At 60.0% G+C, this 57,671-nt stretch carries 51 protein-coding genes (2 of these 51 running past the window's edge); 27 read left to right on the top strand and 24 right to left on the bottom strand.

From position 1 onward, the window contains the following. The 10 genes from GH983_RS19990 to trxA form a co-directional block, all read left to right on the top strand. On the top strand, positions 1-394 hold the 3' portion of the coding sequence (locus GH983_RS19990) for an HPr kinase/phosphorylase (protein WP_054149988.1). 77 nt of this gene lie to the left of the window's left edge; only the last 394 of its 471 coding nucleotides appear in the window; its start codon lies beyond the left edge, outside the window; the stop codon is at positions 392-394. 105 nt (positions 395-499) lie between these two features. Next, positions 500-901 (top strand): PTS sugar transporter subunit IIA, encoded by a 402-nt coding sequence (locus tag GH983_RS19985; protein WP_006724185.1) that lies wholly within the window; start codon positions 500-502, stop codon positions 899-901. Further along, positions 898-1,185 carry an HPr family phosphocarrier protein gene (locus tag GH983_RS19980; protein ID WP_054149989.1) on the top strand — a complete coding sequence of 96 codons (288 nt, stop codon included), beginning with the start codon at positions 898-900 and terminating at the stop codon, positions 1,183-1,185. The genes GH983_RS19985 and GH983_RS19980 overlap by 4 nt, the downstream gene beginning before the upstream one ends. A gap of 160 nt (positions 1,186-1,345) precedes the next feature. Then, complete coding sequence (gene ahcY / locus GH983_RS19975) at positions 1,346-2,743, top strand: adenosylhomocysteinase (protein WP_054149990.1); 1,398 nt, start codon at positions 1,346-1,348, stop codon at positions 2,741-2,743. Between the two features lie 240 nt (positions 2,744-2,983). Continuing rightward, complete coding sequence (locus GH983_RS19970; protein ID WP_153763314.1) at positions 2,984-5,524, top strand: PAS domain-containing sensor histidine kinase; 2,541 nt, start codon at positions 2,984-2,986, stop codon at positions 5,522-5,524. Further along, entirely contained in the window at positions 5,521-7,050 is a 1,530-nt protein-coding gene (gene tsaE / locus GH983_RS19965) for a tRNA (adenosine(37)-N6)-threonylcarbamoyltransferase complex ATPase subunit type 1 TsaE (RefSeq protein WP_153763313.1), read from the top strand. Before GH983_RS19970 ends, tsaE begins: the two co-directional genes overlap by 4 nt. 4 nt (positions 7,051-7,054) lie before the next feature. Further along, positions 7,055-7,789, top strand: coding sequence for a nucleotidyltransferase family protein (locus GH983_RS19960; RefSeq protein WP_069042718.1), 735 nt, complete (start codon positions 7,055-7,057; stop codon positions 7,787-7,789). A gap of 1 nt (position 7,790) precedes the next feature. Further along, positions 7,791-10,979, top strand: a complete 3,189-nt coding sequence (gene addB, locus GH983_RS19955; RefSeq protein ID WP_153763312.1) for a double-strand break repair protein AddB — start codon at positions 7,791-7,793, stop codon at positions 10,977-10,979. After that, positions 10,972-14,529: a double-strand break repair helicase AddA gene (addA, locus tag GH983_RS19950; protein WP_069042720.1), complete on the top strand. Its 3,558-nt coding sequence runs from the start codon at positions 10,972-10,974 to the stop codon at positions 14,527-14,529. Before addB ends, addA begins: the two co-directional genes overlap by 8 nt. A gap of 75 nt (positions 14,530-14,604) precedes the next feature. Further along, a complete protein-coding gene (trxA, locus tag GH983_RS19945; protein ID WP_069042721.1) occupies positions 14,605-14,925 on the top strand; it encodes a thioredoxin in 321 nt (106 codons plus the stop codon). Positions 14,926-14,977: 52 nt separating this feature from the next. Here the strand turns inward: trxA and GH983_RS19940 are convergent, their stop codons facing one another. The 8 genes from GH983_RS19940 to GH983_RS19905 all read right to left on the bottom strand — a co-directional run bounded on the left by GH983_RS19940 (position 14,978) and on the right by GH983_RS19905 (position 22,824). Beyond that, positions 14,978-16,318: a folylpolyglutamate synthase/dihydrofolate synthase family protein gene (locus GH983_RS19940; protein WP_054149996.1), complete on the bottom strand. Its 1,341-nt coding sequence runs from the start codon at positions 16,316-16,318 to the stop codon at positions 14,978-14,980. Positions 16,319-16,358: 40 nt separating this feature from the next. Then, positions 16,359-17,267, bottom strand: a complete 909-nt coding sequence (accD, locus tag GH983_RS19935; protein WP_054149997.1) for an acetyl-CoA carboxylase, carboxyltransferase subunit beta — start codon at positions 17,265-17,267, stop codon at positions 16,359-16,361. A gap of 38 nt (positions 17,268-17,305) precedes the next feature. Next, positions 17,306-18,145 carry a tryptophan synthase subunit alpha gene (gene trpA, locus GH983_RS19930; RefSeq protein ID WP_069042723.1) on the bottom strand — a complete coding sequence of 280 codons (840 nt, stop codon included), beginning with the start codon at positions 18,143-18,145 and terminating at the stop codon, positions 17,306-17,308. A gap of 2 nt (positions 18,146-18,147) precedes the next feature. Then, on the bottom strand, positions 18,148-19,368 hold the full coding sequence (gene trpB, locus GH983_RS19925) for a tryptophan synthase subunit beta (protein ID WP_054149999.1): 1,221 nt from the start codon (positions 19,366-19,368) through the stop codon (positions 18,148-18,150). Beyond that, on the bottom strand, positions 19,365-20,039 hold the full coding sequence (locus tag GH983_RS19920; protein WP_054150000.1) for a phosphoribosylanthranilate isomerase: 675 nt from the start codon (positions 20,037-20,039) through the stop codon (positions 19,365-19,367). The genes trpB and GH983_RS19920 overlap by 4 nt, the downstream gene beginning before the upstream one ends. A 73-nt stretch (positions 20,040-20,112) precedes the next feature. Beyond that, positions 20,113-20,871, bottom strand: a complete 759-nt coding sequence (locus GH983_RS19915) for a M48 family metallopeptidase (RefSeq protein WP_069042724.1) — start codon at positions 20,869-20,871, stop codon at positions 20,113-20,115. 93 nt (positions 20,872-20,964) lie between these two features. Next, on the bottom strand, positions 20,965-21,396 hold the full coding sequence (locus tag GH983_RS19910) for a DUF2852 domain-containing protein (protein ID WP_153763654.1): 432 nt from the start codon (positions 21,394-21,396) through the stop codon (positions 20,965-20,967). A 144-nt stretch (positions 21,397-21,540) separates the two neighbouring features. Further along, positions 21,541-22,824 (bottom strand): polyhydroxyalkanoate depolymerase, encoded by a 1,284-nt coding sequence (locus tag GH983_RS19905; protein WP_054150002.1) that lies wholly within the window; start codon positions 22,822-22,824, stop codon positions 21,541-21,543. A 275-nt stretch (positions 22,825-23,099) separates the two neighbouring features. Here GH983_RS19905 and GH983_RS19900 point away from each other — a divergent pair, with 275 nt between their 5' ends. After that, positions 23,100-23,690 carry a nitroreductase family protein gene (locus GH983_RS19900; RefSeq protein ID WP_069042726.1) on the top strand — a complete coding sequence of 197 codons (591 nt, stop codon included), beginning with the start codon at positions 23,100-23,102 and terminating at the stop codon, positions 23,688-23,690. 116 nt (positions 23,691-23,806) lie between these two features. On the opposite strand, the gene gyrB is transcribed toward GH983_RS19900, so the two are convergent. From gyrB to GH983_RS19875, 5 genes are all read right to left on the bottom strand, one after another. Further along, the gene (gyrB, locus tag GH983_RS19895) at positions 23,807-26,242 is read right to left on the bottom strand and encodes a DNA topoisomerase (ATP-hydrolyzing) subunit B (protein WP_054150004.1); all 2,436 of its coding nucleotides are present in this window, start codon (positions 26,240-26,242) and stop codon (positions 23,807-23,809) included. 141 nt (positions 26,243-26,383) lie between these two features. After that, positions 26,384-26,749, bottom strand: coding sequence for a helix-turn-helix domain-containing protein (locus tag GH983_RS19890; protein ID WP_054150005.1), 366 nt, complete (start codon positions 26,747-26,749; stop codon positions 26,384-26,386). Next, positions 26,749-27,306 carry a Smr/MutS family protein gene (locus tag GH983_RS19885; protein WP_153763311.1) on the bottom strand — a complete coding sequence of 186 codons (558 nt, stop codon included), beginning with the start codon at positions 27,304-27,306 and terminating at the stop codon, positions 26,749-26,751. Before GH983_RS19885 ends, GH983_RS19890 begins: the two co-directional genes overlap by 1 nt. After that, complete coding sequence (locus GH983_RS19880; RefSeq protein WP_153763310.1) at positions 27,307-28,422, bottom strand: murein transglycosylase A; 1,116 nt, start codon at positions 28,420-28,422, stop codon at positions 27,307-27,309. Next, positions 28,419-29,117, bottom strand: a complete 699-nt coding sequence (locus GH983_RS19875) for a Tim44/TimA family putative adaptor protein (RefSeq protein ID WP_054150008.1) — start codon at positions 29,115-29,117, stop codon at positions 28,419-28,421. Before GH983_RS19875 ends, GH983_RS19880 begins: the two co-directional genes overlap by 4 nt. A 148-nt stretch (positions 29,118-29,265) precedes the next feature. Between GH983_RS19875 and GH983_RS19870 the strand changes: the two genes are divergently transcribed. Both GH983_RS19870 and secB read left to right on the top strand, forming a co-directional pair. Continuing rightward, positions 29,266-29,754, top strand: a complete 489-nt coding sequence (locus GH983_RS19870; protein WP_153763309.1) for an FxsA family protein — start codon at positions 29,266-29,268, stop codon at positions 29,752-29,754. Positions 29,755-29,840: 86 nt separating this feature from the next. Then, positions 29,841-30,317, top strand: coding sequence for a protein-export chaperone SecB (gene secB, locus GH983_RS19865; RefSeq protein WP_054150010.1), 477 nt, complete (start codon positions 29,841-29,843; stop codon positions 30,315-30,317). 49 nt (positions 30,318-30,366) lie between these two features. Here secB and dnaQ read toward each other — a convergent pair whose 3' ends face one another. Genes dnaQ through GH983_RS19840 form a run of 5 tightly spaced genes read right to left on the bottom strand, consistent with a single transcriptional unit; the run spans position 30,367 to position 33,968 of the window. Next, a complete protein-coding gene (gene dnaQ / locus GH983_RS19860) occupies positions 30,367-31,068 on the bottom strand; it encodes a DNA polymerase III subunit epsilon (RefSeq protein WP_153763308.1) in 702 nt (233 codons plus the stop codon). Continuing rightward, positions 31,061-31,666, bottom strand: a complete 606-nt coding sequence (coaE, locus tag GH983_RS19855; protein ID WP_069042729.1) for a dephospho-CoA kinase — start codon at positions 31,664-31,666, stop codon at positions 31,061-31,063. Before coaE ends, dnaQ begins: the two co-directional genes overlap by 8 nt. Further along, entirely contained in the window at positions 31,663-32,523 is an 861-nt protein-coding gene (locus tag GH983_RS19850) for a shikimate dehydrogenase (RefSeq protein ID WP_153763307.1), read from the bottom strand. Before GH983_RS19850 ends, coaE begins: the two co-directional genes overlap by 4 nt. Beyond that, the gene (locus tag GH983_RS19845; protein WP_153763306.1) at positions 32,516-33,115 is read right to left on the bottom strand and encodes a Maf family protein; all 600 of its coding nucleotides are present in this window, start codon (positions 33,113-33,115) and stop codon (positions 32,516-32,518) included. Before GH983_RS19845 ends, GH983_RS19850 begins: the two co-directional genes overlap by 8 nt. Positions 33,116-33,146: 31 nt before the next feature. Continuing rightward, on the bottom strand, positions 33,147-33,968 hold the full coding sequence (locus GH983_RS19840; RefSeq protein WP_054150078.1) for a pyruvate, water dikinase regulatory protein: 822 nt from the start codon (positions 33,966-33,968) through the stop codon (positions 33,147-33,149). Between the two features lie 405 nt (positions 33,969-34,373). On the opposite strand from GH983_RS19840, the gene hemE reads away from it, so the two are divergent. The 8 genes from hemE to GH983_RS19800 all read left to right on the top strand — a co-directional run bounded on the left by hemE (position 34,374) and on the right by GH983_RS19800 (position 43,026). Next, positions 34,374-35,405: a uroporphyrinogen decarboxylase gene (gene hemE / locus GH983_RS19835; protein ID WP_153763305.1), complete on the top strand. Its 1,032-nt coding sequence runs from the start codon at positions 34,374-34,376 to the stop codon at positions 35,403-35,405. A 2-nt stretch (positions 35,406-35,407) separates the two neighbouring features. Next, on the top strand, positions 35,408-35,944 hold the full coding sequence (gene hemJ, locus GH983_RS19830) for a protoporphyrinogen oxidase HemJ (RefSeq protein ID WP_153763304.1): 537 nt from the start codon (positions 35,408-35,410) through the stop codon (positions 35,942-35,944). Between the two features lie 192 nt (positions 35,945-36,136). Beyond that, entirely contained in the window at positions 36,137-37,402 is a 1,266-nt protein-coding gene (rho, locus tag GH983_RS19825) for a transcription termination factor Rho (protein ID WP_085942900.1), read from the top strand. Positions 37,403-37,453: 51 nt separating this feature from the next. Then, positions 37,454-38,779: a tRNA uridine-5-carboxymethylaminomethyl(34) synthesis GTPase MnmE gene (mnmE, locus tag GH983_RS19820; protein ID WP_069043985.1), complete on the top strand. Its 1,326-nt coding sequence runs from the start codon at positions 37,454-37,456 to the stop codon at positions 38,777-38,779. Between the two features lie 28 nt (positions 38,780-38,807). Further along, entirely contained in the window at positions 38,808-40,679 is a 1,872-nt protein-coding gene (gene mnmG / locus GH983_RS19815) for a tRNA uridine-5-carboxymethylaminomethyl(34) synthesis enzyme MnmG (RefSeq protein WP_069042735.1), read from the top strand. A 1-nt stretch (position 40,680) separates the two neighbouring features. Then, the gene (gene rsmG / locus GH983_RS19810) at positions 40,681-41,313 is read left to right on the top strand and encodes a 16S rRNA (guanine(527)-N(7))-methyltransferase RsmG (protein ID WP_069042736.1); all 633 of its coding nucleotides are present in this window, start codon (positions 40,681-40,683) and stop codon (positions 41,311-41,313) included. Between the two features lie 15 nt (positions 41,314-41,328). After that, complete coding sequence (locus GH983_RS19805; protein WP_054150020.1) at positions 41,329-42,123, top strand: ParA family protein; 795 nt, start codon at positions 41,329-41,331, stop codon at positions 42,121-42,123. A gap of 21 nt (positions 42,124-42,144) precedes the next feature. Next, the gene (locus GH983_RS19800) at positions 42,145-43,026 is read left to right on the top strand and encodes a ParB/RepB/Spo0J family partition protein (protein ID WP_069042737.1); all 882 of its coding nucleotides are present in this window, start codon (positions 42,145-42,147) and stop codon (positions 43,024-43,026) included. Here the strand turns inward: GH983_RS19800 and holA are convergent, their stop codons facing one another. Genes holA through leuS form a run of 3 tightly spaced genes read right to left on the bottom strand, consistent with a single transcriptional unit; the run spans position 43,027 to position 47,209 of the window. Next, positions 43,027-44,073, bottom strand: coding sequence for a DNA polymerase III subunit delta (holA, locus tag GH983_RS19795; RefSeq protein WP_054150022.1), 1,047 nt, complete (start codon positions 44,071-44,073; stop codon positions 43,027-43,029). It abuts the gene before it with no gap. A 9-nt stretch (positions 44,074-44,082) separates the two neighbouring features. After that, on the bottom strand, positions 44,083-44,598 hold the full coding sequence (locus GH983_RS19790; protein WP_054150023.1) for a hypothetical protein: 516 nt from the start codon (positions 44,596-44,598) through the stop codon (positions 44,083-44,085). Continuing rightward, positions 44,588-47,209, bottom strand: coding sequence for a leucine--tRNA ligase (leuS, locus tag GH983_RS19785; RefSeq protein WP_153763303.1), 2,622 nt, complete (start codon positions 47,207-47,209; stop codon positions 44,588-44,590). Before leuS ends, GH983_RS19790 begins: the two co-directional genes overlap by 11 nt. 193 nt (positions 47,210-47,402) lie before the next feature. On the opposite strand from leuS, the gene GH983_RS19780 reads away from it, so the two are divergent. Both GH983_RS19780 and GH983_RS19775 read left to right on the top strand, forming a co-directional pair. Then, positions 47,403-48,062, top strand: a complete 660-nt coding sequence (locus tag GH983_RS19780; protein WP_153763302.1) for a YggS family pyridoxal phosphate-dependent enzyme — start codon at positions 47,403-47,405, stop codon at positions 48,060-48,062. Positions 48,063-48,173: 111 nt separating this feature from the next. Further along, entirely contained in the window at positions 48,174-50,111 is a 1,938-nt protein-coding gene (locus GH983_RS19775) for a propionyl-CoA synthetase (protein WP_153763301.1), read from the top strand. A 72-nt stretch (positions 50,112-50,183) separates the two neighbouring features. Here GH983_RS19775 and GH983_RS19770 read toward each other — a convergent pair whose 3' ends face one another. Further along, positions 50,184-50,885, bottom strand: a complete 702-nt coding sequence (locus GH983_RS19770; protein WP_069042742.1) for a DUF1013 domain-containing protein — start codon at positions 50,883-50,885, stop codon at positions 50,184-50,186. Between the two features lie 233 nt (positions 50,886-51,118). On the opposite strand from GH983_RS19770, the gene acs reads away from it, so the two are divergent. After that, on the top strand, positions 51,119-53,071 hold the full coding sequence (acs, locus tag GH983_RS19765; protein WP_054150027.1) for an acetate--CoA ligase: 1,953 nt from the start codon (positions 51,119-51,121) through the stop codon (positions 53,069-53,071). A gap of 54 nt (positions 53,072-53,125) precedes the next feature. Here the strand turns inward: acs and GH983_RS19760 are convergent, their stop codons facing one another. Together GH983_RS19760 and GH983_RS19755 are read right to left on the bottom strand one after the other, a co-directional pair. Next, positions 53,126-53,542, bottom strand: a complete 417-nt coding sequence (locus GH983_RS19760; protein ID WP_246727446.1) for a thermonuclease family protein — start codon at positions 53,540-53,542, stop codon at positions 53,126-53,128. A gap of 88 nt (positions 53,543-53,630) precedes the next feature. Beyond that, on the bottom strand, positions 53,631-53,837 hold the full coding sequence (locus GH983_RS19755; protein ID WP_054150029.1) for a DUF1674 domain-containing protein: 207 nt from the start codon (positions 53,835-53,837) through the stop codon (positions 53,631-53,633). A 125-nt stretch (positions 53,838-53,962) separates the two neighbouring features. On the opposite strand from GH983_RS19755, the gene htpX reads away from it, so the two are divergent. The 3 genes from htpX to GH983_RS19740 form a co-directional block, all read left to right on the top strand. After that, entirely contained in the window at positions 53,963-54,925 is a 963-nt protein-coding gene (htpX, locus tag GH983_RS19750; protein ID WP_054150030.1) for a zinc metalloprotease HtpX, read from the top strand. Then, complete coding sequence (locus GH983_RS19745) at positions 54,916-56,304, top strand: RsmB/NOP family class I SAM-dependent RNA methyltransferase (protein WP_153763299.1); 1,389 nt, start codon at positions 54,916-54,918, stop codon at positions 56,302-56,304. The genes htpX and GH983_RS19745 overlap by 10 nt, the downstream gene beginning before the upstream one ends. A 190-nt stretch (positions 56,305-56,494) precedes the next feature. Further along, a protein-coding gene (locus GH983_RS19740) for a heparinase II/III family protein (RefSeq protein ID WP_153763298.1) crosses the window boundary here: on the top strand, positions 56,495-57,671 show its 5' portion. Its footprint extends 500 nt past the window's final position; only the first 1,177 of its 1,677 coding nucleotides appear in the window; the start codon lies at positions 56,495-56,497; its stop codon lies beyond the right edge, outside the window.

The following is a 57,671-nucleotide window of genomic DNA, read 5'->3' as shown; positions in this document are numbered from 1 at the left end:
GGGCAGCGGCAAGTCGAGCCTTGCTTTCGATTGCCTCGCAGAAGCCAGGCTCGCCAATATCCCGGCTGCGCTAATCTCGGATGACCGTGTCATCATATCGCTGGAGAACGGCCAGGTCTTTGCCTCCTGCCCCGAACCGATCCGCGGTCTGATCGAACTCCGATACAGCGGTATCGTCTCCGTCGATCATGTGGACCGCGCCGAACTGAGCTATATCGTGCTGCCGGTCGGCGCGGATGAAAGACATCGGTTGCCGCCGGACGACGAGCAAGCCGAGCTTATCGCGGGACTTAGCCTTCCGGTCGTCAGGGTGCCGATGTGGAGCCGTTTTCCACTCAGCCTGATCTTGGCGCGTATTCGAAGCCTTGCAGCGAACCGGCAATTTACACGCTGATTTGGCTTGCACTTCCCGCTTTGATCGACAAGATGGCGTCCTACTGATGGACGAAACGCCAATCTTGAGCTATTTGGCGAGAGTTGCGCTAAGGGGCAGTAGAGAATGATCGGACTTGTGCTTGTCACGCATGGCAAGCTGGCTGAAGAGTTTCACCACGCGGTGGAGCACGTCGTAGGCCCACAAAAATGCATCGAGACCGTCTCGATCGGCCCCGAAGATGACATGGATCAGCGTCGTCAGGACATTCTTGATGCCGTGTCACGTGCCGATGATGGCCATGGCGTAATCATCCTCACCGACATGTTCGGTGGTACGCCCTCGAACCTCGCGATCTCCGTGATGAACACCGGCCGGATCGAAGTGATCGCCGGGGTCAATCTGCCGATGCTGATCAAGCTTGCCGGCGTTCGCGGCGACAACGACATGGATCGCGCCCTCGTCGAGGCCTCCGAGGCTGGGCGCAAGTACATCAATGTTGCAAGCCGCGTATTGAGTGGCAAATGACTGCGATGGCCGACCCGATCTCCCGCGATCTTTTGATCATCAACAAGCGTGGCCTCCATGCGCGCGCCTCCGCCAAATTCGTACAGACCGTCAGCGGCTTCGATGCGAGCGTCAGCGTCTCCAAGGATGGAACGACTGTCGGCGGCACCTCGATCATGGGTTTGATGATGCTGGCGGCAAGCCCGGGGTGCTCGATCTGCGTATCGGCTTCGGGCAGTCAGGCCGAGGACGTCATGAACGCACTTGCCGCTCTGGTCGCGGACCGCTTTGGTGAAGAGATGTAAAGCATCGCGACATAAAGACATAAAGACTTCTTTATGTCAGATTGCGTTTGATGCGGTTCCCTGCTAGAAGACGACCAGCCCTGCAGCCAGATCTGCGGGAGAGCCAGTTAATCCATCCGCCATGAGATGCGGATCGGGTCGGATCCAGCCGGAGAATCCCATGAGCAAACATGACTATGTGATCGCTGATATCGGTCTTGCCGATTTCGGCCGCAAGGAAATCAGCATCGCTGAAACCGAAATGCCGGGCCTGATGGCCTGCCGCGAAGAATTCGGCGCGAGCCAGCCGCTGAAGGGTGCACGGATCACCGGTTCGCTGCATATGACGATCCAGACCGCTGTTCTGATCGAAACGCTCGTCGCGCTCGGTGCCGATGTCCGCTGGGCATCCTGCAATATCTTCTCGACCCAGGACCACGCCGCTGCAGCGATCGCCGCTGCCGGCATCCCGGTCTTTGCGATCAAGGGCGAGTCGCTCACCGATTACTGGGAATACACCGACAAGATCTTCCAGTGGACCGACGGCGGCTTCTCCAACATGATCCTCGATGATGGCGGCGATGCCACCATGTACATCCTGCTCGGCGCCCGCGCCGAAGCCGGCGAGGACGTTCTCTCCAATCCGCAGTCGGAAGAAGAAGAAATCCTGGTTGCGCAGATCAAGAAGCGTCTCGCCGCTTCGCCTGGCTGGTTCACCAAGCAGCGCGATGCGATCAAGGGTGTCACCGAAGAAACCACCACCGGCGTGCATCGCCTTTATGAACTCGCCAAGAAGGGCCTCCTCCCCTTCCCGGCCATCAACGTCAACGACTCGGTCACCAAGTCGAAGTTCGACAACAAGTATGGCTGCAAGGAATCGCTGGTCGACGGCATTCGCCGCGGTACCGACGTGATGATGGCAGGCAAGGTCGCTGTCGTCTGCGGTTACGGCGACGTCGGCAAGGGTTCGGCCGCCTCGCTGCGCGGCGCCGGCGCCCGCGTCAAGGTGACGGAAGTCGATCCGATCTGCGCCCTGCAGGCCGCCATGGACGGCTTTGAAGTGGTCACGCTGGAAGACGTGGTCTCCTCGGCCGACATCTTCATCACCACGACCGGCAACAAGGACGTCATCCGCATCGAGCATATGCGCGAGATGAAGGACATGGCGATCGTCGGCAATATCGGCCACTTCGACAACGAGATTCAGGTCGCTTCTCTGAAGAACCTGCGTTGGACGAACATCAAGCCGCAGGTCGACATGATCGAGTTCCCGAAGGGCAACCGCATGATCCTGCTGTCTGAGGGTCGTCTCTTGAACCTCGGAAATGCAACGGGTCACCCGTCCTTCGTAATGTCTGCGTCGTTCACCAACCAGGTTCTCGGCCAGATCGAACTCTTCGCCAAGACCGACGAGTACAAGCCGGGCGTCTACGTCCTGCCGAAGCACCTCGACGAAAAGGTCGCTCGCCTGCACCTCGAAAAGCTCGGCGTGAAGCTGACGACGCTCTCGGACGAACAGGCCGCCTATATCGGCGTCACGGCGCAGGGTCCGTTCAAGGCAGAACACTACCGCTATTAAAATATAGCTGGATAATATCTACATCTAGTGGGCGACGCCTTGACAAAGGCGCCGCCTTCTTTTTTGGAGCCCGGCCTTCCCGACCCTTCCCATCAAAGGTATTGTTTTAGAACTTGATTCGTGAACTGCACGAGCGGTCCGCGGATACGGATGTCTTGTCGACGATGCGGCACATAATAAGACGGAGACAGACCGAGAATGTCGGTAAATCAACGCGCCCCGCGTCAGCGGGATACGGCTATGACGGCCGGTTTTCCAAGCCTCTGGCGGCCAGTTTCTGAGCGAAAAAACGGGATGCTCCACGAGCTGTCCCATCGTCCCGCCTTGGCGCTGAGAAGGCGTGTTCTGGCTTGCGGAAGTGCGCTCGCGAGCCTGTTTGCTCCGGGCCTTGCGTATGCGCAGGCGACGACCGCCATGCGCGGCTTCAACAGCATCGACGTCGCCGGATATGCGGTGCTTCTCGGTTCGGTTTCGGCCGCCCTGATCTTCGCGGCTGTTCTCTTGCGTCAACGCAACAAACTCGATGGCGAAGTGCGCGAACTGCGCTCCGCCTATTCGGACAGTCAGCAGAAGATCTCACGCTATCAGACGCTGATTGCCGACAAGAATCGCCGCACGGTGATCTGGGACGGTCACAACGGCCGCGCCGAGCTTCTCGGACAGCTCCCGGCGGAGACGGGTGCTCCCCAGCAGGATCCGGACTTTCTGGCGTTCGGACGCTGGCTGAAGCCTCATTCCGCCAGTGAGGTGGAGCGCGCAATCGAGGCACTCCGGCTGAACGCCAAGACTTTCGATCTCGTGGTCGAGACCCAGCGCGGAGACGTTCTGGAGGTTCAGGGCAACCTCTACGGTGGCCGCGCCTATGCGCATTTCGTGGCGCTGGACAATCTGCGTGCAGAACTCGCTGAACTCAAGATCGAACGCAACCGGTTGCGAAGCTCGATCGCGACCTTCGAATCGCTGCTCGATTCGATCGAACAGCCGGTCTGGCAGCGGGATGGCGACGGGCGTCTCGTCTGGGTGAACCAGGCCTATAGCGATGCCGTCGAATCCACGTCACCGCAACAGGCGGTGCAAGAAGGACGCGAGATCCTGGGCACTCTGACGCGCGAGAAGATCAAGGCTTCCGCAACGCCGGAATCACCGTTCCACGATACCGTTTCGACCGCCGTCCGCGGCGCACGCACCTTCTTCGACGTCGTCGATGTGCGGGGTCCTGGCGGCTCCTGCGGCATGGCAATCGACGTCTCCTCCTCCGAGACACTCAGGGAGGAACTTGCGCGGACGCTCAAGAGCCACGCCGATACGCTCGACCATCTCGCGACCCCGGTTGCGATCTTCGACGCTGATCGTCGCCTGCAGTTCTACAATCAGGCTTTCCTCCAGCTCTGGGGTCTCGAGACCAAGTTCCTCGAGAGCCGACCGGATCATGCCGAACTGCTCGACCGCTTGCGCGCCGCGCACAAGCTGCCGGAGCAGCTGAGCTGGAAAGCCTGGAAGGACAATTGCCTTTCTGTCTATCGGGCGCTCGAAACCCAGACCGACCTATGGCATCTGCCCAACGGCCAGACGCTGCGCGTGATCGCCTCGGCTCACCCGCAGGGCGGCGCGACCTGGGTCTTTGAAAACCTGACCGAACAATTCAATCTGGAAACCCGCTACAATACGCTGGTCCAGGTGCAGGGCGAAACCATCGACCATCTGTCGGAGGGTGTTGCCGTTTTCGGGCCCGATGGCCGGATTCAGCTCTCCAACCCCGCCTTCCGGGCACTCTGGGGCATCACCGAGACCCAGGCGGCGGTCGGCACGCATATCCGGCTGCTCGAAGCCGCCTGTGCACCGTCCTATGACAAGCCGGACGGCTGGAAAGCCTACGGCAAGATGATCACCAGCTTCGAGGACGAACGTCCTTCCAGCCAGGGGACGCTCGAACTCTATTCCGGCCTCGTCCTCGACTATGCCGTGACGCCACTGCCCAACGCACAGACCATGCTGACCTTCGTCAACATGACGGACAGCGTCCGGGCGGAACGGGCCTTGAAGGAGAAGAATGAAGCGCTGCGGAAGGCCGACGAGCTGAAGAACGATTTCGTCCAGCACGTCTCCTACGAACTTCGCTCGCCGCTCACCAACATCATCGGCTTCACCGATCTTCTGAAGACACCGACGATCGGTCCGCTCAACGAGCGGCAGGCCGAATACATCGATCATATTTCGACGTCGTCGTCCGTCCTCCTGACCATCGTCAACGACATCCTAGATCTCGCGACCGTGGATGCCGGGATCATGCAGCTCGACTATTCAGAGATCGATCTGAGCGACCTGCTCGACGATGTCTCCATGCAGATGACCGATCGGCTCCAGGAGAGCAGCGTGACGCTGGAGATTGCTGCCCCTGCCCAGCTCGGCCACCTGATCGCAGACCGGCAGCGGTTGAAGCAGATCCTCATCAAGATCCTGACGAACGCCGTAAATTTCGCACCCGAAGGCAGCGTGGTTTCCATGAAATGCTGGCGCGACGGCACCGACTTCTCGTTCTCGGTGACTGACAGTGGCTGCGGCATGAGCGCCGATCTCCTGTCCTCGGCCTTCGATCGATTTTCGACGAGCGCCAAGGGTGGCAAGCGCAGCGGACCGGGCCTTGGTCTGTCGATCGTCCAGAGCTTCGTCAATCTCCACAAGGGAGACGTCAAGATCGAGAGCGAGCCAGGTCAGGGTACCACGGTTCATTGCCGCATCCCCAATGCCAGCATACCGCAGATGATCGCCGCCGCAGAATGAACTCCGAGCCGTCCACGCTTGTCGTTCACCTCGCCGATGATGCCGCCACGGCACTGTTCGGCGAGGATCTGTTGCTGGCACTTCAGGTCGGCGATTGTGTCGCGCTGGACGGCGATCTCGGGGCCGGCAAATCGAGTTTGAGCCGGGCATTCATACGCGCCCTGGCCGATGATCCCGATCTCGAAGTGCCCAGCCCGACATTCACGCTGGTTCAGAATTATGATCTCAGTATTCCCGTTGCCCACTTCGACCTTTACCGGCTCTCCGATCCGAGCGAACTGGATGAACTGGGGCTGGAAGAAGCCTTGGCCGATGGCATATGCCTCGTCGAGTGGCCGGGCAAGGCAGGCCGCGCGCTTCCTAGAACCCGGATCGAGATCGAGTTTCAATTCGCGTCCGATGGCGGGCGAAACCTGGTTATCCGCGCGCCAGAGGCAAAACTGGCTCGGCTTCGGCGCGTGGATGAAATCCGCCGCTTCCTGAAGAGATGCGGATACGGAGATGCCCACCGACGGCATTTGACGGGCGACGCTTCCAACCGGGCCTATGAGCACGTCTATCCTGCCGACGGCAGTGCCCGCCTCGTCCTGATGGATGCGCCCAAGCGGCCGAACGGTCCGCCGATCCGGGACGGCAAGCCCTATTCGCAGCTCGTGCATCTGGCCGAGGATGTGCGTCCCTTCGTGGCCATCGGACAGGCGCTGCGCGAGCGCGGCTTTGCCGCTCCCGAAGTCCTGGAACAGGATCTCGACGCAGGTCTGTTGCTTCTCGAAGATCTCGGCGAAGGCGGTGTTCTCGACGAACAGGGAAAGCCGATCGCTGACCGCTACCGTGCCAGTGCGGCTTGTCTGGCCGCCATTCATGACACGCCCTTCGATCGGGAGATCGTCATTGCGGGCGGGCATAAACACGTCATTCCCGATTTCGATCGAGCGGCGATGAAGTTCGAGGTGGAGCTGCTTCTTGACTGGCACCTGCCCTGGAAGCGCAAGGGGCAACAGGCGACAGCGGAAGAACGTGCCAGCTATCTCGCCATCTGGGACCAACTGATCGACGAACTGGCGGGCTCCGATACGTCCATCGTCATGCGTGACTTCCACTCGCCCAACATCATCTGGCGCGATGATCGCGAAGGGCATGACCGGGTCGGCCTCATCGATTTCCAGGACGCCATGATCGGCCCCTCGGCCTATGATCTCGTTTCGCTGGTCCAGGATGCACGGGTGACCATTGAGCGGCCGCTGATGGATCAGTTGATGGCAGACTATCTTTCGGCACGCGCCAGGAAAGCGGATTTCAACGAGGCCACCTTCCTGAAAAGCTGGGCGATCATGTCGGCGCAGCGGGCCTGCAAGCTGAACGGGCTCTGGGTGCGGCTGAAGGATCGCGACGGCAAGCCGGGCTATATGCGCCATCTTCCCCGCACGCTCTGGCACCTGAGCGTTGCTTTCGAACATCCTGTCCTCGCCCCCTTGCGGAACTGGTGCATAGAGGCTGGAATCGAGCTTCCCGAATCACCGGCCTGAGCAAATGATCATCAAGCAAGCCATGGTGCTCGCGGCCGGACTCGGTACGCGGATGCGCCCCATTACAGAGACGACCCCGAAGCCGCTGGTTCAGATCGGCGGAAAGCCGATGATCGACTATGTGCTCGACGCGCTTGTTGAGGCGGGCGTCGAGACGGTCGTGGTCAATGTGCATCACCATGCCGATCAGATGGAGGCCCATCTCGCCGGGGAGACACGGGCCGAGATCCGGATCTCCGACGAACGGGAGCGGTTGATGGATTCGGGCGGTGGTCTGGCCAAGGGCCTCAAGCTGCTCGACCAGGACCAGCCGGCACTCGTCATGAATGCCGACCTGTTCTGGGTCGGAGAACGGGATGATGAGCCGCGCAATCTTGTCCGGCTGGCGCAACAGTTCGATCCCTCCCGGATGGACATTGCGATGCTCTGTGTCGAGCAGGAACGGACCACGGGCCATAACGGCAAGAATGATTTCTCGATGGCGGATGACGGCAAGCTCACCCGCTATGTCTCGGGCGCACCGAACCCGGTCGTCTATGCCGGGGCCTTAGCGCTGATGCCGCATCTCTTCGACGATGCGCCGGATGGCCCCTTCAACCTCAACATCTATTTCGATCGTGCGATTGCCGCCTGTCGGCTATTCGGTACGGACCTTAATGGACAGTGGCTGACCGTTGGCACACCCGACGCGATCGCGCCTGCCGAAGCCGTGGTGGCCCGCTACGGCAGGGGCCTTTGAGATGGTGAGCAAGGCGCCGCGTCTGCTGACGATCCCACCGGGCCGGCCCTTCCTCAGGACGCTGACGGAAGCGCTGCTCGACGGTCGCCTCACCGACGGTTTTCGCTATGACCCCGCCGATCCGCTTTCTCTGGCAGGCGTCACTCTGCTCGTTCCGACCCGACGCGCAGCGCGCGTGCTGCGGTCTGAGTTCGTCGATCTGCTCGGTGGTCGCGCGGCGATCCTTCCCGACATTCGCACGCTCGGCGAGACGGATGACGACAGTGGCTTCTTCGATCTCGATGCGCCGCAGCTGATGGATCTTGCCCCGCCGGTGAGCGGCACCGTCATGCTTCTGGAACTCGCCCGGCTGATCCTTGCCTGGCGCAACCAGCTGCCGGAGATCGTCCGGTCAATCCATTCGGACACGCCGTTCGTGGCACCGGCGAGCCCGGCAGATGCCGTCTGGCTGGCACGGGCGCTGGTGGAGCTGATCGAAGCAGCCGAGACGGAAGGTTGCGACTGGACGGAATTGGAGAACCTTCAATCGGCCGACTTCGGCTCCTGGTGGCAGCTGACGCTGGAGTTTCTGAAAATTGCGACCCTGTTCTGGCCTGCACGGCTGCAGGAACTGGTGCGGTCGTCTCCGGCCCGCCACCGCGATGCGGTGCTGAGGGCCGAGGCCGAACGGTTCAGAAGACAGGGTGCTTCCGGTCCCGTCATCGTTGCGGGCTCCACCGGCTCGATCCCGGCAGCGGCCGAGCTCATTGCCGCGATTGCCGAGCTCGACCAGGGGGTCGTGGTGCTGCCCGGGCTTGATCTGGACATGCCGGACGAGGACTGGGCGAAGCTCAACGATCGCGAGATCTCCGTGATACGTCCAAGCCCTGCCGTGCGCGGGCATCCGCAATATGGCCTTGCCCATCTGCTGCGGCATATGAAACTTGAACGCGCCGATGTTCAGGCTCTCGAAGCCTCCGATCCGGCGCTCCGGGATCGAGCCGAATTTCTGTCGCGTGCCATGGCGCCCGCCGAGGCGACCGACACCTGGAAGGCCTGGCGGCAGGATATCGACGATTCACGCCTGCTCGCGGCATTTCGCGATGTCGCCCTGATCGAGACGGCCAATGAGCGCGAAGAAGCAACGGCGATTGCAATTGCGCTCCGGCTGGGGCTCGAAGAGGTTTCCGACAATCCCGAAAGCCGGGTGGCGCTGATCACGCCGGATCGCGCGCTGGCGCGGCGTGTCATGTCCGAACTCGCGCGGTTCGGGATCGAGGCGGATGATTCGGCGGGTACGCCGATGACCGGGACCCAGGCTGCCATGCTGACCCAGGTGGTGGCCGAGGCCTGCCTGCGTCCGGGCGATCCGGTGGCCATCGTCTCCCTGATCAAGCATCCTCTGGCACGGTTCGGTTTCACGGCCGAGGATATGCGCAAGGCTGCCGACGCGCTGGAACGCATCGCGCTGCGTGGCGGTCTGAAGAGCCTCGACCTTGCCGAGATGGAACCGTTGTTTGCGGAAGGGCTCGAAGCGCATCTGGCCGACCGTCACAAGCCGCAATGGCGCATCTCGATTGCGCCCGAGGAGATCGAGCTTGCTCGCCTGCTGGCGAGCCGGGTAACCAAGGCGGTCGACCCCCTCGTCTCGTCCGTCATCCGGTCGACTGACGGGCGCGTGCTGTCGCAGACATTGACGGTCAGTGACTGGGCCGAGCGCACGGGTCGGGTGCTGGAAGCCGTCACGGTCGACGAGCGCGGTGATCTGGCCGGTCTCTGGGGCGATGCGGCGGGCGAGGCTCTGGCGAGGCTCCTCGCCGAGGTGCTTGAGACGGACGGACAGATCGAGGCGGACGGCGCGCAATGGGTTGATATCCTGACGGCGCTGATGGCCGGCCAGGCGGTCAAGCCACGCGCCATGCGGCATCCCCGCGTCTTCATCTTCGGGACGCTCGAAGCGCGCCTGCAGAATGTCGACATGATGGTGATCGGCGGGATGAACGAGGGGAGCTGGCCGAGCCAGACCAAGAACAATCCCTTCCTGTCGCGCGTCATGAAGACCGAAGTCGGGCTTGAGCCGCCGGAACGGCAGATCGGCCAGGTGGCGCATGACTTCCAGATGGCCTGTGGCACGCGGAAACTGATCTTCTCGCGCTCGCTACGCCAAGGCTCTGCGCCGACGGTCGCCTCTCGCTGGCTGCAGCGTCTGATGGCTCTTGGCGGGCCCCTTCTGGAAGACGAGATGCGAAAGCGCGGACAGATCTATCGGCGCTACGCCGACCTGATCGACCAGGGCGAAAACCAGGCACCGGCACAGCGCCCCGCGCCACGACCGCGCGCAGAACTTCAGCCGCGTAGCTTCAGCTTTTCCGAGGTGGGGCGCTTCCGGCGGGACCCCTATTCCATCTATGCGCGGCGCATCCTGCGTCTCGATCCCGTCGATCCCTTCAACCAGGATCCGGGGGCGGCGGAACGCGGGACGCTCTATCACCGCATCGTCGAGCGTTTCATCCGCGAGGATCATGACCCGGCCCGGCTGGACGCGCTCGATATCCTGCACCGGATCACCGATGAGGAGTTCCTGACGGAGGCTCTGCCGCTGCACATCGATATCGTCTGGCGTCAGCGCTTCTACAGTGTCGCCTCTGCCTTTCTCAGCTGGGAGCGGCAGCGGAGACCGGAAATCAAGCGCTCGATGACGGAAGTCAGAGGCAATGTGCTGCTTCGCCCTGTTGATATCACCATTAGCGGAATAGCGGACCGGATCGATATCCGAGGCGGCGGCTTTGCCGATATCATCGACTACAAGACGGGCCTCAACCCGAGCGCCAATCAGGCGCGCAGCCTGCTTGACCCACAATTGGCGCTGGAGGCGGCGGCCCTTCTCCAAGGCGCCTTCAAGCCTGCCGGTGACGTGAAACCTCTCAATCTTGTCTATGTACGCCTGAGACCTGGCGATCGCTTTTCGGCAGACCAGGTGAACAACGAAATGGCAACGCGGGGCGACAACAAGAAGTCTGCGCTTGAGCTTGCGACGCAATCCGTTGACGAACTTGGCCGCTTCGTCCAGGCGCTGCAGAGCGGCGAGCGGGGTTATGTCTCCCGCCTCATCCCGGCGGAACAGAACGCCTATGGCGGCGAATACGACCATCTGGCGCGAGTCGCGGAGTGGTCGACGGCGGAAGCCGAGGAAGGAGCCGGCGATGAGTGATCAGCGCTTTGCCCTGGACGAGCTACCGACCGGCAGCGATCCCGCCGCCTGGCTCGGCTGGACGACGCTTGCCCAGTCGCGCGCTTCGCATCCCGGCCAGTCGGCCTGGGTGTCGGCGAATGCCGGCTCCGGCAAGACGCATGTGCTGACGCAGCGGGTGATCCGGCTGCTGCTCGCCGGCGCCCGCCCCTCATCCATTCTCTGCCTGACCTACACCAAGGCTGCGGCGTCCGAAATGTCGAACCGCGTCTTCGAGCGGCTGGCGGAATGGGCGACGCTCGATGACCGGGAACTGTCCAAGCGGATTGCGGCCATCGAGCAGAGGGAGCCGGATCGGGCGACGCTTGCGGCTGCACGGCGGCTCTTTGCCAAGGCGCTGGAAACGCCGGGTGGTCTTAAGATCCAGACGATTCACGCCTTCTGCGAAGCGTTGCTGCACCAGTTTCCCTTGGAAGCGAATGTCGCCGGGCATTTCAACGTCCTCGATGATCGCGTCGCGGTCACCGTTCTGGCCGAAGCGCGGCGATCGCTGCTGACGGCCACGTCGACGGAGAATGATGCAGCACTCGCCGAAGCTTTCTCGCAGGTCTTGAGCATTGCCGATGAAAGCGGGCTCGAAGGCTTGATTGCCGATACCGTGGCCAACCGCCATGCTGTCAGAGACTTCCGGCAGCGGGCGGAACGGACGGGAGGCCTTGATGCGACCCTGCGGAAGGGCCTCGGCATCGGGCCGCTGGAGAGCGAGACCAGCCGCGCGGAGGACTACTGGCCGCTTGCCGGTTTGTCCGGTGGCAATTTTGCCCGGTACATCCAGCTTGCCCTCGAAAAGGGCGGCGAGAAGGTGCGGGCCGTCGCGGAAGTGCTGGAACGGGCGCTGGTGGAAGCCGATCCGCTGGAGCGAGCGAAGCTTCTGGACCAGGCTTTCCTGACGGCACAGGAAGCGCCAAAGGCCGACAGCTCGCTGATTGCCGCCGCCATGACCAAGGTGGCGCCGGATCTCAAGGATGCCGTGATTGCGGCCCGGGATCATGTGGTCGCGATGCGGGACGGGCTGCGGATCTTCCGCATGTATGAGGCGACGCGGTCTGCACTGACGCTGGCCGTGCGTCTCGACACCGACTACGAGGAACTGAAGAAGCGACGGTCTCAGCTCGATTTCGAGGATCTGATCGTGCGCACCGCCCGGCTTCTGACGCGCGGCGATGTCGGCGCCTGGGTGCATTACAAGCTGGACCAGGGTATCGACCATATCCTCGTCGACGAAGCGCAGGATACGAGCCCAGTGCAATGGGATGTCATCCGGTCGCTGCGCGAAGACTTTTTCACCGGATTGAGCGCCCGGCCCGGGATCCGCACCTTCTTCGCCGTGGGCGACGAGAAGCAGTCGATCTATTCCTTCCAGGGCGCGCGCCCGGAGCAGTTCTCGCAAGAGGCGCGCCAGACCGCGCAGGCCGTGACTGAAAGCGGACAGGACTTCAACACGGTGCGTCTGCCGCTCTCCTTCCGCTCGACGCAATCGGTCCTTGCGGCCGTCGACCAGGTCTTCAGCCTGCCGGAAAACAGCCGGGGCCTCAGTGCCGGCGGCGAACCCGTCATCCACCAGTCGAGCCGCATCGGACATCCGGGGACCGTCGATGTCTGGGATATGATCGCCGCCGAAAAGCAGGAGAAGGACGAGAACTGGACCGCCCCCTTCGACGCGACGCCGGAAAGCGCCCCGTCGGCAATTCTCGCACGACGCGTGGCGCATCAGATCAGCCAGATCGTCGGACGGGAAACGATCATCGAGAAGGGCAACAAGCGGCTGATCCGCCCGGGCGATATCCTCGTGCTCGTGCGCAAGCGCGACGGCTTCGTCAATGCGCTGACCCGCGCGCTGAAACGCCCGCATAACGTACCGGTCGCTGGTGCAGACCGCCTGAAGCTGACAAGCCATATTGCCGTGCAGGACATGCTGGCGCTCGGACGTTTCCTGCTGCTGCCGGGAGACGATCTGTCTCTCGCTTCGCTGTTGAAGAGCCCACTGTTCAATCACGGCGAAGATGATTTGATGCAGCTCGCTGCCGAGCGACCGGAAGGACAGAGCCTCTGGGCGAGACTGACGGAGCAGGCTGAAACTGATGGCGCGTGGAAGAAGACCTACGACCGGCTCACCCTGTTTCTCGAACAGGCGCGGGAGTACTCCGTTCATGATTTCTATGCCCGGGTGCTCAGCGTTCATGGTGGTCGGAGGGCCTATCTCGGTCGCCTCGGCTCCGAGGTCAGCGACATCATCGACGAGTTCCTGACCTTTGCCCTCTCCTTCGAGACCAGCGGATTGCCCGGCTTGCAATCCTTCGTTTCGACGCTCGAGATGGAAGCGCCTGAGGTCAAGCGCGAACAGGACAAGGAGCGCAACGAAGTCCGGATCATGACGGTTCATGCCTCGAAGGGACTTGAGGCGCCAATCGTCTTCCTGATCGATGGCGGCTCGAAGCCCTTCAATTCGAACCATGTGGCAAAGCTGCGAATCATTGGGACGGCTGAAGGCATGCCCTTCCCGATCTGGGTGCCGTCGAAGTCGCTCGGCAATTCGATCTCCGCTGCCGACATGGATCGGCGCAAGGATCAGGCCGAGGAGGAATATCGCCGGCTGCTCTATGTCGCGATGACCCGCGCTGCCGACCGTCTGATCGTCGGTGGTTATCGCGGCGTGCAGGACACGGGCGAGATCTGGCACAAGATGATCGCGCGGGCGCTGAGCGCCGACGAAACGCGCTGCAAACAGGTCGAATTCACCGGGCCGGATGGCAGCTGGGCCGGATTGCGCTGGTCTCTCGGCGAGGCAGAGCATGATCTGCCGGTGACCGAAGAGGGCGCCGAAAGCGAGGAGAGCCACAGCCTTCCCTCGACGCTCTGGAAGCCGCTGCCGCCACCGATCAGCCTACCGAGACCGCTCAGCCCCTCCGGTGCCGGCAGCATCGTCATCGACGAAGACGAGGATGCGTTGACCGCCTCTGCGCTGTTCTCGACGACGGAAAAGGCGGATCTCGCTCTGCAGCGCGGGCGGCTCATCCATCGGATGCTGCAGAATTTGCCGAGCTTTCCGGAGGGTGACCGCCGCGAGGCAGCTGAGCGTTATGCAGAACGTGCTGCCCGGTTCTGGCCGGCAGAGCAGCGACAGAGACTGGTCTCCACCGTGATCACCGTTCTCGAAGACGAGGCGCTTCGCCCGCTGTTCGATGCCGGCAGTCGCGCGGAAGTTTCGGTCATGGGCACGATGCGGCTGAAGGGAGAATTGCGTGCGGTCTCCGGCCGGATCGACCGCATGACCGTGCTTGCCGACCGGGTGATCATCGCCGACTACAAGACCAACCGGAATCCACCACTGGAGGCGGCCCAATGCCCCCTCTCGCATCGGGTGCAGCTCGCCATCTATCGCGAGATCCTACAGCCGCTCTATCCCGGCAAACAAGTCGAATGCTGGCTGATCTACACCGAAAACGGCAGCCTCATTCCCCTTGATGAAAGCCTTCTTCAGCGGTCCCTTGCCGACCTCGAAACATCATGAGATACCGCATATTGAAATTGCTGCCGCGCGGCATCACATATCTGGTCAATTCCGTATTTATGAAGGGAGAGCCCAATGGCTACCGTTAAAGTCGACAAGTCCAATTTCCAGGCCGAGGTTCTCGACGCTTCCGAACCGGTTGTCGTGGATTTCTGGGCTGAATGGTGCGGCCCGTGCAAGATGATTGCCCCGAGCCTCGAAGAAATCTCCAACGAACTCGCCGGCAAGGTGAAGATCGCCAAGCTCAACATCGATGAAAACCCGGAACTGGCTGCCCAGTTCGGCGTTCGCTCGATCCCGACGCTGGCCGTCTTCAAGGGTGGCGAAGTGGCCGATATCAAGGTGGGTGCGGCTCCGAAGACTGCGCTTTCCAGCTGGATCGCGGGCGCGGCATAAGCCTCACGTCATTGATGAATAAAGAAAAAGCCCGGTTACAGCCGGGCTTTTTTCATTTGGGGATGGTGCCGTTTTCGGCGAGCACATTGCCCGCCAGATAAAGCGAGCCGCCGATCATGATGCGGGGCGGAACGCCATCTTCACTGCGTTCGCGGATTGCGTCCAGCGCCTGGCCAAGCGACTCCATCGGAAGGGCCTTCAAACCAGCCTCAGCTGCCGACTGGGCAAGTGCCACCGGGTCGAGGCCAACGTCAGAGCCCGTTATCGGGACAGTGTAGACGTTATGGGCGATATCCACGAAAGCGCGGAAGAAGCCGATCGGATCCTTGGTGTTGATCATGCCGATGACCAGATGCAGCGGTCGCGCCTGGCGTTCTTCCATGGATGCCATGGCCTCCGCGATCACTTCGCCTGCGCCGGGATTGTGGCCTCCGTCGAGCCAGATTTCAGCGCCGGCCGGCGCACGCTCCACCAGCCGACCCTCGGTGAGCTTCTGCAGGCGGCCCGGCCATTCGACCGACAGCATGGCCTTTTCGGCAATCTCTTCGGTGACGGAGTAGCCGGCTGCCTTGACCGCACGGATGGCGGTTGCGGCATTGCCGATCTGGTGCCGACCCGGCAGACGCGGCAGCGGCAGGTCCATCAGACCGAATTCGTCCTGGTAGACGAGCCGTCCGAATTCTTCGTACGCCAGGAAATCCTGGGCGAAGACGGTGAGAGGACAGCCGAGGCGTTCGGCCGTGCTGATCAGCACATCCTTGGCGCCGTCGAACTCCTGGTGTCCAATCACCACGGGGACGCCGCGCTTCATGATTCCGGCCTTTTCGGCGGCGATCAGTTCGACGCGATCGCCGAGATAGGCCTGATGATCGAGCGAGATCGGCTGAATGATGCAGACAGCTGGCTTTTCGACGACATTGGTGGCGTCGAAGCGGCCGCCAAGACCGACCTCCAAAACGACGACGTCGGCAGGCTGTTCGGAAAAGAGAATGAATGTCACCGCCGTCAGGATCTCGAAGACGGTGATCGGTTTGCCGCCGTTTGCCTCGGCAACGCGGCGCAGAGCATCGGCAAACAGTTCATCGTCGACGATCTGCCCCGGTCCCCCCTTGACGCCGATGCGATAGCGCTCATGCCAGCGCACCAGATGCGGCGAGGTGTGGACGTGGACGGACAGGCCCTGGGCCTCCAGAAGCGCCCGGCAAAAAGCCGAGGCCGACCCCTTGCCGTTTGTGCCGGCCACATGAATGACCGGCGGCAGCTTCAGATGCGGGTTACCCAGAACCTCAAGGAGGCGGCGGATACGGTCGAGCGACAGATCGTAGCCCTTGGGGTGCAGCCCCATGAGTTTTTCGATCTCGGCATCGGCCTGGCTGACGATGGGGGCTGTCATCACTTTCGTTCCGCGACCGCGGCCTCACAGAAAACGCGGCTCAGGCCGAGGCCTTCTCGACCGGCTCTGCCACCTTCGCAGGGACCGCCGTGTCGTTGGCAGGGCGCTTGGTCATAATCTTCAGGACGCGCGCGAGCGTGTCAGGAATGTCGTGACGCTTGACGACCATGTCGACCATGCCGTGTTCCAGCAGGTATTCCGAGGTCTGGAAGCCTTCAGGCAGCTTCTCGCGGATCGTCTGCTCGATAACGCGCTTGCCGGCAAAGCAGATCTCGGCACCCGGTTCGGCAATGTGGAGGTCGCCCAGCATGGCGTAAGATGCCGTTACGCCGCCCGTAGTCGGGTTGGTGAGGACGACGATGTAGGGCTGGCCGGCTTCCTTCAGCATGTCGACGGCAACCGTGGTGCGCGGCAGCTGCATCAGCGAGAGGATACCCTCCTGCATGCGGGCGCCACCCGAAGCCGGGAACATGACCAGCGGGCACTTTTCCTTGATGGCGCGTTCGAAGGCCTTCACGATCGCTTCGCCAGCGGCAATGCCGAGCGAACCGCCCATGAAGTTGAACTCGTGGACGACGGCAACGAGCTTCAGGCCCTGCACCGTGCCGACGCCGGCAACGATCGTGTCTTCCTGATCCGTCTTCACGCGGCTGTCACGAAGACGGTCGGTGTATTTCTTGGAATCGCGGAACTTCAGCGGATCCTGCGCGACTTTCGGCTGCGGCAGGGCTTCGAACTGGCCTCCGTCGAAGAGATCGATCAGGCGCGACTTCGCCGGCATCTTCATGTGATAGCCGGAAGCCGGGATCACCCACTTGTTCTCTTCCAGGTCCTTATGGAAGACCATCTCGCCCGTTTCCGGGCACTTGATCCAGAGATTTTCCGGAACTTCGCGGCGGCCCAGCATGGAATTGATGCGCGGGCGCACATAGTTGGTGATCCAGTTCACGCGGCTTACTCCTGATATTTAAAGCCCATATGGGGTGCTTATTCGGCAGCAGCAAGGCGTGCAGACCGCACGCCGGTTGCCAGTCCGCGCACCAGCGTGGCGACGGCCTGAACCGTATCCGCCGTCGCTTTGCCATCGGCTGTGAGATTTGTAGCAACCTGATTGACGATCGCGGTACCAACCACGACGCCATCGGCATTGGCGCCGATCAGGCGGGCATGCTCGGCGGTCTTGACGCCGAAGCCGACGCAGATCGGCAGGTCTGTATGCGCCTTGATGCGCTGGACGGCACCGGCAACACGCGAGGGATCCGGCAGTGCCGAACCGGTGATGCCGTTCATCGAGACGTAATACACGAAGCCCGAGGTGTTCTTGAGAACGGTGGGCAAACGCTTGTCGTCGGTTGTCGGGGTTGCCAGACGGATGAAGTTGATGTCACGGCTGCGGGCCGGGATGCAGAGTTCGTCATCCATTTCCGGCGGCAGATCGACAACGATCAGGCCATCGATGCCGGCAGCCAATGCGTCGTCAAGGAAACGCTCGACGCCATAGACGTAGATCGGGTTGTAGTAACCCATCATGACGATCGGCGTTTCATTGTCCGTCTTGCGGAATTCACGCGCCAGATCGAGCGTGCGAACGAGGGTTTGGCCGGCTTTGAGGGCCCGCTGGCCGGCAAGCTGGATCGCCGGGCCATCGGCCATGGGATCCGAGAAGGGCATGCCGAGCTCGATAACGTCCGCGCCGGCTTCCGGCAGAGCCTTCATGATCGCGAGCGACGTGTCGTAGTCCGGATCGCCACCCATGAAATAGGTGACGAGAGCCGGGCGGCCTTCTGCTTTCAGTGCAGCGAAACGTTGGTCCATACGCGCAGTCATGATCAGAGCCCCATACCGAGAATCTTGCCGACAGTGAAGATATCCTTGTCGCCGCGGCCGCAGAGGTTCATCACAATGATCTGGTCCTTGTCCATCTTCGGGGCGCGCTTGACGACTTCGGCGAGCGCATGGCTCGGCTCGAGCGCCGGGATGATGCCTTCGGTGCGCGTCAGCAGCTGGAAGGCGGCGAGCGCCTCGTCGTCCCTGATCGGAACGTATTCGACGCGGCCCATATCCTTCAGCCAGGAATGCTCCGGGCCAATACCCGGATAATCGAGGCCGGCGGAGATCGAGTGACCTTCCTTGATCTGGCCGTCGCCGTCCTGCAGCAGATAGGTGCGGTTGCCATGCAGGACGCCGGGCGTACCTGCGGTCAGCGAAGCGCAGTGCTCCTCGCCTTCGAGACCCTTGCCACCGGCTTCGACGCCAACGATGCGGACACTCTCGTCATCCAGGAAGGGATGGAAGAGGCCGATCGCGTTCGAACCACCACCGACGGCAGCAATCAGCATGTCCGGCAGGCGGCCTTCCGCAGCCAGCATCTGCTCGCGCGTTTCGCGGCCGATGACCGACTGGAAGTCGCGGACCATTTCCGGATAGGGATGCGGGCCGGCGGCTGTGCCGATCATATAATAGGTATCGTCGACATTGGTGACCCAGTCGCGCAACGCCTCGTTCATTGCGTCCTTGAGGGTGCCATGGCCAGAGGTTACCGGCTTCACCTCGGCACCGAGCAGCTTCATGCGGAAAACGTTCGGCGCCTGGCGCTCGACGTCGGTCGCGCCCATGTAGACGACGCAAGGGATGCCGAAGCGAGCGGCGACCGTGGCAGAGGCCACACCATGCTGGCCGGCGCCAGTTTCAGCGATGATACGGGTCTTGCCCATGCGCTTAGCGAGCAGGATCTGGCCGAGGCAGTTGTTGATCTTGTGCGAACCGGTGTGGTTCAGCTCATCGCGCTTGAAATAGATCTTCGCGCCACCGAGTTCTTCGGTCAGACGCTCGGCGAAATAGAGCGGGCTTGGGCGACCGGTATAATGGGTGTTGAGATGCGCCAGTTCGGCCTGGAATTCCGGATCCGTTTTCGCCTTTTCCCATTCCGCCTGCAGGTCCAGGATCAGCGGCATCAGCGTCTCGGCGACGAAACGGCCACCGAAGATGCCGAAGCGGCCGTCTTCGTCTGGACCTTCACGGAAGGAATTGGGTTTCGGTGACTGATTCACTTGACACTCCCTGAAACCGGCTGTGCACGACTTGCCTCGGCAACGGCCGCAAAAAACTCATCCATTATCTGCAGATCCTTGACGCCCGGCGCGGATTCCACGCCAGAGGATACGTCGATTGCCCGTGCTCCGGTTTCCCGCAGGGCCTCTGCGATATTGGCCTTGTTGAGGCCTCCGGAAAGCATGTAATCGACGCTGTCGTCAAGCGAACGCAAGAGACGCCAATCGAAGGTGACGCCATTTCCGCCAGGCAAATCGGAGCCCACAGGCGGTTTGGCATCGAAGAGAAAACGATCGGCAATCCCGATATAGGGCTCGATACGCCTCAGGTCATCGGCATCGCGAATGGAAAATGCCTTCATAATCGGAAGACCGGTGACCGCCTTGACTGTCAGCAGGCGTTCCGGGCTTTCGTGACCATGGAATTGCAGGATATCCGGGCGCATCAAGGCGATGATCTCGTCGAGATCGTCATTGTCTGCATCGACTGTCACCGCCACGCTCTTCACACGACCGCGAACTCGGTCGGCGAGCACGCCTGCGATGTCAGGCTCGATGTTGCGCGGGCTCTTTTCGAAGAAGATGAAGCCGATATGGCTCGCGCCACGGTCGGCCGCACGATCGACCGCCTCCGGCGTCTTCAGTCCGCAGATCTTGATATCGGGTCTCATGGCAGCGAAGTCGCACGAAATCAAAAAAGAGTCGAGCCAATTTGCGACAGAGGCTGAAAGGTCGCGGGGTCAATCAGTCGAAGTCTATGGCATGAAGGGCCGAGCCATGACGCTTCAGCCAGGACTTCGCTTCGTCCATGGGTGGGCAGAGCTCCTTGCAAAGTGCCCAGAAGGCCGGACCGTGGTTCATCTCCCGCAAATGCGCAACCTCGTGGGCAGCGAGATAGTCGATGACCAGAGGCGGCGCCATGACAATGCGCCAGGAGAAGCTCAGCTTGCCGTCCCAGGAACAGGATCCCCATCTGCTGCGGGTATCCTTCAGCGTCATGCTCTTGACTGGCTTGCCGACATTTCTGGCATGCAGAGCCACGAGGCGCTCGAGGTCATGGCGTGCTTCCTTTTTGAGGAAATCGGCGACGCGCCTCGGCAAATGGTCCTCAAGGCCGCTGACGCTGAGGACATGGCCAATCTCGCTGTCGATCGATTGGGTCAGGCCGCGCAACTGACCTGTATGGACGATACGATGGGGAATGCCTCGGAGTAGAATGTCTCCGCCATCCTCAATGGCGCCGACCGTTTTCTGGCGCTTGAGCTTGGTGCTGAGCCAGCCCTGGTGGCGATCAAGAAAGTCATCGATGTCCCGTTCGCGCAGCCCTGGCGGAATTGTCATCTTCAAAGCGCGCCCGCCGGGCTCGATCCTGAGCGTGATGCGGGTCGCGCGGCTGTTCTTTCTGATGGTCAGCGGAATGGACCGTCCATCCACGGCAATCGCCCGCTCCAGCTGGATCGCCGGGGCTCTCTGCGGTGTCAGCTTTTTAAGCAGGGGAAACATGCGTGTGTTCTAGCCGATTCGGGAGCTCTTCTTGCAATAAAAAAGGTCGGCGCAAGTGCGCCGACCCCGGTTGCGACAGGATGGCTCGACCGGTCAGTTGCCGGTGAAACCCTGGGCGGGACCGCCCTCGCCTGAAGTCTTCATCTGCTGACGGTCGCGCATGAAGCGGTCGAACTCTTCCTGGTCCTTCGCCCGACGCAGTTCGCGGGCGTAGTTGTCGAATTCGGCACGCATCTCATCGAGACGGCGACGTTCTTCGTCGAGACGCTCGAGTTCGGTCTTGCGCCACTCGTCGAAGGCGACATTCCCGGTTGAGGCAGGCGCAGTATAGCTGTTGGAGCGGCACCAGGCGAAGGCACTATCAGCCTTCTGGTTGGCTTCCCGCTTGAAGCTCTGGAACTTCTCGCCGAACAGGATGTAGGCAAGCATGGCCAGACCGAGCGGCCAGAAGACCATGAAGCCGAGCACCATCAAGGCGACGGTTGCCGGAGTCCAATCCGGCCGAAGCAGTGCTGACTGGTTCATCATCGATAACCTCGTTTTGCGCGGACAGCGGAATGCCGTCCGATGGTTTCGATGTGGGAAATGCCGCCCTGCCCTTCAAGAAAGAAGCGGACCCAATCGGAGAACCGACTGAATCCGCTTCTTAAATTCGGAATGACGAAAATGTCAGAGAGCCTTGCCGCCCTTGATGACCCGCTTGACCGGATTGGTGGTCTTGGCCTTCTTGCCGTGTGTGCGGGCGAATTCGACAATGCGCGGCGCGATTTCGCGACGGAAACGCGAGCCATTGAAGACGCCGTAGTGGCCAACGTCAGGCTGCATGTAGTGCAGGCGCATATCATCGGGAATGTTGGTGCAGATTGTCTGCGCCGCCTTGGTCTGACCGAGACCCGAGATGTCGTCGTTTTCGCCTTCGACTGTCAAAAGCGCGACGTTGCGGATCGCTGTCGTGTCGACGCGCTTGTTGCGATGCATCATCTCACCCTTGGGCAGGGAGTGCTTGATGAACACCGTCTCGACGGTCTGAAGATAGAATTCCGCCGTGAGGTCCATGACCGCCAGATATTCATCGTAGAAGTCGCGGTGCTTCTCGGCCGGTTCCCCGTCGTTCTTGACGAGGTGCATGTAAAACTCCTTGTGCGCAATCATGTGCCGATCAAGGTTCATCGACATAAATCCCGAGAGCTGCAGGAAGCCCGGATAGACCTGACGCATGAAGCCGGGCTGCGGCCACGGCACCTGCATGATGACGTTGTCGCGGAACCATTCGAGCGGCTTGTCCTGGGCCAGTTGATTGACGGCCGTCGGGTTGATGCGCGTGTCGATGGGGCCACCCATGAGTGTCATCGAGGACGGTGCGCAGACGTCCCCCTCACCTTCCATGACGGCGACGGCGGCCAGCACGGGAACGGAGGGCTGACAGACCGCGACCACATGGGTGTCAGGACCGAGGTGATGAAGGATGTCGATGACGTAATCGATATAGTCGTCGAGATCGAAATCGCCTTCGGTCACCGGCACCATACGGGCATCGATCCAGTCGGTGATGTAAAGGTCCGCACTCGGCAGCAGTGCCTCTACCGTCCCACGGAGCAAGGTCGCGTAGTGGCCCGACATGGGTGCGACGATGAGGATGCGCGGACCCTTTTCGGTGCCGGCTGGAAGATGGCGCTTGAAATGGATCAGATCGCAGAAAGGCTTGCGCCAGACGATTTCTTCCTCGACCGTGACGCTTTCATCCCCGATCCTGGTTGTCGGGAGACCGAAGGCCGGCTTGCCGTAGCGGCGCGTCACACGTTCGAAAACTTCAAAGCCCGCTGAGAATGAACGCCCGACGACCGTATGGGACCAAGGGTTGAGCGGGTTTCTCCATGCCAGGTTCATCGCGTCCGCTGTTGCCCGGAATGGCGCCATGAATGCATGGTTCAGTTCATAGAGCTGATAGAACATGGGTTCTGTACCTTTTTGTCGGACCAGAGGGTCCGCGTTCATTCGCTACACTAACAGACTTTGTGCATCGCAAAAGCCCGGATTATCCCTCCTTTCGCAGCACATAAAGTCTCATGACTTCGGATGATGTTCGAAAAGCCTTAAGGTTCCCTCCCCTCGATGGGGTTAATCAACGATCACAGTGTTCACCCGAATTTGCAGCCGCGACCCTTTCCGAGGCTTGCGAATTGATGTTTGTTCCATCCGTCATCCCAAGACATGTGTGAAGGAACACCATGACCAGCAGCAATCACCGCCAGTCCGAATACAATGTCGATCCGATCTTTCTCGATCGATGGTCGCCGCGTGCCTTTGATGGAAGCACGATGCCGAAGGAAGATCTCCTGACCATCCTCGATGCCGCGCATTGGGCGCCGTCAGCGTTCAACTACCAGCCCTGGCGCTTCATCTACGCCCTGAAGGGAACACCTGAGTTCGACAAGTTTCTCGATATTCTGATCGAGTTCAACCAGGGTTGGGCCAAGAATGCCGCGGCCCTCGTCTTCATCTTTTCCGACACGCTGAGCCGTCCGGCTGATGGTTCGGAGCCGAAGTCCTATCGCAGCCACAGTTTCGACGCGGGTGCTGCCTGGGGTCTGCTCTCGGTTCAGGCCATGAAGTCGGGCTATTTCGCCCACGCGATGACCGGCTTCGACTTCGATCGGGCCGTCTCCGAGCTGGGCGCGCCTGATGGTTTCCACATCAACGCAGCGGTGGCCATCGGCAAGCTGGGTGACAAGGAAGCGCTGCCGGAAGGTCTGCGTTCGAAGGAAACGCCGAATGGTCGCAAGGCTCTGGCTGAAGTGGCATTCGAGGGACGTTTCTGAGCCCGCGCATTCATGGTTTCACGTGAATCACGTTAACCATCTCAACAACGAAACCTGTTGATCAAGAAAAAGGGCCGCTCCCGAGGAGCGGCCCTTTTGATTTGCATCTGCAGATCTCAGATGTCGAGGTTGGCGACGCTGAGCGCGTTGTCCTGAATGAACTCGCGGCGAGGTTCGACCTCGTCGCCCATGAGGCGCGAGAACAGGCCGTCGGCGTCGGTCGCGTCGTTGACCCGGACCTGAAGTAGAGAGCGTACGTTCGGATCGAGCGTGGTTTCCCAGAGCTGCTCGGCATTCATTTCGCCCAAGCCCTTGTATCGCTGCATGGAAAGGCCCTTGCGGCCGGTCGCAAAGATCGAATCAAGAAGGGCGCGCGGGCCGGACATGTCGCTACGGCCGTCCTTACGGGTGAGAACCGGCGGTTCGGAGTAGATCTCGCGCAGGCGGGCGGACATCTGATCCATGTGGCGAGCGTCCGCCGAACCGATGAGGGCGACATCGACTGAGGCCACTTCCTTGACGCCGCGGACCATACGCTCGAAGCGAAGGCCGCCTTCGTCGGTGACGAAGCCCTGCCAGCCACGTTCGGTGTCTTCGGCGATCATGTCGAGACGGCTCGCGACCAGCGCTGCGGTCGCCTCGGCCTGCTGGCGGTTGCCTGTCAGTTCCGGGTTCAGCGCGCCGGCGATGGCAGCCTGCTCGATGACATTCCGGTTGTAGCGGGAATGCAGACCGTCGATCAGTGACCGCAGACGCAACGCGTCCTGGATCACGTCGCGCAGGTCCTGGCCGGCGCGGACTTCACCATTGGCGAGCGTCAGCGTTGCCTCTTCGAGACCCATGGTGATCAGATAGTCTTCCAGCGCCTTCTCGTCCTTCAGGTACTGGACGGACTTGCCGCGCGAGACCTTATAGAGCGGCGGCTGGGCGATGTAGAGATGGCCACGCTCGATGAGCTCCGGCATCTGACGGAAGAAGAATGTCAGCAGAAGCGTTCTGATATGTGCGCCGTCGACGTCAGCATCGGTCATGATGATGATCTTGTGGTAGCGCAGCTTGTCGGCGTTGAACTCGTCCTTGCCGATGGATGTGCCGAGCGCTGTGATCAGCGTGCCGATTTCCTGGCTCGAGAGCATCTTGTCGAAGCGGGCGCGCTCGACGTTGAGGATCTTACCACGCAGCGGCAGGATCGCCTGGTTTTCGCGCGAACGGCCCTGCTTCGCGGAGCCACCTGCCGAGTCACCCTCGACGAGGAAGAGTTCGGATTTGGCCGGATCGCGCTCGGAGCAGTCGGCGAGCTTGCCGGGCAGAGAAGCGATATCGAGTGCGCCCTTGCGGCGGGTGAGTTCACGCGCCTTGCGGGCGGCTTCGCGGGCAACAGCGGCCTCGACCACCTTGCCGACAAGGATCTTGGCTTCCGTCGGGTGTTCCTCGAACCAGGTGCTGAGCGCTTCGTTGACGAGGTTTTCGACGACCGGGCGTACCTCGGACGAAACGAGCTTGTCTTTCGTCTGGGACGAGAACTTCGGATCCGGTACCTTTACCGAGAGGACGGCCGAAAGACCTTCGCGGCAGTCTTCACCCTGCAGCGACACCTTCTCCTTCTTGGTGATCCCCGAGCTATCCGCATAGGACGTCACCTGACGGGTCAGAGCGGCGCGGAAGCCGGCCATATGGGTGCCGCCGTCGCGTTGGGGAATATTGTTGGTGAAGCAGAGCACATTCTCGTGGTAGCTGTCATTCCACCACATGGCGACTTCGACGGTGATCCCATCCTTCTCACCCTTGATGGCGACAGGCTTGTCGACGAGCGGCTTCTTGGAGCGATCGAGATAGCGGACAAAGGCTTCCAGACCGCCGTCATAGAGCATCTCTTCCTGGCGGATGTCGGACTTGCGCTTGTCGGTCAGAAGAATGCGGACACCGGAATTCAGGAAGGCGAGCTCGCGAAGGCGATGCTCGAGCGTTCCATAGTCGAAATCGACCTTGGTGAAGGTCTCGGTGCTCGGCAGGAAGGTGACTTCCGTTCCCGAACGGCCCTCATATTCACCGATCACCTTCAGTGGACCGTCGGCTACGCCATGGGTAAAAGTGATTTCATGCAGCTTGTTGTTGCGGCGGATCTTCAGGGTGAGTTTGACCGATAGCGCATTGACGACGGATACGCCGACGCCGTGCAGACCGCCTGATACCTTGTAGGAATTCTGGTCGAACTTACCGCCAGCATGCAGCTGGGTCATGATGACCTCGGCAGCCGAAACGCCTTCGCCGGTATGGATATCCGTTGGAATGCCACGACCGTTGTCGGTTACCGTGACCGAACCATCCGCGTTCAAGGTGACCGTGACGATGTCAGCGTGACCAGCCAAGGCCTCATCGATCGCGTTGTCGACGACTTCATAGACCATGTGGTGAAGGCCCGAGCCGTCGTCGGTGTCACCGATATACATGCCGGGGCGCTTGCGGACCGCGTCCAGTCCCTTCAGAACCTTGATCGAGTCAGCGCCATATTCGGCCGGTGCATCATTTTCCGCGATCGGCAAGTCGGTCATTCAGCAATCTTTCCAGTCAATTCTCAAAGGCCCAGCTGATTCGAATCAGCAGCTTCAAGTGCCCCGACTATAGGGGTTTTGGCCTGAGTTCCAAAGGCGAGGGCGTTGTTTCTGGTGGATAGAGAGGGCTTTTCAACCCCATCACGGCCGTTTTTTGGCGCCATCCAGAATATCCTGCATGTCTCGTATCACATCCGGGGAGAGCTGGCGAATCAGCTTCGAAAGATCGTTGGCGAAAGCCGTGTATTCCGGCTTCATGCCTGATGTGTCCACCACCACTCGGGGATCGGAACGGCCGGCCGTCGAGAAGAGCTCCTCCGCCTCGTCCCAGATAATGTTGAAATAGCCTGCAACGCGCTGGAGAAAGTCGAAATTTGGTAGGCCGCGCCGGCCGTGTTCGAGTGCCGAGAGATAGGCTGGAGAGACCCCGATCGCTGCGGCCATCTCCTTCTGAGAGACACCCTTGCGTTCCCGCAACTGCCGTAACGCGTCACCGAAAGGCGTCATCAGCGCTCCTGTCCGCGGCGGGCGAGCCGCACATAGAGAGCTCCCTCCCCGCCATGCTGACGTGCGGCAGGCTCGTAGGAGGAAATCAGGAAACGGAATTCCGGCAGGGCAAACCAGAGCGGCACCGCGCGCTTCAAGGCGCCTTCACTCCCCAGCGAGCTTCCCTTGCCAGTAATCACGAGGACATGGCGCAAACCCCGATCATGCGCCCGGATGAGGAAATCGAGCAGCATTCCATGCGCCTCACTCTGGATCAGTCCGTGCAGATCGATCCGAGCTTCAAGCGCCAGGTGACCGCGAGAGAGCTTGCGCTTGACCGGTTTTTCGAGGGGGTGGTGGATTCGGGGTGCGGACTTACGCTCAGGATCAGTGGCCGAGGTCGACGATGAGATGGCGGTCCGATTGAGAGCGGGCACGTCCTTCTCTTCTACCGGAGTCTCGAACTGCTCTTCGAAACTCAGCAGGTCTTCCATACGTCCGGGCATCGGGCGGGTCGAACGCGCGACCTTGCCCCAGAGGATGCGATCTTCCGGATTGAGCTTTGGTCCACCCGACACTCAGACAAACCTCTCTGCCGCCTGCTTCGGGATGAGTATATAGAAGTCGGCCGTGTTGCGCACGGCCCCTGCCAACTCGCCCGCCTCGTCTCCGGAGCCCGTAAAGATATCCCCGCGTGCAGGTCCGACGATTGCAGAACCGGTATCGAGCGCCAGCATGGTCCGCGCGAAATCGCGTCCGCCATCCATATGCGTCAATCCCTTGGCATGGATGAAGAAAGGAAATCCGAAAGTATGGATCTGGCGATCGACCGCGAGAGATCGGCCCGCAATCAGCGGTACCTTGGCGGCCGCAATCGGACCACGGGTGAGATCGTCAACCTCCGCCTCCCGGAAGAAGATGTAGGATCGGTTGTGCCAGAGGATCTCGTCGACGCGATCCGGATGTGCAGCGAGCCAGGCCCGAATCGACTGCATGGAGATATTGACCTCCGGGATCTCCCCCCCATCGATCAGCAGGCGCCCGATGCCGGAGAAAGGATGACCAGCCTTGGCCGCATAGGTTATCCGACGCAGGCGTCCATCGGGATATAGCAACCGTGCAGCACCCTGGACATGGGCGAAGAACACATCGACCTTCGAGCGAGCCCAGGCGATTTCGAGCCCCCTGCCCTCGAGCCAGCCCCGATCAATGTCGCGGCGATCCGGATACGGCTTGAGGCCATCGTCTGTGCGTAGAGCGAATGCGTAACCGGCGTCGAGGTCGGCGGTTCGGTTGGCGTCATCCACGTCTACGAGATCCAGAGGACGACGATAGAAGGGATGGCGGTATTCGTCATCGGGCTGATCGCTGACAGCGACTTCAGGCTCGTAGAATGCCGTGACCAGACCTGCGTTTTGGCCGCTGGGCTCGACCAGGAAGGGTCGCGTTCGCTGTTCGAAGAAAAGCCGCGCCTGAGCTGCGTTGTCCGGACTGTGCGTCGATGCAGCGTCCAGCAGAGGCATCAGATCTTCGGCGGTCAGTCCCAAGGCACCTGGCTTATATGGTTTGACCGACTGCAGGTATCTCCTACAGTCGGTCAAGGCAGGCCAAAGCGATGACGGATCGTCGGATGACCAGCCGGGCAGATCATCGAAGGATGCCGGCCTCAGACGACAGGCGCTGAGATCGGTCATTGTTCTGCTTCGGTCGCGATCAGCTTCCAGTTCGGATCGCGCGAGCGCACATCGCGGGCGAAGGTCCACACGTCGTTCACCTCCGACACCGCCTCGGCATCGCCATCAATGATGACGCCTGCCTTGTCGTAGGTGGCCGTGATCAACTGGCTGACGATGCGAACGGTCACCTGCTCCTCGTTTTCACGAGCGGATGCCTGGATGATGTCCGCCTTCTCGATGCCGACAAAAGTCGACTTCACGATCTCGCCGCGGCTCTCGCGATCGGCGATTGCGCTTTCGAAACCGTCGAAGACCTCGCGGGAGAGCAGTCCTTTCAAAGCCTTCCGGTCGCCATCGGCATAGGCCATGACGATCATCTCGTAAGCGATCTTGGCACCGTTCAGGAATTCCTTCGGGTTGAAGCTCGCGTCGTGGCGCAGAAGTTCGCGCAACTGATCGTTCAGGGCTGTGCCGGCAGGCGCGTAGGCGTCCACGGCCACATAGCGATCTTCAGCGTTGCCATCCTCACGGCGCGGAAGGGTGACAACCTTGCCATCGTCTCGCGCTGCACCCTTGGCCAGATCGCGCTGTGCGAACGGATCGAACGGCGGCTTTTCATGGCCCGTGCGTCGTCCAAGCACGCTACGGAGCTGAAAGAAGATCAGAACCGCCGCGACCAGGAAGAACAATGTAACGAAATCACTAGACCCCATGAATACCGCCAGGCTTGATTGAATTTGATTTTTCCTTCTCCCATATAGTCCGCAGCGCCGCATCATTCAAATGGCGCAATGCATTCTTTGCATCGAGTAAGCGCCGACTCTTGCGATATCCGGATCACAAAGGCGTTTGGAGCAGCCCATGCGCCTTCCCCTGGTGCTTTTTCTCATCGCACCGCTCATTGAAATCGCCAGCCTTATCCTGGTCGGGCAAGCCATCGGCGTGTTGCCGACCCTGGCGCTGATCATTCTGTCGGCATTCGCAGGTGTCATACTGCTTCGCTATCAGGGGGCGGGTATCCTGCGCCGATTGCAGAGCGAGGCGCAGCGAGGCATGGATCCCGGACGGGAACTGGTTCACGGCGCCCTTCTGGTGGTGGCTGCCTTTCTTCTGATCGTGCCCGGCTTCTTTGGCGATATCATCGGAATTCTGCTCTTCCTGCCCTTCGTTCGTGATCTCGCCTGGCGTGTGATCAAGCCGCGGCTCGTTGTCCGCAGCAGTTTTTCCGAGGCAGGTTTCAGGACAAACCGCCCAAAAGACGAGAATGTGGTCGACCTCGGCGACGACGAGTATCAGCGTGAACCCGACCCGAACTCGCCCTGGCGCGATCCGCGGATCGGCCGCGACTGACGCTCCGCGGCACTGGCCGGCAGGGTTGTAAGCGCCAGTTTCAAATGTTAGATGGCCTTAGCAATTCATCTTCAAGGACACGCCCTATGGCCGACAACAATCAGGGAACGGCTTCTCCGTCCCTCAACATTCTCGCCCAGTACATCAAGGATTTTTCATTTGAAAATCCGGGTGCACCCCGCTCGCTTCAAGCGCGCGACAAGGCGCCGGCCATCAACATCAACGTCAATGTCAATGCAAACCCGCTTTCCGACAATGACTTCGACGTCGTCCTGGCGCTGAATGCGGAAGCCAAGGATGGCGACAAGGTCGTGTTCGTGACCGAACTGATCTATGGCGGCGTCTTCCGCATCTCAGGCTTCCCGCAGGAACACATGCTGCCGGTTCTCTTCATCGAGTGCCCGCGCCTGCTCTTCCCCTTTGCCCGTCAGATCATCGCCGACGCGACCCGCAACGGCGGCTTCCCGCCGCTGATGATCGATCCGATCGACTTCGCCCAGATGTTCGCTCAGCGTGTTGCCGAAGAGCAGTCCCGCGCGAAGACGCAGTCAGTGCCGAACTGAGACGGCATTCTCTATCTGCCAAAGCAAAGGGCCCTTTTGGGCCCTTTTTTCATGCGTCGTATTTTGACCAGATCGCTTTGCCGCCAAGACGCCCGACGAGTTTGGCATGGCCTTCCACCTCGGCCGCGGAGAGACGTGGTGCAAGAGCACGCGGACGGTCGTAGCTGATCTCGATCACGTCATCGATCTCGCTCGTCTGGCTCCGGCGCGTGTCGATGGTCGTCAGACCCAGTGCTGCCTGCCGCCCGCCGAGCATCTCGATATAGACTTCGGCCAGCAGTTCGGAGTCGAGCAGAGCGCCGTGCTTCGTACGATGCGAGTTGTCGATGCCGTATCGACGGCAGAGGGCGTCCAGCGAGTTCGGCCCCATCGGATGCTTGCGGCGTGCGAGCGCCAGCGTGTCGATCACCATATCGGACGGGACCGGTGCGAGGCTCAGGCGCTCGAACTCAGCGTTGATGAAACCCATGTCGAATGAGGCGTTGTGCGCGATCCACTTGGCGCCTTCAAAAAATTCCTGGAGCTCGGAAACGATCTCTGCGAAGACCGGCTTGTCCTTCAGGAACTCATCGGTGATGCCGTGCACCGCCAACGCATCGGGATGTACCTTCCGGTCGGCGGGGTTGATGTAGACATGAAAGGTGCGACCGGTCGGAAAATGATTGAGCAATTCGATGCCACCGATTTCGATGATCCGGTCAGCCTTGTTGTCGAGCCCGGTCGTTTCCGTATCGAAGATGATCTCACGCATTGTCTGTCCGCTCCGCCTCTTCGCGTAGTTCTTTGACGATCGTTTTGACCTGCGCCCGCGCGCTGTCAATCCCGTGACCGGTATCAATGACGTAATCGGCCCTCGCACGCTTCTGTGCGTCCGGAACCTGCCTGGAGAGGATCAACTGGAACTTCTCTTCGGTCATCCCAGGCCGTGCCAGCACCCGCGCTCTCTGCATCTCGGGTTCGCAACTCACGACAACGATCCGGTCAACACGCTTTTCACCGCCGGTCTCGAACAACAAGGGAATGTCGAGCACGACGAAAGCTTGGCCGAGTGCGCGTTGCTGCTCGAGAAAAGTCAATTCCCTGTTCCGCACCAGAGGATGCACGATGGCTTCGAGCTCTTTAAATTTAGCCGGATTCTTTGCCAGATTCGCCGACAGTTTGGCACGATCAACAATGCCGTCGACAATGGTATCGGGGAAGATGCGTGCGACGGGCTCGACGGCTTCCGAGCGGTAGAGTTCGTGAACCACGCGATCCGCATCATTGACGGGCACACCTTCGTCGGCAAAGAGCGCAGCCGTTGTGGACTTGCCCATGCCGATCGAGCCTGTGAGCCCCACGATGATCATGCATGCGCCTCGATGTCTTCGAGCACGAGTTGGCGCAACTCAGCAGTCACTTCGGGCTTTTGTCCGAACCATCGTTCAAATCCAGGCACGGCCTGGTGCAGAAGCATGCCGAGACCATCGACCGTCGGCAGACCAATCTGCTCTGCCTGCTGAAGGAAGGGTGTCTTCAAAGGGACGTAGACGATATCGGTGACAAGGGCGTCATTCTTCATCCTGTCAAAGGGAAGAAGGGGCGCAGCCGTGCCATCCATGCCCAAAGATGTCGTGTTCACGAACAGCCCGGCACCGTCCAGAAGGGAATTGAGGGCGTCCATGCCGTGCGCATGGAGCGGTGCCCCAAACCGATCTGCGAGTTCCTGCGCGCGCTCTATCGTCCGGTTGACCACATGGATTTCAGAGATGCCCCGATCACGAAGAGCTTGGAGAATGGCACGGCTGGCCCCCCCTGCTCCCAGAACCACGGCGCGATCGACCTTATCCCATCCCGGGTGCTGTGCATCGAGATTTGCAACAAAGCCGATGCCGTCGGTGTTCGTCGCGTGCAGCAAACCGTCTTCACGCCAGAGCGTATTGGCTGCTCCGAGCTCTTCTGCCACCGGGTCAATCCGATCGACAAGTCTGCTCGCCGCCTCCTTGTGCGGGATCGTGATGTTGCCGCCCCGATAGGGGCTGTCTGCGTCTTTGAGACGAAGCATGAAATCGCCAAAGTCCTCCGGGGCCACCGCAATCTTCTCATAGGTACCCGGCAGACCGTAGGCTTGAAGCCAGTGCCCATGGATCACAGGCGAGCGAGAATGCTTAATTGGATAGCCGGCGACAAAAGCACGAGCAAAAGATGTTTCACGTGAATCACGCATGGTTAATCTCGTGCTGACGAAGGGCTGCGAGGAGAGGCAAAAGCGGTAGGCCGAGAATGGTGAAATAGTCGCCAGCGATGGCATCAAAGAGCTGAATGCCCTCCCCTTCGAGCTGATAGCAGCCGACGCTGGACAAGATCGACTTGCCATTGCGCTCGATGTAGCCGTCCAGGAACTCATCTGAAAAGTCACGAACCTGCATGCAGGCTTTCGTCACGTCGCTCCAGATCAGCTCGCCATCCCGAACCAGACAGACTGCGCTATTCAGGAAGTGTGCCTTGCCGCGCAGGCTGATCAAGGTCTGCCGGGCCTCATCCAGAGAAGCGGCCTTGTGAAAGATCTGGATTCCGAGAGACATGGTCTGGTCGCAGCCGATGACGAAGGCGCCTGGAGCGCGCTCCGACACATCCATGGCCTTGGCCAGCGCCAGGTGCCGGGCAACCGATACCGGGTCTCGTCCTGCGAGCGGCAGGTTTTCCTCGATCGCTCTTTCATCCACCGTCGCAGGGATCGCGATAAACTCGAGGCCGGCATTTTTCAAAAGCATCTGGCGCGCCGTGCTGCCCGACGCGAGAATCAAGGGTGAGCCCATGCTGAGACCTTCGTGATGGTAGTGTCCTGAATTAGCGCGGCTTGGGACGCAGAGCAACAATCGCCGCCGCCGTCTCCTCGATCGACCGGCGCGTCACGTCGATCAGAGGCCAGTTGTTGCGCGCACACAGCGAACGGGCATATTTCAGCTCTTCCGTGATTGAGGCCCGGTCGACATACTCGCTGCGGTCATAGCCGGTTGTCGCGCCAAGGACCCGGTTCTCGCGAACCTGGGAAATCCGATCCGACGTGGCGATGAGACCAACGATCAGAGGCCGTGTTGCTTTCAGCAATCCGTCGGGCAGCGGAACGCCCGGGACGATCGGCAGGTTCGCGGTCTTGATGCCGCGGTTGGCGAGATAGATGCTCGTCGGGGTCTTGGAGGTGCGGCTGATGCCGATGATCACGACATCGGCCTGATCATAATCCTCCGGCGCCTGGCCATCGTCATGGTCCATGGTGAAATTCAACGCTTCAATGCGTGCGAAATATTCGGCGTTCAGAACATGCTGAGCACCGACGCGGCCGCGGGACGGCGCGCCCAGATAGTCCTGAAACTTCTCGATGATCGGGGCCAGCACGTTGACGCAGGGCAAGCCCAGTTCATGACATCCCGTTTCGACAAGTGCTGCGAGATCCTGGTCGACGATCGTGTAGAGCACGATACCGGGTTCGCGATCGAGCGCATCGATCAACGCCTTGATCTGTTTCTTGCTGCGGATCAGGGGATAAACATGCTCGATGGCATTTGAACCGCGAAATTGCGCGGCGGCTGCTCGGCCTGCCGAGATCAGAGTCTCCCCCGTTGAGTCAGAAATCAGGTGGAGATGGAAGAAGTTTTTCCGGTTCTCCACGTTCTTCACCGCACCCTGTTGATAGTCTGGGATAAACAGAGGCCACGGCGGGCGGGGCGGACCAGGGACGGGAAAAGTGCCGATTTATCCACAATTGGACCCCGAGAGGCTCTCGATTCCAGGGGGCTGTGAATTACGGTAATGACAGAAGATCGTTCTTCGCATTTCGACTCCTCCTCCTCCGTTAACCCGGATTCTGTCCGGATCGCAAATCCATGGAATCACGGGTTAATTTGCAGTTATCCCCATTATCCCAGAGCCGGAGCGAACTTGGTGGCCTCGACTATCGACTGAAATCCCGGATTGCGAACAAGCTGTGATCGTCGATTAATCCTTGATAGTCAGAGACTCTTAGAAATAGAAGAAGATTCAATATCTCTTTTCTTTTTTGAAAGGGCTTGAGCCTTGAGCACGCCGAACCGAAAAGTCCTCGACGTTCTGAATGGGAAAACGGTCACGCCACCGCCCATCTGGCTCATGAGACAAGCAGGCCGTTATCTCCCGGAGTATCGGGAAACACGGAAGAAAGCCGGGAGCTTTCTAGATCTCTGTTACTCCCCTGAGTATGCGACGGAGGTGACCCTTCAGCCGATCCGCCGATATGGCTTTGATGCAGCCATCCTGTTTTCGGATATTCTGGTCATCCCGGATGCGCTTCATCGCAACGTGACCTTCACTGAAGGCCATGGTCCGCAGATGGACCCCATCGACACGGACGGCATACTGGCGCTTTCGCAGGAAGGCGTCCTGGATCACCTCAAGCCGGTCATGGAGACGGTTTCACGGCTGCGTGGGGCGCTGCCCAGCGAAACGACCCTGCTTGGCTTCTGTGGGGCTCCCTGGACGGTGGCGACCTACATGATCGCAGGACATGGCACACCCGACCAGGCGCCTGCCCGTCTCTTCGCCTATCGTCATCCGGAGGTCTTTGCCCGTCTCCTCGATTTTCTCGCCGATGTCTCCGCCGACTACCTCGTCGCGCAGATCGATGCCGGTGCAGACGCCGTGCAGATCTTCGATTCCTGGGCAGGTGTTCTGGGCGAGGCAGAATTCGAGGCTTTCGCCGTGCGGCCCGTTCGCCGCATCATCGACTCGGTCAAGTCGCGTCGTCCTCAGGCGAAGGTGATCGCCTTTGCCAAGGGCGCGGGGATCTTGTTGAAAAATTATCGTGAGGTCACCCGTGCCGACGCCATCGGTCTCGATTGGTCGGTTCCGTTGAGCTTCGCTGTCGAGCTGCAGAAGGATGGTCCGGTTCAAGGCAATCTGGATCCGATGCGTGTCGTTGCTGGTGGCGCAGCGCTCAAGGACGGCATCGACGCGATCCTCCAGGCGCTCGGCCATGGACCGCTGATCTTCAATCTCGGCCACGGGATTACGCCGCAGGCTGATCCGGAGCATGTGACCGAACTCGTCGCTCAGGTTCGGAGTTTCGGCTAACCATGGAAAAGCAGATCGACGACAAGCCCGGGATGCGCGCAGCGAGAAAGGCTGCGACAGCTCTCGTGTTTTTCGGGATCGTCGGTGCCGGTATCATGCTGGCCGGACCAGATCAGGCTTACCCCTGGATCAAAGCGCTGCATGTCATCGCGATCATCTCGTGGATGGCAGGCATGCTCTACCTGCCGCGACTGTTCATCTATCATTCGGACTGTGATCCATCGTCACAGGAGGCAAAAACGTTTGCCGTCATGGAAACCAGGCTGATGAAGGTGATCATGACGCCGGCGATGGTCGTTTCCTGGATTCTGGGATTGTATCTGGCCTGGCAGGTTTTTGCGTTCCAGGGTGGTTGGCTGCATGCCAAGATCGCAGCCGTTGTCGCATTGTCCGGCGTTCACGGCTATTTCGCCAAGGCTGTCAAATCGTTCGGGCGTGGCGAGTACGTGGGAACGCCGCGTTACTGGCGCATGATGAACGAGGCGCCTACCCTGCTGATGATCCTGATTGTGGTCCTTGCGGTCGTGAAGCCCTTCTGATCGCGGCGCGATCACGCATTATTTTCGGTGGTGCCGGCTTTTTGCTTGCGGTCGAATCCGCGAGTCGCTATTTTCGCGCTACTTCCTCCTTTGGCTTGCGTACTATTCAGTCATTTGCGGCTCTCGCGATCGTACCGAATTCCACCAGCTCGCCGTTCCCCTTGAAAATTCTATCTGACGTGGTCCCTCTTCATGGCTGAAATGAAGCTACAAGAACTCAAAAGCAAATCGCCGACCGATCTCCTGACCTTTGCTGAATCGCTCGAAGTTGAGAACGCGAGCACGATGCGCAAACAGGAGCTGATGTTTGCGATCCTGAAGATGCTGGCGAGCCAGGATGTTGAGATCATCGGCGAAGGCGTGGTGGAAGTACTGCAGGATGGCTTCGGTTTCCTGCGTTCGGCCAATGCGAACTATCTCCCAGGCCCTGACGATATCTACATTTCGCCCTCACAGATCCGCCGCTTCTCGCTGAAGACCGGTGATACCGTCGAGGGTCCAATCCGGGGACCGAAGGAAGGCGAACGCTATTTCGCGCTGCTGAAGGTCAACACAATCAATTTCGAGGATCCCGAAAAGATCCGCCACAAGGTGCATTTCGACAACCTGACGCCGCTCTATCCGAACGAGCGCTTCAAGATGGAACTCGATGTTCCGACGTCGAAGGACCTGTCTGCACGTGTCATCGATCTCGTGGCGCCACTCGGCAAGGGCCAGCGTGGCCTGATCGTCGCACCACCGCGCACCGGTAAGACGGTCATTCTCCAGAATATCGCGCATTCCATCACGGCCAACCATCCGGAATGTTATCTGATCGTCCTTCTGATCGACGAACGTCCGGAAGAAGTGACCGACATGCAGCGTTCGGTCCGCGGTGAAGTCGTGTCTTCGACCTTCGACGAGCCCGCGGTTCGTCACGTTCAGGTGGCAGAAATGGTCATCGAGAAGGCCAAGCGTCTTGTCGAACATGGCCGAGACGTCGTCATTCTGCTCGATTCCATCACGCGCCTCGGCCGCGCCTACAACACCGTTGTGCCGTCGTCCGGCAAAGTCTTGACCGGTGGTGTCGATGCCAATGCATTGCAGCGCCCGAAGCGCTTCTTCGGTGCAGCGCGCAACATCGAAGAAGGCGGTTCGCTGACGATCATCGCAACGGCACTGATCGACACTGGTAGCCGTATGGACGAAGTCATCTTTGAAGAGTTCAAGGGCACCGGTAACTCGGAAATCGTTCTCGATCGCAAGGTCGCGGACAAGCGCATCTTCCCGGCCATGGACATCCTCAAGTCCGGTACGCGTAAGGAAGATCTGTTGGTCCCGCGCCAGGATCTCCAGAAGATTTTCGTTCTCCGCCGTATTCTTGCGCCGATGGGCACGACCGATGCCATCGAATTCCTCATCGACAAGCTCAAGCAGACGAAGAACAACGGCGACTTCTTCGACTCGATGAACACCTGATGTGGTGCCGGTTTCGGCCGGCAGCCTCAGGCTTCGCCTGTGAGTGATCTCATGACCGCTCGTTCCGATACGATTTGTGCTCTTGCGTCCGGCGGTTTACCCGCCGGCGTTGCTGTTATCAGGGTCAGTGGTCCTAGCAGCTTCGAAGCCGTCAGTCAGATGGTTGGCTCACTGCCCGAACCGCGCCTGGCAGCCCTGCGGACATTGCGGACCACGAGCGGTGAGTTTCTTGATCGGGGTCTTGTTCTCGTTTTCCCAGCACCCAATTCCTTCACCGGTGAGGACTGTGTGGAATTGCATCTGCATGGTGGCCGTGCCGTTGTGAACGCGGCACTTCGATCATTAGCCGGATTCAACGGGATTAGATTGGCCGAAGCCGGAGAGTTCTCGAAACGCGCGTTTGAAAACGGCAAGATGGATCTTGTCGAGGTCGAAGGTCTCGCCGATCTCCTTAGCGCCGAGACCGAGATGCAGAGAAGGCTTGCGGGTGAACAGGCCAATGGTCATCTGTCCGCTGTCTACGACGAATGGCGTGAGAAACTTGTATTCGTACGCGCCATGCTCGAAGCAGAACTGGACTTCAGTGACGAGGGCGACATTCCAGGTTCGGTGTCCGATCGTATCTGGGCCGACGTCGGCGAGCTAAAGTTACAGGTGGACCGGGCAATCGGCAATCTTCGGGCCGGCGAGATCATCCGTGATGGTTTCAAGGTAGCCCTTGCCGGCCTGCCGAATGCCGGGAAATCAAGCCTGATGAATGCGTTGGCGCAGCGCGACGTGGCAATTGTGACACCTGTAGCCGGTACGACGCGCGATGTTGTTCGCTGTGAACTGGACATCGATGGATACAAGTTTGAACTCTCCGATACTGCTGGTCTCAGAGACACAGACGATCTGGTTGAGCAGGAGGGGATCCGTCGTGCCTTCCGGACGATCAATGATGCTGATCTTGTTCTGCATCTGATCGATCTGTCCGAGCAGCCGAAAGCGCAGCCGATAGATTTCGACCGCCCCACACTGTGTATCGGGACGAAAAGCGACCTTGCCAGCGATGTAGTGCCTAATTCTGCTTGCGCTTTCCACGTGTCGTCCGCTTCAGGAGAAGGGCTTGATGTCCTGAGAGATCGGCTGCTCGATGCAGTGCGTAGCCATACTCAGGTCGAGAGCCTTGCAATTCCCAGTCGTTTGAGGCATGCAGAGCGCCTTCGGTTGGCGTCGAGACATCTTGCGTCCGCGCTGGAGGGCATTCTGTTACCTCTCGAGATCCGTGCCGAAGAATTGCGATTGGCGTCCGTCGAATTGGCGCGAGTGACCGGTCGAATCGATACCGAAACGCTTTTGGGTAAAATCTTCTCCGAATTCTGTGTCGGCAAGTGATTCACGTGAAACAGGCTGTATCGCGATCATGTCTGAGAGACATTTCGATGTAATTGTTGTTGGTGGTGGTCATGCCGGTACCGAAGCAGCCGCAGCGGCTGCACGCATGGGTGCAAAAACCGCGCTCGTGACCCACAAGGCTGAAACAATCGGCGTCATGTCCTGCAATCCGGCGATTGGCGGCTTGGGAAAAGGGCATCTTGTCCGTGAGATTGATGCGCTTGACGGCATCATGGGTCGCGCGGCGGACGAGGGCGGCATTCAGTTTCGTATGTTGAACCGGAAGAAGGGCCCGGCTGTTTGGGGGCCGCGCACGCAGGCGGATCGAAAGCTCTATCGACGGGCTGTTCAGCGTTTGCTTGCGGACATTCCTAATCTCGACATCATCGAAGGTGGCGTGGTCGGATTTGTTCGTGACACTACCGAAATAAATGGTGTGATCCTTGGTGACGGGCTGCAACTTCGTGCTGCAGCAGTCGTCTTGACAACCGGTACCTTTCTCAACGGTGTGATCCACATCGGTGACAAAAAGATTGCTGCCGGCCGTGTTGGCGAGGCCCCTGCCCTGGGTGTCAGTGATGACTTGGCAGCGTTGGGCCTGAAGCTTGGTCGCCTCAAGACCGGGACCCCTGCGCGCCTCGATCGCAAAACGATCCGCTGGGACGAGCTTGAAGTTCAGGAAGCGGATGAGAATCCCATCCCATTCTCATTCATGACGGAAACGGTCACTACGCCACAGATCGCTTGCGGCATCACGCGAACGACGACTGAAACCCATCGGATCATCCGGGAGAACATCCACCGCTCGGCCATGTATTCCGGCCAAATCGAAGGTGTCGGTCCGCGGTATTGTCCTTCCATTGAGGACAAGATCAATCGCTTCGGCGATCGCGATGGTCATCAGATCTTTCTGGAGCCGGAAGGATTGGATGACGACACCATCTATCCAAACGGGATCTCGACCTCGCTTCCGGAGGATGTCCAGGAGCTATTCATACGGTCAATCCCTGGCCTGGAGAATGTCCGAATCCTCCAGCCGGGTTATGCGATCGAGTATGACTACGTCGATCCACAGCAGCTCGACCTATCGCTGGCTGTTAAAGGTGTGAAGGGTTTGTACCTCGCTGGTCAGATCAATGGCACCACTGGTTATGAAGAGGCTGGCGCGCAAGGGTTGCTGGCAGGGATCAATGCAGCCCGGCTTGCAGCCGGTCAAAGTGGTTTCTCCTTCAGCCGTACGGATTCTTATATCGGCGTAATGATCGATGACCTGACATCGCGCGGCGTTGCAGAGCCCTATCGTATGTTTACCTCGCGGGCCGAGTATCGGTTGTCGTTGAGGGCTGACAATGCCGACATGCGGCTTACGCCCTATGGCATTGAGCTTGGTTGCGTATCTTCTGAACGGGCCAGAAAATTTGAGACTTATCGCGCTCAACGGGAAGGGCTGTATGAACAGCTTGGAGCGCTTACCGCCTCGCCTAATGAGATGGCTATCGCCGGAGTGGCGATCAACCAGGATGGTCGTCGTCGTTCGGCTCGAGAGATCCTCTCCTATCCTGACATAAACTGGGATCAGGTTGTTCAAGTCTGGCCTGAACTAAATTCTACGGATGCGAAGATCGCAACCGCCGTCGAGATCGATTGCCTCTACCATGTCTATCTTGAAAGGCAGTCGGCGGATATCGAAGGCTTGCGGGCCGAGGAAGAGCGGGTGATCCCCGATGATTTCGACTATTCAGTGCTATCTGGTCTCTCTAATGAGCTGAAGGCTAAGTTGATTGCTAGAAGGCCCCGCAATATTGCCCAGGCAAGTCGGCTCGAAGGGATGACTCCTGCGGCTGTCGCTTTGCTTGTCGCGCACCTGCGCAAAACCCAAGTTAGTAAATTGGCATCCTGATATGCAAAGAACGAAAAGTGCTCCGTATGGAATCGATGTTTCACGTGAAACGCAGGAGCGCCTTGATCGCTTTGCCAACCTCTTTCTGAAATGGGCTGCTAGAATCAATCTCATAGCGCCTTCGACGCTGGAACAACTATGGACGCGGCACATTGCGGACTCGTTGCAACTCCGAAACATTGTGCCGACTCCGGGCCAGTGGATCGATCTCGGAAGCGGCGGGGGATTTCCGGGTATCATCACGTCGATCACCTTGGCGGAAAGCCAAGCTGGATGGGTGGATCTCGTCGAAAGCAACAATAAGAAGTGTGGCTTCCTGCGGACGGCAATTTTGGAGACAGGTGCGCGGGCGTCCGTCCATCCTCTCCGGATCGAGGATGCCTCTTCGAAGCTTCCCGCGCCCGACTTCATATCCGCGCGTGCACTTGCCGAACTTGATTTGCTGTTCGCTTATGCCCATCCCTGGGCACTTGCCAATCCAAATCTCAAGTTGATCTTCCATAAAGGTCGGGATTACCAGTCCGAGATCGATAAAGCGCGTGGTCGCTGGGACTTCGATCTGGTAAAACATCAAAGCGTTGTCGAGGCAGATTCCGTGATCTTGGAGATCACCTCTCTGACGCGCAGGGTTTAACGGTTCGGGTGCCAAATGAGTCTCGAGAAAAACCGCATCATCACCATCGCCAACCAAAAGGGTGGCGTGGGCAAGACCACGACAGCGATCAACCTGGCGACAGCCCTGGCGGCGATCGGAGAGCGTGTGCTCATCGTTGACCTGGACCCGCAGGGAAATGCCAGTACCGGCCTCGGTATCGACCGTCGTGACCGGCGCCTGTCTTCCTACGATGTGCTGATCGGGACCCATTCGGTCAGCGAAGCGGTCCTCGAAACGGCTGTGCCGAACCTCTCGATCGTCCCATCAACGATGGACCTGCTCGGTTTCGAAATGGAAATCTCGCAGCAGGCGGATCGGGTCTTTCGTCTGAGAAGAGCCCTCAACCAGGATGATGCGCGCGCTTACAGCTATGTGCTGCTCGACTGCCCGCCCTCGTTCAACCTTTTGACGATGAATGCCATGGCGGCGGCGCATTCGGTTCTGGTGCCTTTGCAGTGCGAGTTCTTTGCGCTCGAAGGTCTCAGCCAGCTGCTCGACACCATCAACCAAGTGCGTCAGACGGTGAATCCGACCCTCGATATCCAGGGTATCGTGCTGACGATGTTCGATTCCCGCAACAATCTCGCGCAGCAGGTCGTTAGCGATGTGCGGGAGCATCTCGGCGAGAAGGTTTACGCTACGCTTATTCCGCGGAATGTGCGGGTCTCCGAAGCGCCATCGTATGGTAAGCCGGCTATCCTTTATGATCTCAAATGCGCCGGCAGTCAGGCCTATCTCCAGCTGGCTTCGGAAGTCATTCAGCGCGAACGGCAGCGCAAAGCCGCCTAATCTTCGTACAAGGGTGTGAGTATGAGCGAAGACGTATCGAAACGGCGCCTCGGGCGTGGACTTGCAGCGCTGATCGGCGAGATGGATCAGCCAGTTCCCGTCGGCGAGGCGCGCCCGACCGTTAGCGCGGACCGGACTGTTCCGATCGAATTCGTGGCCCGTAGCCCCAAAAACCCTCGCCGGTATTTCGACGAGGCCGAACTTCAGGATCTGGCCGGATCCATTCGCCAGCACGGGATCGTGCAGCCTGTCGTCGTACGGACCACGAGCAGCGATCGCTACGAAATCATTGCCGGCGAACGTCGCTGGCGCGCGGCACAACTCGCCGGCCTCGTTGAGATCCCCGTCATCGTTCGCGATGTCGATGACCGGACAGCACTTGAACTGGCGATCGTCGAAAACGTTCAGCGCGCCGATCTCAATCCGCTGGAAGAAGCTCTTGGCTACGAGCAGCTGATTGCCGAACATGGCTATACCCAGAATGATCTGGGTGAGATCATCGGCAAGAGCCGCAGCCATGTTGCCAACAGTCTTCGACTGTTGAAACTCCCTGATCCGGTTCGGGACATGCTGGCTGATGGCAGCCTCTCAGCGGGTCATGCGCGCGCGCTTGTATCTACTCCGGATCCCGTCGTTCTTGCCAAGACGATCGCCCAGAAGGGTCTTTCCGTTCGCGATGCTGAGAAGCTGGCGCAGAACCATATCAAGGCACAGCAGTCCCCTGCCCCCGTAGATGTGCGTGAATCCAAGGATTCCGATACCATCGCCCTGGAGCGCAGCCTCTCAGATCGCCTCGGATTGTCAGTGTCGATCAACCACAAGGGCGGCGGCGGTCAGTTGAAGATCAATTACAAGACGCTCGATCAGCTCGAAGAGATCTGCCGCTTGCTCGAAGCACGCTGATCAGGCGCGGCGATTCCTTCGAGCTGACTGCAGCGTTGTCGCAAGAAGCGTCTGGATTGCCAGATTGTCTTCAAGCTGCGCGTTCTGGCGGCTTTGGAGGATCGCGGCGTTCAGTCTTGCGCTTTCCCGGGCCAGCTCAGAACTGTTCCAGTTCCGTAACGCTTTCTCGATTATCGGTTTGCGCTTGAAGTGAATTCCCCGCCCATGCGTCTGCATGACCTGCGAAGCCTGCTGCTGGCGCTCTTCCATCTCCAGGCGCATGGTTTCCAGCAGCTGCATCTGTTTCATCGTGCCCTGCAGGACGAGGAAGACAGCGGTCTTGGAGGCAATGACCTTCTGGACGGCATGGAGAAATCCATCAGGATCGCCTGACAAAACGGCATCGACCACCTCGTCAGTCGATACTGCACTCGCATCGCCAACGATCTCGAGCACATGGTTCTCGTCGATCAACTCGTCCTTCATGCAGTAGAGGACCAGCTTCTGTATTTCATTGCGGGACGCAATCCGATCGCCACCAATCGATTCCAGCAGAAGTTCGCGTGCTGCCGGCGTAATGCGCAAATTGGCGGCCGCCAATTCCGCGTCGATCAGGCTATTCAGCGCTCGTGCATCATCCTGGTAGCAGGCGATGCAGGCGATGCTGCGCTCTCCCTCGGCGACCTTGCGAAGTGCTGACCCCTTCTTGAGGTCACCGGCTTCGATCAGAAGATAGCTGCCCTCGGGTGGATGTGCCGCGAGATGCGCCAAACCGTCGACCAACTGTTTCTCGTTGGCGGCGCCTCGAACCCAAATCAGCTTCTCACCGCCGAACAGCCCGAAGGCGTTGACCTCGTCGATGAGGCGACCCGGATCAGATTGGATGTCGGAGGCATCCAGACGAATCAGTGCAAAGCCGTCGTTGAGATCAACACCGGTTGTCTTTGCAACCTGTGAGGCGCGCTCTGCAACGAGTCCACGATCAGGCCCGTAAATAACGAACATCCGATAGTGCCTGGCCGATTTGGCCAGGAACCCTTCGAATTCATGCGATTTGACCTCAACCATGGCCGCAGATCAGCGACCGAGAGCCATGGCAAGATCGGCATAGATGATTTCAGCAAGCTCGCGGGCGGCCCGGGTCTCCGCGTCACGCACGGCACGGAGCTTTGCGAACTCCTGGCGCGGATAATCGAAGAGAGCTACCCCCGAACGACGGCCTGTCTTCAGCACCGTGTCGTCCGATATCCGCTTCAGCGTATAAGTGCCCATGACGACGGCTCGACCCGAGTTTGCCGTATCGGAGGTTTCATCGAGAAGAATACCCTCGACACCACCGCTGACAGTCAGGTCGACCCGATATTCCGGGGTCTTCGTTTCGTCACCGCCGCTGGTCAAGAAGATCAATCGGTTGCGCGTCTCGAGGCCGATGCGGCTGGTCGCTTCGGAATAGGCGATCGCAGCCAATGCGCCGCGGGTTTCGCCATTGGTATCCTGATAGAGCGGACGAGCCTGGCAGCCCGCCATCAGCAGAGCCGCGCCGATCAGAACCGAGCGCCGAAGCAGCTTGGAAGGCTTGAATTCAGAGGACAATGTTCACGATCCTTAGCGGGACAACGATGATCTTCTTCGGGGCCTGGCCATTGAGAACGGCCTTGACGGCGTCGAGCGCCAGAACGGCTTCCTGGACGGCATTCTGGTCTGCGTCGCGCGCGATTGTCAATTCGGCACGCTTCTTACCATTGATCTGCACCGGCAGAACGATCTCGTTTTCGGCGACCAGCGCCTCGTCGAACTGAGGCCAGTCTGTCCTGGCGATCAGGCCGTCATTTCCGAGAACTGACCAGCATTCCTCGGCGAGATGCGGCGTCATTGGCGCGATCAGATGTACCAGGATCTCCGCCGCATTGCGGGCAGCTGCAACGTAAGCTGCATCTCCCTGCCCTGCCGCAACATTCGTCAGCGGTGCAGCCAGCGCATTGACCAGTTCGTAGATGCGCGCAATCGCCTTGTTGAAGGCCAGCTTGTCGAGGTCACCCTGGACAGCCTTCAAGGTCTTGTGCGCCGCCTGCGAGATTACCAGTCCGTCGCCGTCCTTAGCCGGATTCGAAGGTACGGACTTCAACCGCTCGGCAGCTTCCGACACGAGACGCCAGACGCGTTGAACGAAGCGGTGTGCGCCCTCGACGCCGGATTCCGACCAGATGACGTCACGATCCGGCGGCGAATCCGAGAGAACGAAGAAGCGAGCGGTATCGGCACCGTAGGAGCCGATGATGTCATCGGGATCGACGACATTCTTCTTCGACTTCGACATCTTTTCGATCGAGCCGATCCTGGCTTCCTGACCATTGCTGAGCAGGAACGCGCGACGTGCACCATCGGTCTCTTCGATACGCAGATCTGCCGGGGCGACCCACTCGCGCTGCAGACCTTCGCCGATGCTGTAGGTTTCGTGCACGACCATGCCCTGCGTGAAGAGGCCCTTGAAGGGTTCCTTCAGATCGAGATGACCGGTTTCGCGCATGGCGCGCGTGAAGAAGCGCGAATAGAGCAGGTGCAGGATCGCGTGCTCGATGCCGCCGATATACTGGTCGACCGGCAGCCAGCGGTTGGCAACGGCGGGATCCGTCGGATTGTCCTCCCAGGGTGCCGTGAAACGCGCGAAATACCAGCTCGAATCGACGAAGGTATCCATGGTGTCCGTCTCGCGACGGGCGTCTTTGCCGCAGTGGGGGCAGGCAACGTGTCGCCAGGTCGCGTGACGGTCGAGAGGATTGCCCGGCTTGTCGAAGCTGACGTCGTCAGGCAGCTTCACCGGCAAGTCCTTCTTCGGGACGGGCACGACGCCGCAATCGTCGCAATGGATGACCGGGATCGGGCAGCCCCAATAGCGCTGGCGGGAGATGCCCCAGTCGCGCAGGCGGAAGTTGACCTTGCGCTCGCCCTGCGGCGTGCCGTTGAGCTGCTGGGACGAAAGGCGGTTTGCGACGTCTTCGAAGGCTTCCGCTGTGGAGAGCCCATCCAGGAAGCGCGAATTGATCATCACGCCGTCATCGGTGAACGCGGTGTCGCCGACTGTAAAGCTTGCGGCGTCACCATCCCTCGGCATAACGACCGGCACGACGGGCAGGTCATACTTGCGGGCGAAATCGAGGTCGCGCTGGTCGCCGGAGGGGCAGCCGAAGATCGCGCCCGTGCCGTATTCCATGAGCACGAAGTTCGCGACATAGACCGGCAGCTCCCAGTTCGCATCGAGCGGGTGCTTCACGCGGATACCGGTGTCGATGCCCTTCTTCTCGGCCGTCTCCAGTGCTGCGAGCGACGTGCCGGCATGGCGGCATTCCTGGCAGAAGGCGTCTACGGCTGCGTCGCGCGCGGCGGCTTCCTTGGCCAAGGGGTGATCAGCGGCGATTGCCAGGAAAGATGCGCCGAAGAGGGTATCGGGCCGGGTGGTGTAAACGGTCACTTCGCCGGCTTCGCTGCCGGAGGCGACTTCCCAGCGGATGGCCATGCCTTCCGAGCGGCCAATCCAGTTCTTCTGCATCAACCGGACCTTTTCCGGCCAGTTATCGAGTTCGTCGAGCGCGTCGAGCAGATCCTGGCTGAAGTCGGTGATCTTGAAGAACCACTGGGTCAGTTCCCGCTGTTCGACCAGCGCGCCGGAGCGCCATCCACGGCCATCGATGACCTGCTCATTGGCGAGCACGGTCATGTCTTCCGGGTCCCAGTTGACCTTGGAGTTCTTTCGATAGACCAGGCCCTTTTCCAGGAAGTCCAGGAAGAGGTGCTGCTGGCGATGGTAGTAGTCGACGTCACAGGTCGCGAATTCGCGCGACCAGTCGAGCGACAGGCCCATGGACTTCAGCTGACCGCGCATGGTCGCGATGTTCTCATAGGTCCAGGCCTTGGGGTGGACCTTGTTCTTCATCGCGGCATTTTCCGCCGGCATGCCGAAGGCGTCCCAGCCCATCGGATGCAGCACATTGTAGCCCCGTGCCCTTTTGTAGCGTGCGACGACATCGCCCATCGCATAGTTGCGGACATGGCCCATATGGATGCGTCCCGACGGATAGGGGAACATCTCAAGCACGTAGTATTTCTCGCGCGGGTCGGCATTGTCGGTCTCGAAGACCTTGTCTTCGGACCATTTCGCCTGCCAACGGGGCTCGGCGTCGCGCGGATTGTAACGTTCGGTAGCCATGGATCGCATTTCCGGGAATAGCATCAAAAAGAGAGGGCCGACCTTCATCATGAAACCGGCCAAGCGTCAAGTTTTTGAGGCATTCGCAAGGCCTTTCCCGCCAAGCGCTTGCCATGGCCGCAGCCTGCCTTTAACCCCTTGCCGAAAGATCTGATGACACCAGATATCGAGCAGATGAAAACGAGGGTTGGGCATGTCGGTTGAAGAGCGGCTCCAGGACGTCCGGGGCAAAATCGCAAAGGCTGCGCAGGAGGCAGGTCGTGAGCCGGATTCGATTTCACTCGTCGCGGTTTCCAAGACCTTCGATGCCGAACATATCCGCCCGACGATTGTCGAGGGTCAGCGGGTGTTCGGGGAAAACCGCGTGCAGGAAGCCCAGGGGAAATGGCCTGAACTGAAGGCGGAAACTCCTGATCTCGAACTGCATCTGATCGGCCCGCTTCAGTCGAACAAGGCAGCCGATGCTGTCGCGCTGTTCGATGTCATCGAGACAGTCGATCGCGAGAAGATCGCCCGAGCGCTCGCAGAGGAGACAAAGCGGCAGGGCCGGTCGATACGGTTTTACATCCAGGTCAACACCGGTCTCGAGCCTCAGAAGGCGGGGATTGCGCCCGATGATGTTGGGTCTTTTGTCGCGCTTTGCCGCGATGAACTTGCGATGCAAGTCGAGGGCCTCATGTGCATCCCGCCGGTCGATGAGAATCCCGGGCCACATTTCGCTCTGCTTACCAAACTCGCCGAAGAAAACGGGCTTTCGAAGCTGTCGATGGGCATGTCCGGCGATTTCGAGACCGCCATCGGCTTTGGAGCAACGAGCGTCAGAGTCGGATCGGCAATTTTTGGCACACGTTAAGTTGCCTTAGACCTTCGGCATAGCGCTTTGGTCTCTCTTTCCTCCTTCCTTCGTCGATCCTAAAATGATGCCAAAGGCGAAAGCCTCAAGCGTTGTCATGGGAGGATCGACATGCGCGAGAGCTATCAGGACATCTACGATTCCTGGACAGCAGATCCGGAGGGCTTCTGGGCCACGGCTGCGGAACAGGTTCATTGGTTCAAGGCGCCGGACGCGGTCTTCGACGCCTCACAAGGCACCTATGGTCGCTGGTTTCCCGGTGGAGAGACCAATACCTGCTACAATTGCATCGACCGTCATGTGGAAGCCGGGCGTGGTGCTGATACGGCCGTCATCTATGACAGTCCAATGACCGGTCAAACGGCACGTTACAGTTATGACCAGGTGCTGACGGAAGTCTCTGCGATAGCGGCCGTCTTGCGCAATCACGGCGTCGCGAAGGGCGATAGGGTCATCATCTACATGCCGATGATCCCGGAAGCCGTCTTCTCGATGCTTGCCTGCGCGCGTATCGGCGCCGTGCATTCCGTGGTCTTCGGCGGCTTTGCGGCGCATGAGCTCGCGACCCGCATCGACGATTCCGGCGCCAAAGTGGTTATCGGCGCGAGCTGCGGTCTCGAGCCTGGACGTATCGTCCCCTACAAGCCGATGCTCGACCAGGCAATCGACATGGCTAAGGTGAAGCCCGATTACTGTCTGATTTTGCAGCGCGACCAGTATCATGCGCCCCTTCGCTACGAGCATGGCGATGTCGATCTGGCCCAGGCGATCGAACAGGAAAAGATCAACGGCTCGTCTGTCGAATGCGTGCCGGTGGCCGCAACCGACCCGCTTTACGTTCTCTATACATCGGGAACGACCGGTCAGCCCAAGGGCGTCGTGCGCGACAATGGCGGCCATATGGTCGCTCTCAACTGGACCATGAAGAACATCTACGGCGTCAAGCCTGGAGAAGTCTTCTGGGCCGCCTCCGACATCGGATGGGTCGTCGGCCATTCCTACATTGTCTATGGTCCGCTCTTGGCCGGCAATGCCACCGTGATCTTCGAGGGCAAGCCGGTGGGCACGCCGGATGCCGGCACCTTCTGGCGTGTGGTGAGCGACCATGACGTGAAGGCGCTGTTCACGGCGCCGACAGCCTTCCGCGCGATCCGTCGTGACGATCCGGAGGGCGAACATGTCGCGCGCTATGACATCTCCGGTCTTCGCGCCCTCTTCCTGGCCGGTGAGCGGGCCGATCCGGAAACGCTGAAATGGGCGGAACGGATCCTGAAGATACCTGTCATCGACCATTGGTGGCAGACGGAAACAGGTTGGGCGATCGCCGCAAACCCTGCGGGCCTGGGACTGCTTCCCGTGAAACACGGATCACCGACCAAGGCCATGCCGGGTTACACGCTCGAAGTGCTCGACGACGCGGGACATCCGGTCGCTCCTGGCACGCTTGGAAACATCGTCGCGAAGCTTCCCCTTCCTCCGGGTTGTCTGGTTACCTTCTGGAATGCCGACAAACGTTTTCGCGCCTCTTGCCTCGAGGAGTTTCCCGGCTACTACAAGACGGCGGATGCCGGCATCATTGACGAAGACGGCTATGTCTTCGTCATGGCGCGGACCGACGACATCATCAATTGCGCTGGTCACCGTCTCTCGACCGGTGCCATGGAAGAGGTCTGCGCCATGCATCCCGATGTGGCGGAATGCGCTGTTATCGGGATTGCCGACGAATTGAAGGGACAGATTCCCTGCGGCTTCCTGATCCTGAAGAAGAATGTGCATCGCGACCATGCTGTGATCGCCAAGGAAGTCGTTCAGTTGGTGCGCGACGAAATCGGGCCCGTGGCAGCCTTCAAGATGGTGCTGATGGTTGATCGTCTGCCGAAGACGCGCTCGGGCAAGATCCTGCGTGGCACGATGCAGAAGATCGCCGACGGTCTACCCTGGAAGATGCCTGCGACAATCGACGATCCTGCAATCCTCGACGAGATCACGGCAGTGTTGCAGGCGCATGGTCAGGTCCCGGCATCGGCCAAAACGGTTGCAAGCGCCTGAACCATCAGGCGGGCAAGAAAAAACCCCGGCCGCCTTGGGCTGCCGGGGTGCATCGCTTGTACCGATCTCTGATCAGTACTGGTCGTCTTCGTCGTCATTCTTGCGGTCGGACTTGAGCGACTGCAGCTTGGCGAAGACGGCGTTGGCGTCGATTTCCTTCTCTTCTTCGCGCTCGTAGCTGAAGCCGAGGTTTTCGGTCTCGCTTGCAGACTGCAGAGTCGCGCCGAGTTCGGCAGCGGTCGGCAGCGGACGACCCTTCGATGCCTTTTCGACTTCGAGATCGAGGTCGATCTGGCTGCAGAGGCCAAGCGTGACCGGGTCCATCGGTGCGAGGTTGGCCGAGTTCCAGTGCGTGCGCTCGCGGATCTGCTCGATCGTCGACTTGGTGGTGCCGACGAGACGCGAGATCTGGGCGTCCTTCAGTTCCGGATGGTTGCGAACCAGCCAGAGGATGGCATTCGGACGATCCTGACGCTTCGAGACCGGCGTATAACGCGGGCCGCGGCGCTTCGAGTCGGGGACGCGGACCTTCGGCTCGGAAATCTTCAGCTTGTAGTTCACGTCCTTTTCAGCGCGGCCAATCTCGTCGCGCGAGAGCTGGCCGGTTGCGATCGGGTCGAGACCCTTGATGCCCTGAGCTGCTTCGCCGTCCGCAATCGCCTTCACCTCGAGCGGGTGCAGCTTGCAGAACTGCGCGATCTGGTCGAATGACAGCGCGGTATTGTCGACGAGCCATACAGCGGTCGCCTTCGGCATGAGCAGTGTCTGGGCCATGGATACAATCCTTCTGAGGGTCCGCGCCGGTTGTCGCGGGCCGTGGGTTTAAACCACTATTTCCGGGAATTCGGCGTCCTTATAGCGATTATGTAACGAAATTGCAATTCGCGAAGTCACGAATGACCTTTGTCTAATTGCTGGCCATGTTGCACCTGCTATGAATGGCGGCGATAGGCCGGGGAGGACGGTCCTGGTCGCCATTAGTGGCCCGTCAACATGAGGAGGAGTTCATGTCAGCCAAAACCTATCCGGTGCTGAAATCGGCAAAAACCCGCGCCCTGATCGATGATGACAAATACCAGAAATGGTATCAGGAGAGCATCGAGGACCCCGAGAAGTTCTGGGGCAAACACGGCAAGCGGATCGACTGGTTCAAGCCGTATACGAAGGTCAAGAATACGTCCTTCAAGGGCAAGGTTCCCGTCAAGTGGTTCGAAGACGGCCTCACCAACGTCTCCTATAACTGCATCGACCGCCACCTGAAGACGCATGGCGAACAGACCGCCATCATCTGGGAAGGTGACAACCCCTATATCGACAAGAAGATCACCTATAACGAGCTCTACGAGCATGTTTGCCGTATGGCGAACGTGTTGAAGAAGCACGGCGTCAAGAAGGGTGATCGCGTCACCATCTACATGCCGATGATTCCGGAAGCGGCCTATGCAATGCTCGCTTGCGCCCGTATCGGTGCCATCCATTCGGTCGTCTTCGGCGGCTTCTCGCCGGAAGCACTCGCAGGCCGTATCGTCGACTGCGAATCAACCTTCGTGATTACCTGCGATGAGGGCGTTCGCGGCGGCAAGCCGGTGCCGCTCAAGGAAAACACCGACATCGCGATCGACATCGCCGCCAAGCAGTATGTCATCGTGAACAAGGTTCTGGTCGTGCGCCGCACCGGTGGCAAGATCGGCTGGGCACCGGGCCGCGACATCTGGCATCACCAGGAAGTGCATACGGTCAAGGCAGACTGCCCGCCGGTGAAGATGAAGGCAGAAGATCCGCTGTTCATCCTCTACACCTCCGGTTCAACGGGCAAGCCGAAGGGTGTCATGCACACCACGGGCGGTTACCTCGTCTATGCCTCGATGACGCATGAATATGTCTTCGACTATCACGATGGGGACGTCTACTGGTGTACTGCCGATGTCGGCTGGGTCACCGGGCATTCTTACATTGTCTACGGGCCGCTTTCGAACTGCGCGACGACGCTGATGTTCGAAGGCATTCCCACCTTCCCCGATCAGGGACGGTTCTGGGAAGTGATCGAGAAGCACAAGGTCAACATCTTCTATACCGCACCGACGGCTATCCGCTCGCTGATGGGTGCGGGTGACGATTTCGTCAAGCGTTCGGACCGTTCGTCGCTCCGTCTTCTGGGTTCCGTCGGCGAGCCGATCAATCCGGAAGCCTGGGAATGGTATTACAACGTCGTCGGCGAGCAGAAGTCGCCTGTTGTCGATACCTGGTGGCAGACCGAAACCGGCGGGATCATGATCACGCCGCTGCCGGGTGCGACCAATCTCAAGCCGGGTTCGGCAACCAAGCCATTCTTCGGGATCAAGCCTGAGCTTGTCGACAATGAAGGCAATGTTCTGGAGGGGGCGACCGACGGCAATCTCTGCATCACCGACAGCTGGCCTGGTCAGGCACGCTCCGTCTATGGCGACCACGACCGTTATGTGCAGACCTACTTCTCCACCTACAAGGGCAAGTACTTCACAGGTGACGGCTGCCGCCGGGACGAAGACGGCTATTACTGGATCACGGGCCGCGTCGACGACGTCCTGAACGTGTCCGGTCACCGCCTGGGAACGGCGGAAGTCGAATCGGCTCTGGTTTCGCACCACCTCGTTTCCGAAGCGGCCGTCGTCGGCTATCCGCACACTATCAAGGGCCAGGGCATCTATTGCTATGTCACCCTGATGTCGGGTCACGAGGGCAATGATGCGCTCAGAGCCGATCTGGTGAAGCATGTGCGGACGGAAATCGGTCCGATCGCGACGCCGGACAAGATCCAGTTTGCACCCGGTCTGCCGAAGACGCGCTCGGGCAAGATCATGCGCCGCATTCTGCGCAAGATCGCCGAGGACGATTTCGGCGCGCTTGGCGATACCTCGACGCTGGCCGATCCGGCTGTCGTGGACGACCTGATCGCGAACCGCCAGAACAAGATCGCCTGATCAAAACAGATCTCAATCAAAAGAGGGGCTTCCGCCGGGAGCCCCTTTTTCATGTCAGTCATTCGGGCAGGGCCGCTTGCTTTTCGTCCGCCCGTTATAGGGCTCGACCAGACCTGCCTGTAGGAGAAGCTCCGCCGGTCGAGTGCCATTCGACAATTTGAGATCGGCGACTACGCGGCCGAAATACTTGTCGCCGGAGATTGCGGTCAACTGCACCATCCGCTCGCCCTCTACCAGGCTCGTGAGCTCGCTCTTCGCCTCAAGGGCCGCCTCACGAAAGGCGGGGCATTTCGACCGCAGCTCGGGCGCATCGATGCCGCGCAGGCGCACATAGGTGCTGACCTTGTGATCTGGCCAAGGCATTGCTTCCACAAGGACCGTGTCGCCATCGATGATCTTCACGACCTCGGCCGTAACAGGCCCTTCGATCTGACGGCTGGATGCGCTTACCGGCGCTTCGGACGCCAGCATCGGGAAAACTGTCAAAGGAACAAGCGCTGATCGGAACATTATAGGAATGTATTCCGATATCCGACCCAAATCAATGGGTAATTATTCCTTAAAAATCGATCGCGCGACCCTTGATCTCCCAATCTCCGAAGCGCGCAGGATCGGCACCGCCGCGTCCGCCGATTTCGGGCGGCATCTGCTGAGCCTCCTCCTTCCGGCGTCGCTCCTCCGCTTCCGCGAGTGCCCGTTTCGCAGCCGGGCTCAGTTCACGCGGCATTTCCTCGACACTGACTTCGGCTTCACGATCTTCTGACATCACATCGTCCTTTGCTGAGACGGCATTTCATGCGCAAACATTGAAATTGGGGTCGGCGCTTTTTAAATCAACAGGCGAAAACGGCAACAGAATTGCCAAGAGCGCTGCTTTTAGAGGACCACGACATGAATACCATGCGGACTGCCATGCTGCTCGCCTTCATGACCGCCCTCTTCATGGGCGTCGGCTTCCTGATCGGTGGCAGGGGCGGCATGATGATTGCCTTCGTCATCGCCGCGGGCATGAACTTCTTTTCCTACTGGAATTCCGACAAGATGGTGCTTCGAGCCTATCGCGCCCAGGAGGTCGATGAGCGGACGGCTCCCGAATTCTACGTCATGGTGCGGGATCTGGCGCGCAATGCGGGTCTGCCCATGCCAAAGGTCTATGTCTTCGACAACCCGCAGCCGAATGCCTTTGCGACAGGGCGCAATCCGCAGAATGCAGCCGTTGCTGCGTCCACCGGGCTGTTGCAGCGGCTCAGCCCGGAAGAGGTCGCAGGTGTCATGGCCCACGAGCTGGCCCATATCGAGAACCGCGACACGCTCACCATGACCATCACCGCCACACTGGCGGGTGCGATCTCGATGCTGTCGAACTTCGCCTTCCTGTTTTCCAGCGGGCGTGACGATCGCAACAATCCGCTCGGCTTTGTCGGTGTCCTGATCGCGATGATTGTTGCCCCCCTTGCTGCCATGCTGGTCCAGATGGCAATCAGCCGGACGCGCGAATATGCGGCCGACCGCCGCGGGGCGGAGATCTGCGGGCAGCCCCGCTGGCTCGCATCGGCCCTGCAGAAGATCGCCGGCGACGCGTCTCACATCGAGAACGTGGAGGCGGAGCGCAATCCGGCGACCGCCCATATGTTCATCATCAATCCCTTGAACGGTCAGCGGATGGACAATCTCTTTTCGACTCATCCCAACACGCGCAATCGCATCGAAGCGCTAATGGCCATGAGCGATATCCGGCCTGGGGGATCGACGCCGCCTGAGGCCCCTGTTAAGGCAACGCGAACTGCGCGTTCTGTTCCGACCACCGGTTGGGGACGCGGTAAAGCCGAACCACCCAAGGGACCATGGTCTTGAACGACACATCGACGGGCAAACCGAAAAGCAAGCACAATGGCAACAGGAAGCATGGAGATCATGCCTCTCGGCAGCCCTTGAAGCCGGGGCTCGAAGCCCGAATTGCCGCAAGCCGAATCCTGGCAGCGGTGATCGATCGGAAGACGTCGCTCGACGGTATGCTGGATTCAGAGCATGGCAATCCCGCATTTTTGCCATTGAACGATGCCGATCGCGGCCTCGTGAAGGCCATCCTTCAGAGCGCGCTGCGCCATCTGCCGCGGATCGAGGCGATTATCGCGGAACTGCTCGACACCCCGCTGCCGGACGGTGCCCGCTCCCTGCATCACCTTCTGATCGTGGCTGCGGCGCAGATGCTCTATCTCGATGTGCCCGATCATTCGGCTGTTGACCTTGCCGTGGAGCAGGCCAATGGCGATCCCAGAAGTCGTCGTTTCTCGAAGCTGGTGAATGCCATCCTGCGCCGCATCGGTCGTGAGAAGGCGGAGCTTCTCGCTGCCGTGGATGATCTTCCCTGCTTGCCGGATTGGTTCATGGCACGCCTGACGGCAGTCTATGGTGATCAGCGAGCGCTTGCGATCGCTGCGTCCCAACTGGAGTCCCCGACGATCGATTTGACCGTGAAGTCGGATGCAGCCGGCTGGGCTGCGCGGCTTGGCGGACAGGTTTTGCCGACCGGCAGTGTCCGTCTCGAGCGGTTTCGTGGATCGGTGACCGCGCTCGAAGGTTTCGAGGATGGTGAGTGGTGGGTGCAGGATGCCGCCGCCGCGATTCCGGCAAAGTTGTTCGGTGATCTCACAGGAAAACGGGTTGCCGATCTTTGCGCCGCACCTGGCGGCAAGACGGCACAGCTGGTGCTCGCCGGCGGCGATGTTCTGGCCGTCGAGCAATCGAAGTCGCGCCTGAAGCGTCTGGAGTCCAATCTCCAGCGCCTGGGAGTTTCGGTCGAAATCCGGTGTGCGAACCTGCTCGACCTCGACGAGAACGAGACGTTCGATGCGATCCTGCTCGATACACCCTGTTCATCGACCGGTACGACGCGTCGCCACCCGGATGTTCTCTGGACGAAGAATGCGGCCGATATCGCCAAGCTCGCCGAGCTGCAGGAGAAGTTGCTGCGTCACGCCGTAACACTGTTGAAATCGGGTGGCCGTCTGGTCTTTTCCAACTGCTCCATTGACCCTTCCGAAGGCGAAGAGATTGTTGCCCGGGTGCTGGCGGAGATCCCTGACCTGCGCCTGCAGTCGATCGATCCGGCCGACTGGCTCGGGCTGGAAGCAGCGATCACCGCCAAGGGTGAGTTCAGGACCACGCCCGACATGCTTCGAGAAAATGGCGGGCTTGATGGCTTCTACGCCGCGATCATTGCTAAAACTTAACTAATATCTCAATAAACCTGTTGGGAAGTCTGCGTGAACGTGGACCGTTGCTCCGCATGACCGGGGCACGGCGATATGACTTGTCATTTCGTGCCCATCGCCAGGAGCCCGAAGGCCCTATCCCTTCGCATTGCTCGGGCTCGGACAACCGGAATGGCTGGATCATCATGATCTGGTGACAGGAACCATTATGCGAATCAATGATCGCGTCCGACTGATCTCGCTGCACGTCGCCGAAACCTGGCGACGCATGCGGCAGGCGGCTGCCATCGTTATGCCTTCGGCGGTGCAGCGCGGGGCTTTCCGCGTAAACCGAGTCGTCGTGGCACCGACAGATCTCAGGGCGATCGACTCGTTTGTGGCGGATGAGATCGTCAACGGGCGCTTTCCACTCGCCGGGCGTGTTCTGGATACCGAGGGTCAATCTCCCTTCGAACTGGAGCTGCCGTCCGTCCAGTTTGCACGCCGCCTGCACGGTTTTGGCTGGCTGCGCCATATTCGCGCCGACAAGACGGCTGCCGCCTGCGACAAGGCGCGATGGATCACGGACCAGTGGATCAGCCTGCATGGCGGCCGTAGCAAGGGTGTCGCCTGGGACAATGAGGTCGTGTCCCGGCGGATCATCAGCTGGCTTTCGCATTCACCGATCGTGCTGCACGAAGCCGATGCGGGCTTCTACCGTCGGTTCACGTCCTCACTTGGGCAGCAGGTGCGCCACCTTCAGCGCCGTGCCGATTCGATGCCCGACGGTCTCCCGCGCCTCAAGGCGCGCATCGCCATCGCCATGGCGTCGATTGCAGCCGAGGCGCGTCCGGCGGCAGTCCGCCGCGCAGGACGGTTGCTTGACCGGGAGCTTGACCGGCAGGTTCTGGCGGATGGAAGCCATGTCTCCCGCAATCCGCAGGCCTCTGTCGATCTGCTTTTCGACCTTCTGCCGCTTCGCCAAAGCTACATCAACCTCGGACATGAGGTTCCAGCCAAGCTTATTCCGGTCATCGACCGCATGTACCCGGCCGTGCGTTTCTTCCGCCACAGCAGCGGCGATGTGGCTCTGTTCAACGGTGCAAGTTCCTCGCTGGCCACCGATCTCATGAGTGTTCTCAGATATGACGAGACGGCTGGGCAGCCCTTCAAGGCCTTGCCGCATGGGGGCTATCAGCGGCTTTCCGGTGGTGACACGACGATCCTGGTCGACACAGGCAAACCCCTCTCGGCGCGGCTTTCGAGCACGGCCCACGCCGGTTGTCTCTCGTTCGAATTGTCCTCCGGACGGAACCGTTTCCTCATCAATAGCGGCTCACCGCGCTTTGCAGGGGAGCGGCTCCGTCAATTGGCGCGTGCTACGGCTGCCCATAGCACCGTGTGCA

Source organism: Agrobacterium sp. MA01, assembly GCF_009650195.1.
GTDB lineage: Bacteria > Pseudomonadota > Alphaproteobacteria > Rhizobiales > Rhizobiaceae > Allorhizobium.
This window is presented reverse-complemented; position numbering and strand designations above follow the sequence as displayed.

Bases quoted from the DNA above. Each gene is read 5' to 3' on its own strand.
- GH983_RS19845 (WP_153763306.1), bottom strand. From the start codon at position 33,115: ATGGGCTCACCCTTGATTCTCGCGTCGGGCAGCACGGCGCGCCAGATG.
- coaE (WP_069042729.1), bottom strand. From the start codon at position 31,666: ATGATCATCGTGGGGCTCACAGGCTCGATCGGCATGGGCAAGTCCACA.
- GH983_RS19780 (WP_153763302.1), top strand. From the start codon at position 47,403: ATGTCGGTTGAAGAGCGGCTCCAGGACGTCCGGGGCAAAATCGCAAAG.
- GH983_RS19775 (WP_153763301.1), top strand. From the start codon at position 48,174: ATGCGCGAGAGCTATCAGGACATCTACGATTCCTGGACAGCAGATCCG.
- rho (WP_085942900.1), top strand. From the start codon at position 36,137: ATGGCTGAAATGAAGCTACAAGAACTCAAAAGCAAATCGCCGACCGAT.
- htpX (WP_054150030.1), top strand. From the start codon at position 53,963: ATGAATACCATGCGGACTGCCATGCTGCTCGCCTTCATGACCGCCCTC.
- GH983_RS19890 (WP_054150005.1), bottom strand. From the start codon at position 26,749: ATGACGCCTTTCGGTGACGCGTTACGGCAGTTGCGGGAACGCAAGGGT.
- gyrB (WP_054150004.1), bottom strand. From the start codon at position 26,242: ATGACCGACTTGCCGATCGCGGAAAATGATGCACCGGCCGAATATGGC.
- mnmE (WP_069043985.1), top strand. From the start codon at position 37,454: ATGACCGCTCGTTCCGATACGATTTGTGCTCTTGCGTCCGGCGGTTTA.
- dnaQ (WP_153763308.1), bottom strand. From the start codon at position 31,068: ATGCGTGAGATCATCTTCGATACGGAAACGACCGGGCTCGACAACAAG.
- hemJ (WP_153763304.1), top strand. From the start codon at position 35,408: ATGGAAAAGCAGATCGACGACAAGCCCGGGATGCGCGCAGCGAGAAAG.
- GH983_RS19880 (WP_153763310.1), bottom strand. From the start codon at position 28,422: ATGACCGATCTCAGCGCCTGTCGTCTGAGGCCGGCATCCTTCGATGAT.
- addA (WP_069042720.1), top strand. From the start codon at position 10,972: ATGAGTGATCAGCGCTTTGCCCTGGACGAGCTACCGACCGGCAGCGAT.
- holA (WP_054150022.1), bottom strand. From the start codon at position 44,073: ATGGTTGAGGTCAAATCGCATGAATTCGAAGGGTTCCTGGCCAAATCG.
- GH983_RS19980 (WP_054149989.1), top strand. From the start codon at position 898: ATGACTGCGATGGCCGACCCGATCTCCCGCGATCTTTTGATCATCAAC.
- GH983_RS19905 (WP_054150002.1), bottom strand. From the start codon at position 22,824: ATGTTCTATCAGCTCTATGAACTGAACCATGCATTCATGGCGCCATTC.
- GH983_RS19920 (WP_054150000.1), bottom strand. From the start codon at position 20,039: ATGAGACCCGATATCAAGATCTGCGGACTGAAGACGCCGGAGGCGGTC.
- GH983_RS19870 (WP_153763309.1), top strand. From the start codon at position 29,266: ATGCGCCTTCCCCTGGTGCTTTTTCTCATCGCACCGCTCATTGAAATC.
- GH983_RS19770 (WP_069042742.1), bottom strand. From the start codon at position 50,885: ATGGCCCAGACACTGCTCATGCCGAAGGCGACCGCTGTATGGCTCGTC.
- GH983_RS19875 (WP_054150008.1), bottom strand. From the start codon at position 29,117: ATGGGGTCTAGTGATTTCGTTACATTGTTCTTCCTGGTCGCGGCGGTT.
- GH983_RS19755 (WP_054150029.1), bottom strand. From the start codon at position 53,837: ATGTCAGAAGATCGTGAAGCCGAAGTCAGTGTCGAGGAAATGCCGCGT.
- trpA (WP_069042723.1), bottom strand. From the start codon at position 18,145: ATGACTGCGCGTATGGACCAACGTTTCGCTGCACTGAAAGCAGAAGGC.
- mnmG (WP_069042735.1), top strand. From the start codon at position 38,808: ATGTCTGAGAGACATTTCGATGTAATTGTTGTTGGTGGTGGTCATGCC.
- GH983_RS19970 (WP_153763314.1), top strand. From the start codon at position 2,984: ATGACGGCCGGTTTTCCAAGCCTCTGGCGGCCAGTTTCTGAGCGAAAA.
- GH983_RS19850 (WP_153763307.1), bottom strand. From the start codon at position 32,523: ATGCGTGATTCACGTGAAACATCTTTTGCTCGTGCTTTTGTCGCCGGC.
- trxA (WP_069042721.1), top strand. From the start codon at position 14,605: ATGGCTACCGTTAAAGTCGACAAGTCCAATTTCCAGGCCGAGGTTCTC.
- tsaE (WP_153763313.1), top strand. From the start codon at position 5,521: ATGAACTCCGAGCCGTCCACGCTTGTCGTTCACCTCGCCGATGATGCC.
- GH983_RS19940 (WP_054149996.1), bottom strand. From the start codon at position 16,318: ATGACAGCCCCCATCGTCAGCCAGGCCGATGCCGAGATCGAAAAACTC.
- GH983_RS19745 (WP_153763299.1), top strand. From the start codon at position 54,916: ATGGTCTTGAACGACACATCGACGGGCAAACCGAAAAGCAAGCACAAT.
- GH983_RS19800 (WP_069042737.1), top strand. From the start codon at position 42,145: ATGAGCGAAGACGTATCGAAACGGCGCCTCGGGCGTGGACTTGCAGCG.
- GH983_RS19985 (WP_006724185.1), top strand. From the start codon at position 500: ATGATCGGACTTGTGCTTGTCACGCATGGCAAGCTGGCTGAAGAGTTT.
- GH983_RS19915 (WP_069042724.1), bottom strand. From the start codon at position 20,871: ATGTTTCCCCTGCTTAAAAAGCTGACACCGCAGAGAGCCCCGGCGATC.
- GH983_RS19900 (WP_069042726.1), top strand. From the start codon at position 23,100: ATGACCAGCAGCAATCACCGCCAGTCCGAATACAATGTCGATCCGATC.
- secB (WP_054150010.1), top strand. From the start codon at position 29,841: ATGGCCGACAACAATCAGGGAACGGCTTCTCCGTCCCTCAACATTCTC.
- GH983_RS19910 (WP_153763654.1), bottom strand. From the start codon at position 21,396: ATGAACCAGTCAGCACTGCTTCGGCCGGATTGGACTCCGGCAACCGTC.
- rsmG (WP_069042736.1), top strand. From the start codon at position 40,681: ATGCAAAGAACGAAAAGTGCTCCGTATGGAATCGATGTTTCACGTGAA.
- acs (WP_054150027.1), top strand. From the start codon at position 51,119: ATGTCAGCCAAAACCTATCCGGTGCTGAAATCGGCAAAAACCCGCGCC.
- ahcY (WP_054149990.1), top strand. From the start codon at position 1,346: ATGAGCAAACATGACTATGTGATCGCTGATATCGGTCTTGCCGATTTC.
- GH983_RS19760 (WP_246727446.1), bottom strand. From the start codon at position 53,542: ATGCTGGCGTCCGAAGCGCCGGTAAGCGCATCCAGCCGTCAGATCGAA.
- GH983_RS19960 (WP_069042718.1), top strand. From the start codon at position 7,055: ATGATCATCAAGCAAGCCATGGTGCTCGCGGCCGGACTCGGTACGCGG.
- leuS (WP_153763303.1), bottom strand. From the start codon at position 47,209: ATGGCTACCGAACGTTACAATCCGCGCGACGCCGAGCCCCGTTGGCAG.
- addB (WP_153763312.1), top strand. From the start codon at position 7,791: ATGGTGAGCAAGGCGCCGCGTCTGCTGACGATCCCACCGGGCCGGCCC.
- GH983_RS19805 (WP_054150020.1), top strand. From the start codon at position 41,329: ATGAGTCTCGAGAAAAACCGCATCATCACCATCGCCAACCAAAAGGGT.